This window comes from Methylobacterium sp. Leaf465 (genome assembly GCF_001424705.1).
Taxonomy (GTDB): domain Bacteria; phylum Pseudomonadota; class Alphaproteobacteria; order Rhizobiales; family Beijerinckiaceae; genus Methylobacterium.
Map to the genome: position 1 here is coordinate 1 of NZ_LMRA01000044.1, position 57,671 is coordinate 57,671.

Genomic DNA, 57,671 nt, shown 5'->3' on the forward strand with positions numbered 1-57,671 from the left:
CACCGTTCTGGGCACTGCCCTGACGGTGTCGGGCTGCTCSTCGCTTCTGCCTGCGGCCGGCCCGACGACGGGGGCGGTTGTGGAGGGGGCGGACGTGTCCACGAGCGAGGGGACGTTCGCCCGCTACGAGATCGTGGACCTGTCGGCGGCCACGATCGAGGCGCTGCGCGGGCGTGCGCTGGACAGCCTGCTGGCCTCCTTCGGGGACCGGCGCCCCTCCCTCGAGCCGGTGATCGGGGTGGGCGACTACGTGGCCGTCTCGGTCTGGGAGGCCGGCTCGGGCGGGTTGTTCTCCGGGCCCCTGGTGGCCGACCGCTTCTCGGCCGGCTCCAAGTCCGCCCTCATCCCCGAGCAGGTGGTGCCCCGCGACGGGGCCATCAGCGTGCCCTATGCCGGGCGCATCCAGGTGGCCGGGCGCCGGCCCCAGGACGTGCAGGCCCTSATCGAGACCGAGCTCGCCGGCAAGGCGATCCAGCCCCAGGTGCTGGTCTCGGTCACCAAGGCGGTGTCCCAGACGGTGACCGTCACCGGCGAGGTCGTGGCCGGGGCCCGGGTGCCGCTCTCGGGCAAGGGGGACCGCCTGCTCGACGTGGTCGCCACCGCCGGGGGCGTGCGCGCGCCGGTCAACGAGACCTTCGTGCGGCTCTCGCGRGGCCAGCAGACCGCCACGGTGCCGCTGACCACGGTGGTGTCGAACCCGGTCGAGAACATCTTCCTGCGCCCGGGCGACACCCTGACCCTGGTGCGCGATCCCCAGACCTTCCTGGCGGTGGGCGCGCTGGGCAACTCCACCGAGATCCCGTTCCAGGCCGAGGGCATCACCCTGGCCCAGGCGCTGGCCAAGGCGCGCGGCCTGTCCGACTTCCAGGCCGATCCCTCGGGCACCTTCATCTTCCGCTTCGAGCCGGCCGCGGTGGTGCGGCGCCTGAAGCCGGGCAGCCCCCTGCTGGGCACGCCCCTGGTGCCGGTGGTCTACCGGATCAACATGCGCGACCCCAACAGCCTGTTCCTGACCCAGGCCTTCCGCATGCGCAACCGCGACCTCGTCTACGTCTCCAACGCCCCCTTCACCGAGGTCCAGAAGGTCCTCTCCGTCTTCTCAACCGTCACCGCACCGGTCTCGGCGGCGGCATCGGTCTACAGCGTCTCGCGCTGACACGAAAAAGGGCGACGACGGCGACGACGAGNTTCCGCATGCGCAACCGCGACCTCGTCTACGTCTCCAACGCCCCCTTCACCGAGGTCCAGAAGGTCCTCTCCGTCTTCTCAACCGTCACCGCACCGGTCACCGCCGGCGCCTCGGTCTACGCGACGGCCCGGTAAGGTGTGCGCCCCGATGCGGACGTGCCGCGTCTGCGACTCACGCCCGCGCCGAAGGTCCCCCTTGCGTTCTGGCGCGGCATCGCGCACGGGTCGCCCAGGCCCGAGCGATGCCGGGAGGCACCGGGCCGTGGACCCGGTGCACGCGCCGAACCTTGGCGGCTGGCCGATCCGCCTCTATCTGTAAGCGAGGTCGACCGAGGCGTGAGACGGGGCGGGATGAGGTTCAGACGCGCGGCCCGGCGCTTCGGGCGCGCCGGCGGCTTGGCTGGCAGCCTGGTCTTCGCCGCCGCGATCCTCGGCGCCGCACCGGCCCGGGCCGACGTGGTGATCGGCGTCGCCGTCCCGCGCTCGGGCGCCTACGTGGCCGTCGGCGAGCAGGTCCTGCGCGGGGTCCAGGCCGCGGCCCGCGATGCCAATGCCAAGGGCGGGCTCGACGGTCAGACCATCGTGCTCGACGTGCAGGACGATGCCTGCGATTCCAACAAGGCCGTGGCGGTGGCCAACCACTACGCGACCCAGGGCGTGCGGCTCGTGGTCGGCCACGTCTGCTCGAACGCATCGCTGGCGGCCTCCGAGGTCTACGCCGCCAACGGCACGGTGATGATCACCGCCGCCTCCGTGGCCGCCAAGCTCACCGATCGGGGTCTGCCGACGATCTTCCGGGTCTGCGGGCGCGACGACGATCAGGCCAAGCTCTCGGCCACCGTACTGGCCGAGCGATTCCGCGAGAAGAAGATCGCCATCCTCAACGACCTGACGCCGGGTTCGCGCAACCTCGCCGCCGCCACGAAGGAAAACCTCAACCGGATCGGCATCAACGAGGCCATCGCCACCGCCTTCGCGGCGGGCGATGCCGATGATGCGGCCCTCGCCGACCGGCTGAAGGAGGCCGGGATCGCGGTGGCGTATTACGGCGGGGACGCCCGCGAGATGGGCCGCCTCGTGCGGATCTCCGCGGAGCGTGGCTTCAAGCCGCAATGGTTCGGGACCTCGGCCATCGCCACCCAGGAATTCGCCACCATCGCCGGGCCGGCCAGCAACGGCGTGCTGATGACCTTCTACCTCGATCCCCGCCGCAAGCCGGAGGCCGCCGCCGTGGTCGCGGCCTTCAAGGCCGAGGGGGTCGAGCCCGAAGGATCGACGATCTACGGCTACGCCGCCCTCCAGGCCCTCGTGGCGGCCGGCAATTTCGCGCACACGGCGGACTCGAAGCGGATCGCCGCCACCCTGCACGCGGAGCGCTTCGATCTCGTGCTCGGCCCGGTGGGGTTCGACGGCAAGGGGGACGTCACCGCTCAGGGCTATGTCCTCTACGTCTGGAACGACGGCGCCTTCACGTACGCCAAGTAACGCGCGCCCGATCGGGCGCAGCCCCCCTGGGCTTGCGCGCCGTCCGGTCCGCCGGCGCGGGGCCTCCGCCCGTTTCGGGATCGTTTCCGGCCCTTCGCCGTTCGTGAACGGCGGACCTTCGGGCCGCGGGTCGGCCGCGACGCGCCGCAACAGGACGATTCGAGATCTCTCAGCGAGGCGTCATGCCCCCATCCTCCGCGCGCCCGACCACCGGGCGCCGTGCTCTCCTCTCCGCGGGCCTCGGTGGCGCGGCGACCCTCCTGGCGCGCCCCGCCCGGGCCGAGGCGACGCCGGATCTGCGCTGGCGACTGGCTTGCGCCTTCCCCAAGAACCTCGACATCCTGTTCGGCGCGACTGACCAGCTCGCCCGCATCGTCGCGGAGGCCACCGACGGCCGTTTCCAGATCCAGCCCTCGGGGCCCGGCGAGCCGGTGCCCGCCGAGGGCCTCCTCGATGCCGTGGCCGCCGGCACCGTCGAGATGGGCTACGGACCGGCGACCCTGGGGCTCGCCAAGGATCCGACCTTCACCCTGGCCACCGCCCTGCCCTTCGGCCTGAACGCGCGCGGCCAGAGCGCCTGGTGGCTCCAGGGAGGTGCCGCCGACCTGTTCGGGGAGATCTTCGCCAGGCACGGGCTCGTCGCCCTGCCGGCCGGCAATACCGGCGCGCAGATGGGCGGCTGGTTCCGTCGCGAGATCAAGGCGCAGGCGGACCTCCAGGGCCTGAAGATGCGGATCGGCGGCCTCGGCGGGCAGGTTCTGGCCAAGCTCGGGGTGGTGCCGCAGGCCACCCCGGGACCGGACCTCTACGCCGCCCTCGAGGCCAAGGCGATCGACGCCGCCGAGTGGATCGGCCCCTACGACGACGAGAAACTCGGGCTGCAGAAGGTGGCCCCGACCTATCACTACCCCGGCTTCTGGGAGGGCGCCTCGACGCTGCATCTCTGGATCCAGGCCGAGGCCTGGAAGGGACTGCCCAAGAGCTACCGGGCAGTCCTCCAGGCGGCCGCCGCCCAGGTTCATGCCGACGTGCAGGCCAAGTACGATGCGCGCAACCCCCGCGCCCTGCGCCGCCTCGTGGCGGCCGGTGCGCAGCTGCGTCCGTTCCCGCAGGAGGTGATGGAGCTGGCCCTGAAGGCCGCCAACGACGTCTATGCCGAGATCGGCGCCAAGAACGCCGACTTCAAGCGCATCCACGAGGCGATGAAGACCTTCCGGAACGAGGAATACCTCTGGTTCCAGGTGGCGGAGTACACCTACGACAACTTCATGATCCGGGCCCGTGCGCGTGGCTAGGACGGTCGGGACAGAAAAAAGGCCGCTCCGAAGAGCGGCCCGAAGTCTAGGGAGGAAACGCCCAAGGAGGGCAGCGGGACCGCGACGCCATCGCGGTCCCGCAACGCACAATCTGATCCTCCCACGCGGAATTGCAAGGCGGATAGGGCAGTATCCGTGTCGCTTTTCGTGCTCCGGAACACATTGCCCGATTTCTGTATCCAAAATGACGCACCTGAGACGACGCAAATTCTCATGACCCCGGGAGGGGGAAGACTCAAGTGAAGCGACATTTAAGGGCTGTTCGAATTCAGTTTTCGCACAGCCCTATGCCGCATTCTCCGGGGTCGATTCGGTCGGTGCGGCTCTTTCTGCCTGGGGCGTCGCGATGGGCGGCGGCCCGATCTTTCGTGACGAGCACAAGGAGGCGATGAGCGACGATGGCGATTCAAGCGGGACGGATTCGGATCCTGAAGGAGGCCGAGCCTCGGGCGGCGGGGCGCTACGTGCTCTACCTGCTGCAGCAGGCGAATCGGGCCCACGGGAATCCGGCGCTCGAGCTTGCGATCGAGGAGGCCAACCGGCTCGGCCTGCCGGTGCTCGCCGGCTTCGGGCTGCTCGACGGCAAGAACGGCTTTCCGGAAGCCAATGCCCGGCACTACGCCTTCCTGCTCCAGGGACTCGCCGATGCGGCGTCCGGTCTCGAGGCCCGTGGCATCGGCTTCTGCCTGCGCAAGGCCTCCCCCGCCCGGGTCGCCATCGATCTGGCCAGGGACGCCGCCCTCCTGGTCCTCGACCGGGGCTACCTCGCGATCCAGAAGCGCTGGTACGACGAGATCGTCGCGGCCGTCGACACAAGAATCGTGCAGGTGGAGGGGGACGTCGTGGTGCCGGTGGAGGTCACCTCGCCCAAGCACGAATACGCCGCCCGCACCCTGCGCCCGAAGCTGCACAAGCACCTCGACGACTACGTCGCGCCCCTGACCGCCCGGAGGGTGAAGCATCCGGCCGGGCGCGGCCTGCCGACATCGGAGGTCGACATCGCCGACCCGGCCAAGGTGCTGGCCGGCATGAGCCTCGACCGCGCGGTCGGACCGGTGCGGCGCTTCACCGGGGGGGAGACCGAGGCGCGCCGGCGCCTCAAGGCCTATCTCGCGGGCCCGTTCGCCGATTACGGCAGCGACCGCAACCGGCCGGAGGCCGGGGCGGCCTCCCACATGAGCCCCTACCTGCATTTCGGGCAGATCTCGCCGGTGGAGATCGTGCTGGCGGTTCGGGCCGCCAAGGCGGGCGGGGCCGAGGACAAGGCGTCCTACGTCGAGGAGGTCGTCATCCGCCGGGAACTGGCGATGAACCACGTCCACTACACGGACGGCTACGACCGCTACGAGCGCGCCGTTCCCGAATGGGCCCGCAAGGTCCTGGCCGAACATGCCGACGACGCCCGGCCGAAGACCTATACCGAGACCGAGCTCGCGGAGGGACGGACGCACGACGTCTACTGGAACGCCGCCCAGGCCGAGATGCGTGAGACCGGCTACATGCACAATCACCTGCGCATGTACTGGGGCAAGAAGATCCTCGAATGGTCGCCCACCCCCGAGGAGGGCTTCGCCCGCACGCTGCGGCTCAACAACCGCTACTTCCTCGACGGACGCGACCCGAACTCCTTCACCAACGTCGCCTGGGTCTACGGCCTGCACGACCGGCCCTGGGCCCGTCGCAAGATCTTCGGGACGGTGCGCTACCAGAGCGAGAATTCCCTGCGGAAATTCGACGCCAAGGCCTATCTCCGGACCGTCGAAGACCTCTGCCGGGCGGAGGCGGGGGACAAGGCCTAGGGCCCCGCGGGGTACGCGCCTTGCCTGAGCTCCTCCCGACCCCCCGCCCCTGACCCGCTCGCCCGAGCCCCGGATCGCATGCCCCGAACCCGTCCTGCCCAGGTGCTGCGCGTGAAGGTGCTGCGCGCCAAGGTCCGGTCCGGGGTGGCCCCGCGCATGCGGCGCCTGCGCGGGGCCACCCGCGACGCGTTCGGGCTGTGGCGCCACCGCCTCCTGTTCCTCGTCGGCGGCATCGGCGTCGGGCTCGCTGCCGTCCTGATGGCGGGGCTCGCCGATGCCGCCCAGGGCGCGTTCCGGCAGGTGCTCGGCGTCTCGCCCCTGGTGGCCCTCGCCCTGACGCCCTTCGGCTTCGCCCTCTGCGCCTGGCTCGCCCGCGAGGTCTTCCCGAACGCCCAGGGATCCGGCATCCCCCAGGTGATCGCGGCGCGCCAGACCGGCCATCTCGCCCTGCGCCGGGCCCTCGTCTCCCTCCGGGTCGCGGCGGGCAAGATCGTGGTGATGAGCCTCGGCCTGCTGTTCGGCGCTTCCACCGGGCGCGAGGGGCCGACGGTGCAGGTCGGGGCCGCGATCATGGCGGCCGCCGGCCACCTTACGCCGGAACGCGTGCCGGGGCTGATCCTCGCCGGCGGTGCGGCCGGGGTGGCGGCGGCCTTCAACACCCCGCTCGCCGGCATCGTGTTCGGGATCGAGGAACTCGGCCGGGCCTACGAGGCCCGCACCGGCGGACTGATCGTCGCCGCCATCGTGGCGGCCGGGCTCACCGCCATGGCGCTCACCGGCAACTACACCTATTTCGGCACGTCGAGCGCCACCCTGCCGTTCGGGCCGGGCTGGATCGCCGTGCCGGTGATCGGGGCGCTGGGGGGGCTGGCCGGCGGCGGGTTCGCCCGTATCGTGATCCTGTTCGCCCGCGGCCTGCCCGGGCGTCTCGGGGCCGCCATCGCCGCCCGTCCCGTCGCCTTCGCGGCGGCCTGCGGTCTCGGGGTTGCCCTGTGCGGCCTCGCCTCGGGCGGAACGATCTACGGCACCGGCTACGAGGAGGCGCGCGCCCTCCTGCACGGCACCGCGGCGTCCCATCCGGACTTCGCGCCCCTCAAGTTCGCCGCGTCGCTGCTCTCGGCGATCAGCGGCATTCCCGGCGGCCTGTTCGCGCCCTCCCTCAGCGTCGGGGCCGGCCTCGGCGCCGCCCTGCAGGGCTGGTTCTCCGGCGTGCCGGTGGCCGCCCTCGTGCTCCTCGGCATGGTCGCCTACCTGACGGGGGCCCTGCAGGCACCGATCACCGCCTTCGTCATCGTCACCGAGATGACCCAGGACCACGCCCTGATGATCCCCCTCATGGTGGCGGCGCTCATCGCCGACGCCGTCTCGAAGGCGGTCTGCCGCGAGGGGCTCTATCATGCCCTGGCGCACATCCTCCTGGAGCGTGCCGGAACCGAGGCCCGCCCGGCCGGGCCGGCGCCCCCCGGACACGCCGCGCAAAACAGCCGAGCTTGAGCGGAACGCTTGCGTCCCCAGGTGGTTATCGGTCGGTTCCGCGAGCTGGAGTGTTGCGCATGACCCTGTTGAAATGGGCCCTCATCTGTTTCGTGATCTCCCTCATCGCGGGCGGCCTCGGCTTCACCGGAATCGCTTCGGGCGCCGGCTCCCTGGCCCGGATCCTGTTCGGCCTGTTCTTGGTTGTGGCCATCGTCATCGTGGTCGTCGCCTTCGCCATCGGGCAGGCGGTGTTCTAGGGCGGCGTCCGTGGCCGGCCGGATCGCCCTCGTCACCGGCGCCACCTCCGGGATCGGCACCGAGACAGCGCTCGGGCTGGCCCGGGCGGGGTTCCGGGTCGGGCTCGTGGGCCGGGATGCCGGCCGCACCGGCCGCACGGCCGAGCAGATCCGTGGAGCGGTGCCGGGAGCCCGGGTCGACGGCTTCGTCGCCGACCTGTCGAGCCAAGCCGAGATCCGCCGCCTCGTCGCGGAGGTCCGGGCGCTCTATCCGCGCCTCGACGTGCTGGTGAACAACGCCGGGGCGATCTTCGACCGCTACGCCACCACGACGGATGGCATCGAGCGGACCTGGGCGCTGGATCACCTCGCCTATCTCCAGCTCAGCCTCGCCCTCCTCGATCACCTGAAGGCTGGTGCGCCGGCCCGCATCGTCAACGTGGCCTCGACGGCGCATCGGCGTGGTCGCATCGCCTTCGACGATATCGGCCATGCGCGGCGCTACAGCGCGATCGCCGCCTATTCCCAGGCCAAACTCGGCAACGTGCTGTTCAGTGCGGCCCTGGCACGGCGGCTCGCAGGCACCGGCGTCACCAGCAACGCTCTCCATCCCGGCGTCATCGCCAGCGGCTTCGCGTCGGAGACCGGCGGTTGGTTCGGCCTCGGCTGGCGTCTGATCCGCCCGTTCATGACGAAGCCCGCGGACGGCGCGGCGACCTCCCTGTACCTCGCCACCGCGCCCGCGGTCGAAGGCCGCACGGGTCTCTATTTCGACCGGTGCGCGCCGGTGGAGCCCTCGGCCCGAGGCCGGGACACGGCGCTTCAGGAACGAGTCTGGGCCTTCAGCCTGGCACAGCTCGGCCTGGCGGATCCGACCGGCAGCTGACGACAAAGGGCGCCCTCACTCCCGACGACAAGGTGTCTGAAATCGTTTTCATGCACTGGGCGCATGCCCGCTCCCTCACGGAAGCAATTGCATGGTGCGGTGCGAGATGGCATCTGATCGCCATGCACCGCGGCGATGGCGTCGCCGCGGTGTGCCCTTCTTGGGCGTTTCCTCCCTAGACTTCGGGCCGCTCCCTCACCGGGGCGGCCTTTTTTTCTGTCCAGTGGAAGGGCGTTCTATCCGCCCCGGGACGCGCCGACAAGCACAATTGTGCGCAATCGCACCTCGAGACGCAGACATTATTCTGCGCCGCTCCCGGGAGACGACGCAGGATCGTCCGCGTCAGGCGGCCGGGGCGTCCGCCAGGAAGGCGCCGGACAGGGCCTGGGCGATCAGCGCCCGCGTCTCGGCGACTCCGTAGAGGGCGATGAACGAGCCGAATCGCGGGCCGCGCGCCTCACCGAACAGCACGTTGTAGATCGTGGTGAACCAGGCCTGCGACACGCCGGGGCGCCCGTCCGGGCTCTTGGCCTTGCCGGACAGGTCCGGGAAGTGCCGGCGTCCGACCTCGTAGACCACCGCCTGCAGGCCCTCCGGATCGACGGAGCCCTCGTGCGCCGCGAGGGTCTGCGCGAGATCCTCCAGGGCCGCCCGCTCCGCCTCGGTGGCCGCCCGGTAGGTCTTGGCCGGGCGCACCAGGTCCCGGAAGTAGGCCAGCGCGTGGCCGACGAGGCGGGCGAGGACGGGGTGGGTCTCCGGCCCCACATCCGGGTCGTAGCGGCGGATGAAGCCCCACAGCACGGCCGAGTCCTCGGTGTTGGCCACCGCCGCGAGGTTGAGGAGCATGGCGAAGGTGAGGGCCCCCCCCTTGCCGACCGCCTCGGCCGCCGGCGGATGCCCGGCATGCAGGTGCCAGACCGGGTTGCCGAGCTTCTGGGCCGGCTCCTGGCCCGGGAACTTCTCCAGGAAGCTCAGATAGTCGTCGACCTGGCGCGGGATCATCTCGACGAACAGGCGCTTGGCCTCGCGCGGCTTGTTGTACATGAACAGCGCCAGGCTGTCGGCCGTGCCGTAGACGAGCCACTCGTCGATCGAGAGGCCGTTGCCCTTCGACTTCGAGATCTTCTTGCCGTCCTTGTCGAGGAAGAGTTCGTAGTTGAACCCCTCCGGCGGTTCGCCGCCCAACGCCCTGGCGATCTCGCCGGAGAGCTTGACGGAATCGATCAGGTCCTTGCCGGCCATCTCGTAGTCGATGCCGAGGGCCACCCACCGCATCGCCCAGTCGGGCTTCCACTGCAGCTTGGCGTGCCCGCCGGTCACCGGAGTCTCGTACCCCTCGCCGGTCTTGGGGTCGCGCCAGACCAGGGTCCCGGCCGAGACCCGGACCTCGTCGATGGCCACCTGCATCACCTCCCCCGTCACCGGGTGGATGGGCAGGAACGGCGAGTAGCTCGCGGAGCGCTCGGCCCGCAGCGACGGCAGCATGATCGCCATCACGGCGTCGTAGCGCTCCAGCACCGTGAGGAGGGCCGTGTCGAACACGCCCGAACGGTAGCATTCGGTCGCCGAGCGGAACTCGTAGTCGAAGCCGAAGGCGTCGAGGAAGCGGCGCAACTCGGCGTTGTTGTGCGCGCCGAAGCTGTCATGGGTGCCGAACGGGTCCGGGACGCGGGTCAGGGGCTGGTTCAGGGCACCGATCAGCAGGGGCTTGTTCGGCACGTTGTCCGGCACCTTCCGCAGGCCGTCCATGTCGTCCGAGAAGGCGATCAGCCGGGTCGGCACGCTGTCGTTGGTGAGGACCCGGAAGGCGTGGCGCACCATCGAGGTCCGCGCGACCTCACCGAAGGTGCCGATATGCGGCAGGCCCGAGGGTCCGTAGCCGGTCTCGAAGAGGACTTCCGATTTCGGGCGGCGTTCCAGCCGCGCCACGAGCTTGCGCGCCTCCTCGAAGGGCCAGGCCGCGGCGGTGGCGGCCGCCGCGATGAGATCGGGGTCGGAGGGAAGCGGGGACGGCATGGGGACAGCGTCAGTTCTGCAAGGATGGGGAAACGGGAGATCGCGAAGGCCGGCACCGTAGGGAGGGCGACCCGGAGGGTCAACGCGGATCGATCGACCGGCATCCGGCCTTGGAAACGCGGTCGAAACCGTGTGCGGTCTGACGGCGCTCCACTGGATTCCAATCCCGAGCGTCTCATGCCGCGCCCGTGTCCCCTCGGGCTTGCCGTGATGTCGCACCTGACGCCCTCCCCCCTCCCGGCCGGAGCTGCGTCGACGCGAACCTCGATGCCGGCAGCGGCATTCCGACGGACTCGAGACGGGCACCCGACGGCGGGCGCTGACGGCCGCGATGGCGACAGGATCCCGCAGGTCCTGCGCCTTCGTTCCCGCCGGGCCGCGCAACGGCAGTGGCGGGCGCAGCGGCCGATGCACCGGCCGCGGGTCTGACGTGTTCCCGGCGCCGTCCGGCTTCACACCATCGCCGCGGGTGTCTGCGAGACACCGTCCCGTTCCGTTGCCCGGCCCCGTCCGGCGCACCCGAAAGGCTCCATGTCGGTCCGCTCCATGCCCGCGCGCTCCATGTCTCCCCGTTCCCTGTCCGCACGCTCCGTCCCGGCGAGATCGAAGATCACGCGGGCCGCACCCGCCGCGCTTCGCGTGATCGCGCGGGCGGCCCGCCCCGCCGAGACGCGCGCCACCCGGCTCCTGTTCCTCATCGTCGGCTTCGGCGTCGCGGCCTGGGCGCCCCTGGTGCCCCTCGTGAAGGCGCGAGCGAGCCTCGATGACGGTACGCTGGGCCTGCTCCTCCTCTGCCTCGGCATCGGCTCCCTGGCCACCATGCCGGTGGCGGGCGCCCTGGCGGGTCGCTTCGGCACCCGCCCCGTGCTGGCGGTCGCCGTGTTCGTCACCGGAACGGCCCTGATGGTGCTCTCCCGCGCCGCCGGCCTGCCCGTCCTCGCCGCCGCCCTCACCGGCCTCGGCATCGGCCTCGGCCTGCTCGACTGCCTCATGAACCTTCAGGCGGTGGCGGTGGAGCGCCGGGCGGAGCGCCCGATGATGTCGGGCTTCCACGGCCTCTACAGCCTCGGCTGCATCCTGGGGGCCGCCGGCTTCAGCGCGCTCCTGAGCCTCGGCCTGACGCCGGCGGCCGCGACCCTGGGGGTGGTCGCCGGCATCGCGGCCGCCTTCCTCGTAGCCCTGCCCGGCATCCTGCCGGCGGTGGCGGAGGGTCCCGGCGGCCCGGCCTTCGCCCTGCCGCGCGGCCCCGTGCTCGGCATCGGGCTCCTGTGCTTCGTGGTCTTCCTCACGGAGGGCTCGGCCCTCGACTGGAGCGGCGTCTTCCTGATCCAGGAACGCGGCCTCGATCCGGCCCGGGCCGGCCTCGGCTACGCGGCCTTCTCGCTGACCATGACGGTGGGCCGGCTCACCGGCGACGCCCTCGTGCGCCGGGTCGGACGCCGCCGCATCGTCGTCCTGGGCGCGCTCCTCGCCGCCGCCGGGCTCGGCCTCGCGACGGCGGTGCCGCTCTGGCCGGCGACACTCCTCGGCTACGCCCTGGTGGGGGCGGGCTGCGCCAACATCGTGCCGGTGCTGTTCACCGCCGCCGGCCGGCTGGAGACCGTGCCCGCCGTCCTCGCGATCCCGGCCGTGACCACGCTGGGCTATGCCGGGGTGCTGGCCGGCCCCGCCGCGATCGGGCTCCTCGCCCATGCCACCAGCCTGACCCTGGCCTTCCTCGCGGTGGCCGCCCTCCTGCTCGCGGTCGCGGCCGGTGCCGGGCGCCTGCACCTCTGAGGGGCGATCACCCGGGGACGGGTTCGGCCAGGGGGGCCGGCCAGGAGAAGCGGACGTTGCCGTCGCGCAGGCCGGCGAGCACGACCTCGATGCCGCCCGACCGGATCATCCAATCGAGGCGATGGTCGCGGTATTCGCGGCGGCGTCCGCCGGAGATGTAGAGGTCGGCGGCCTCGGCCATCCGGGCGGCGGCCGCGTCGAACTCGGCGAAGGTCGCCGCCACCGCGGGGCGCGCGCTCACCCGGGCGTGCCAGCGGGCGAGCGGGGTCCCCGGCGCCGGCCCGAGGCCGTAATGCACCGAGCGGTTGACCATCGGGGCCGCCGCCGCGTCGGCCCAGCCGAAGCCCGCACCGCCGAACCACGCGGCTGCGCCCAGGCGCTCCGACAGCCAGCCCTGGAGCACCGCCGTCTGCGCCGCCGCCTGGGCGCGCAGGTGCGCGGCGAGGTCTCCGGTGGCCCGGCGGAACCACAGCACCTCGCCGAACCCCCAGTTCACCGCCTCGTACTGGGTGTCGCAGACCTCCTCGGTGAGCCGTGCGAAGGCCCGCGCCGCGGGCTCGGCCGGCAGCAGGGGCGGCTCCGGCCAGCGCTCCTCGACGTATTCGAGGATCACCGTGGATTCGAACAGCGTCACGTCCCCGTCGAGGAGCACCGGCACCTCGGTGCGGGGATTGGCGGCCGCGAAGGGCCCCGCGTCCCGTCCCGTGCCGAAGCTCTCGGGAAGCTCCGCCGTGAACGGCACGCCCTTCTCGCGCAGCGCGATCTTGATCTTCTGGGCGTAGGACGAGAGCGGGTGCTCGTAGAGCAGCATGGTGGAAGGCTCCTCGGTGCGCGGGATGCGGCCCGCCTCAACGCCCGGTCGCCTCGGGCAGAGGGCCGGGCTGCGGGATCGGCGCGCCGGTTCCTAGAACGGGCTCACCGGGAAGAACCGCAGGTACAGCTCGGCGTATTTCCCCTCGTCCCAGAGGCGCTGGAGCGCGTCGTCGAGCGCCCGCGACAGGGCCGGGTCGTCGGAGCGGGTGACGAGGCCGATGCCCTCGCCGAAGTAGCGGTTCTCGAGGTAGTCGCCGCCCGTGAAGGCGCAGCAGCCCGCGGCCTCGACGCCGCCGATCCAGAGGGCGAGGTTGAGGCCGTCGGCGAAGACGTAGTCGACCTCGCCCCGGCGCAGGGCGCCCTCGGCGGTGGCGAGGTCGGTGAAGTCCTTGGCGGCGGCCTTGGGGAAGAACGCCTTCAGATAGGCCGCGTGGGCGGTGCCGCCGACCACGCCGACGCTCCGATCCGCCAGGGCGGTCGCCGAGGGGGCGGGGAGGCCCTTGTCGGTGCGGGCGGCGAAGCGGGCCGGCCAGCGGAAATAGGGTCGCGTGGCGAGGAAGCGGGCGCGCAGGGCCGGCGTCAGGGGGATCGCCGCGGCGACCACGTCCCCCTGCCGTTCGGCCAGGGCGTCGAGGAGGGTGTCGAAGCGCCGGGCCTGAACCGTGCAGGTCATGGCCAGGCGCTCGCAGACCGCGCGGGCGAGCTCCACCACGAAGCCGGTGGGCGTGCCGTCGGGGCCGGCGAAGTGCAGGGGCGGGAAGTCGTCGTCGGTGAGGAAGCGGACCGTGCGCGCGCTCGGCTGGGTTTCCATGCGCTCCTGGCGGGCGCGCGGGTTCCAGAAGTTGGGGATCGTCACGCCCTCGGCACGGGCCGCCGGAGCGGAGCCGAGGCCGTACACGGCCGCCGCCAGTGCACAAGCCGCCGCCCGGCCCCGACGCCGCCTTGCCTTTCGGCCGGCAAACGCGGAAGTTGCAATCGTGGCGCGTGGGTTGCGCGTGGAAACGGACTGGCTCACGGCCCTCCCCTAGCACATCCACGGGCCGCCGGGAGGTCGCGCACGGTGTCGCTTCGCGGTTTCAGCACCCCCGACGGCCGGACCGCGCCCCTGCTGTCTGACCCCTTGCCGCCCGAACCCCTGCCGCCCGAGATCGCGTTCCTCGCGCGCCAGGGCTTCGATGCGGGCCGCCTGGCGCGGGCCGCCGCTCTGGCGCGGACCTGCGGCACCGATGCCGCCGCGGCCCTGATTCACGCCGACCTGATCACCGAGGAGGCCTATTACCGCGGCCTCGCAGCCGCCCTCGGCGTCCCGTTCCTGGCCGGCGACCTGCGCCTCGGCGAGGGCACCCGCTATCCCGACAGCCTCGTGGCCGGGGTCGCGCCCCTGATGGCCCCGGGTCCCGCCACGGTCCGCGCCCCGCGCGGGGCCGCCATCGCTGCGCTGCTGCGGACGGGTACGCGCGCGGCAATCACCACGCCGCGGGCCCTGCAGGCGGCGGCGTTCGCCGCCAACCCGGTGGGCATCGCGGCCGCCGCCGCCGATACGCTCCAGCGCCACCGGCCCGACTGGGCGCTGGGGGCGGACACGCAGGGGCCGCACCTCGCCATCGCGGGCCTTGTCCTCGGGGCCGTCGGCATCGCCGCGGCGTTCCTCCCCGCCCCCGTGCTGGTCGGCGCCTGGACCCTGATGCAGCTCGGCTTCCTCGTCATGGTCACGGTCCGCATCGCCGCCGTCAGCGTCGAGGCGGACCGGCCGCCCGAGGCGGCGCTGCCGGACACTGCCCTGCCGGTCTACACGGTGCTGGTGGCGCTGCACCGCGAGGCTCCGGTCGTGCCACGGCTCGTGGCGGCCCTGTCGCGCTTCGACTACCCGGCGGCCAAGCTCGACATCAAGCTGGTGATCGAGGCCGACGACCGCGAGACCGACGCGGCCCTGGCGACGGCGGCGCTTCCGGCCCGGTTCGAGATCGTCCGGGTGCCGGCGGGCCTGCCCCGGACCAAGCCGCGCGCCCTCAACGCCGCCCTGCCCCTGGCCCGCGGGGCCTGCCTCGTGGTCTACGACGCCGAGGACGTGCCCGACCCGGGTCAGCTCCGCGCGGCGGCCACCCGCTTCGCCCGCGCCTCCCGCATCACGGCCTGCCTCCAGGGCCGCCTCGTCATCGACAACATGGACGACGGACGCCTGACGCGCTGCTTCGCCATCGAGTACGCCGCCCTCTTCGACGTCCTGATCCCGGCCCTCGCCTCCTGGCGCGTGCCGATTCCCCTCGGGGGCACCTCGACGCATTTTCGCACCGGCGTCCTGCGCGAACTCCACGGCTGGGACGCGTGGAACGTCACCGAGGATGCCGACCTCGGCATCCGCCTGGCGCGGGCGGGCTACCGCGTGGGCGACCTGCGCAGCGACACCCTGGAGGAGGCGCCGCGCGCGGTCCGGCCCTGGCTGCACCAGCGTACCCGCTGGATGAAGGGATTCCTGCAGACCAGCCTCACCCACGCCCGCGCCCCCCGCCGGACGCTTCGGCAGCTGGGCCCCCTCGGCACCCTCTGCGCCGTCGCCCTGGTGCCCGGGACGGTGATCTCCGCCCTCGCCTACCCGTTCCTGATGGGCCGGGCGGCCTACGACTTCGCGGCCTTCGCGTGGAACGGGTCCCCGGCCCAGGGCGGGTTCTGGGCGAACCTCCCCACCGGCGCCTCCGTCACCCTGTTCGTCGCCGGATTGCTCGCCATGCTGCTGCCTGCGGCCCTCGGCTGCGTCCGGCGCGGCTGGTTCGACCTCCTGACCACCGTGCCGGGGATGCCGGTCTACTTCCTGCTCATCAGCCTCGCCGCCTGGTCGGGGCTGTACGAGCTCGTCCGCGCACCGAACCGCTGGAACAAGACCGAGCACGGCCTCGCCCGCACCTCCCGCACCGGCGCGCTGCGCCCGCAGTGAGGGCGGTCCGGCTCAGCCGAGCTCCAGCGCCGCGAGGGTGTCGGCCACCCGCCGGCGCGCCTCCCCCTCCAGCGGCAGGATCGGCCGCGGCGGCGCCGCGCGGCAGAGGCCGAGAAGATCGGCGCAGGCATAGATCACCCGCAGGCTCGAATAGGTCCGGAACAGGTCCCAGAGCGGCGCGAGCCGGGCGTTCAGGCGCTGCGCCTCGGCGGTGTCGCCGGCCTCGACGGCCCTGACGATCGCCAGGGCGGGCCGCGGGAACAGCCCGGCGACGACGCTGTACCAGGCCTCGCCCCCCGCCAGCAGGGCCGCGAGCGCGTTCCAGTCGCCGCTGTAGCCAAGGGAGAACCCGGCCGGCACCACCGCGCGCAGCGCGCCGAGATGCTCCGCCGCCCCGCCCGGCTCCGGCGCCGGGCTCTTGATCGCGACGATGCCCGGAACCCGGGCGAGGCGGCCGACGAGGGCCGGGGTGAACCGGAAATGGGTGGTGCCCGGATTGTCGTAGAGGCAGAGCGGCAGGCCGGATTCCCGCGCCACCGTCTCGCAATGCACGAAGACCTCATCCTCGGTGAGCGGCGTGTAGGACATCGCCGCCAGGAGCCCGCCCTCGGCCCCGGCGCCCTTGGCGTCCTGGGCCATCCGCACCGCCTCGTCGGTGCGCAGGGCGCCGACCCCGACGAGGACCGGCACGCGGCCCGCCACCGCCGCGACGGCGGCCTCCACGGCCCGGCGGCGCTGGTGGCGCGCCAGGAACGGATAGGTGCCGGTACTGCCCAGCAGGCCGATCGAGCCGACCCCGGCCGCGACCAGGGGCTGCAGGAGAGCCTGCAAGGCGCCGAGGTCCACCTGGCCGTCGGCGTTCGAGGGTGTGATCGGGAAGGCCGACAGGACGGTCATGGTCGCTCCGGGGCGGACGCTTCGGGGAGGCACCGGCCCCCGCCGTCGTCAGGGCCGACGGCCCGGCGCCCCGCGGCGCCACGCGATCCTGACAGCCTCGTGCCTACAGCACCTGCGTACCTAAAGCATCTTGGCGAGCTCGGCCGCCGCCTCCTGGGGCGGGCGGGCGAGATTGAGCGCGTTGAGGAAGCGGTTCTGGCCGTTCATCACGTAGACCAGGGCGGTGTGCTCCATCGTGTAGTCGCCGTCCTTGGTCGGCACCTTGCGGACATAGGCCCGGTAGGCCTTCACCGCCGCGCTCACCTCCTCCGGCGAGCCGGTCAGGCCGACGATGCGCGGGTCGAAGCTCGCCAGGTAGGTCTTCAGGGCCGCGGGCGTGTCGCGCTCGGGATCGACGGCGATGAACAGGGCGCGCACGTCCTGGCCCTTCGGTCCGAGGGCCTGGAGCACGTCGCCGATCTGCTGCAGCGTGGTCGGGCACACGTCGGGGCAGTGGGTGAAGCCGAAGAACACGAGATGCGTCCGGCCCGCATAATCGCGCTCGGTGACGCGCTGCCCGTCCTGGTTGGTCAGGAGGAAGGGGCCGCCGACACTGCTCGTCCCGCCCTCCTGGGTCTTGGGCGCCAGCACCACGAAGGCCGCGACGCAGAGCCCCACGAGGCCGATCGCGAAGGCGAGGAGGGGCAGGAGCGTGCGACGCATGGGAACGGCCTTGCGATCCAGGGATGTGGCGGCTTCAGACCACAGGCGCCGCCTCCGGGCAATCCACCAAACCGTCGCCACCAAACCGTCGCCACCAAACGTCGCCCGGCTGGTCCTGCCTCAGATGGCGAGCTTGTCCGGCTCGATCGCGGCGATCGCCGCCTCGGCGTCCCCGCGGCGCAGGGCGTCGCCCACCATGAGAAGCGCCGGACCGTCGAGGCCGGCGGCCTCGACCCGGGTCGCGAGATCCTGGGCCGTGCCCTCCACCACCTGCTGGTTTGGGCGGGTGGCGTTGAAGACGAGAAGGGCCGGAGTCGCGGGGGCGAGGCCCTCGGCGATCGCCCGCTCCAGCAGCACCCCGAGGGTCTTCTTGGGCATGTAGACCACGGTGGTGACGCTCGGATCGGCCAGCGCGCCCCAGTTCAGGTCCTCGGGCAGGGCCCCGCGCCGGTCGTGACCGGTGACGTATTGCAGCCGTCGCGCCGCGTCGCGGTGGGTCAGCGAGACGCAGAGCGAGGCCGCCGCCCCTTGCGCCGCGGAGACACCCGGCACCACGCTGACGAGAATGCCGGCGGCCCGGCAGGCATCGATCTCCTCGCCGGCCCGGCCGAACACCAGGGGGTCTCCGGATTTCAGGCGCACCACCTGCTTGCCGGACTTGGCGAGCTGCACCATCAGCGCGTTGATGTCGTCCTGCCGGCAGGACGGGCCGTGCCCGGTCTTGCCCACCAGCATGGTGCGGGCCTCGCGGCGGGCATAGTCGAGGATCTCCGGCGCCACGAGATCGTCGTACAGGATGACGTCGGCGTTGCGCAAAGCGCGCAGGGCCTTGAGGGTGAGGAGCTCGGCGTCCCCCGGGCCGGCGCCGACGAGGGTCACGGCCCCGCCCTTCGGCGCGGCCTCGGTCTGCCCCAGGAGCTCGGCGAGGTCCCGGTCCGTCGGCACCCGGTCGGGCTCCGCGAAGGCCCGATCCGTGAAACGCTCCCAGAAGGCGCGGCGGTCCGAGAAGCCGTGGAAGCGGCTCGTGACCTCCTCGCGCCAGTCGCGGGCGGCGCCGATCCAGGCCTTGAACCCGCGCGGCAGCATGCCCTCGATCCGGGCCCGCACGGTCTGGCCGAAGACCGGGGCGGCGCCCTCTGTCGAGATGCCCACCACCATGGGCGAGCGGTTGACGATGGCGCCGAACTTCACGTCGCAGAGATGCGGCCGGTCGACCGCGTTGACGATGGCGCCGGTCGCCCGGGCGGCGGCCACGAAGGCGATACAGTCGTCCTCGTCCTCCATGGCGCCGATGCAGAAGGCGGACCCCGCAAGGTCGTCGGCGTGCCACTGGCGCTCGTGCAGGGTGACGGAGCCCGCGACGATCTCGCCCGGCACCGCGCGCAGCTCGTCGCTGGGCTCGGGCGCATAGACGTCTACGTGGGCCCCGGCGGCGGCGAGCAGCTTCACCTTCCAGGGCGCACCGCCATTGGAGCCGGCCAGCACCGCGCGTTTGCCCTGCAGCGGCACGAAGACCGGCAGGACGGCCAAGGGCTCCAGGCCGGCCGGGGCTCCGCCGCGCGTTGATTCGGTGCCGGCGGGCCGGGTTTCACGGGGGATGCGGGGCGTGCTCATGAGGCTCGGAGATGGGTGTCGATTCGGCCGAAAGTGAGCCTATGCGGCGTTGCGCGCAAGCGCCTCGGGCAGCATCTTGCGGATCTCGGGGATGCACGAGCCGCAATTCGTGCCGGCCTTGCAGGCGGCGCCCACCGCCTCGACGGTGCCGGCCCCCGCGGCGATGGCCCCCGTGATGACGTCGAGGCCGACCCCGTGGCAGGCACAGACGGTGGGACCGGCCGAGGCCGTCTCGGCGCGGCCCGTCAGGAGGGCGCGTCGGGCCGCGGGCGCGGGCTCCGGGTCCGCGAACAGCGCCTTGGCCTCGTCCCAGCCCGGGCGGGCCTCGGCGGGGCCCAGCGCCAGGCAGGCGACGAGGCGGCCGGCCTCGTAGACGGCGCAGCGGTAGCGTCCGCGGGCGTGGTCGGCGTATTCGGCGAGCTCGTGGCCCTGGAACAGGCCGCGCATCATCAGCGCCACGGCGCGGGAGCTCTCCTGCGTGGCGAATTGCAGCCCCGAGCCGCCGGCGATCGTGGCCCGCGCCCACCACCAGCCCCCCGGCAGGGTGTGCTCGCCGCGGGTCAGCAGGAAGCCCCGGTTGCGATAGGGCACCGGCGCGAGGCCGACCGGGGTCGCCTTCAGCTCGGGCTGGCCCGAGACCGGATCGGGCACGCCGCGCACCAGGGCGCCGACGCGTGCATCCGAGGCGGTGGCGGCGCTCCAGTGGAAGGCGGCGAACAGGTCGCCCCGCCGCACCGCGTCGGTGACCATCGTCTCCAGGGTCGCGCTGCCGTGCGGCGTGCTGAGGCGGGCGAGGTCCCCGTCCTTCAGACCGAGGGCGGCGGCATCGTCCGGGTGGATCTCCACGAAGGGCACCGCGCGGTGGGCCGAGAGGCGCGGGCTCTTTCCCGTCCGCGTCATCGTGTGCCAGTGGTCGCGGACCCGGCCGGTGTTGAGGACGAGGGGATAGGCCTCGCTCACGCCTTCGGCGAGCGTCGGGGTCTGCACGGCCACGAAGCGGGCGCGCTTGTCGAAGGTGTAGAACTGGCCGTCGGCGAAGAGCCGGGCGCGCGCCTTGCCGCGCTTCGGCAGCGGCCATTGCAGCGGGGCGGTCGTGGCGTAGGCCGCGTCGGCCAGGTCGCTGACGGCTCCGAGGTCGAAGTCGCGGGTGCCGTTGTTCTCGAAGGCCGAGAGGCCGGCGTGCTCCCGGAAGATCGCGGCGGTGCCCGAATAGGCGAAAGCCTCGCCGTGGCCGAGGCGCTTGGCGACGTCGCAGATGATCTGCCAGTCGGCCCGGGCCTCGCCGGGCGGTGTCAGGAAGCTGCGCTGGCGCGAGATCCGGCGCTCGGAATTCGTCACCGTGCCGTCCTTCTCGCCCCAGGCCAGGGCCGGGAGCAGCACGGTCCGGCGTCCCGTCGCCCGGGCGCTGTCGCTGTCGGCCACCGCCTCCGAGACGACGTAGAGGTCGAGGGCCTTCAGGCTCGCGCGGATGCGGTCGGCGCGGGGCATCGACACGATCGGGTTGGTGCCCATCACCCAGAGGGCCTTGATCTTGCCGCGCTCGATCGCCTCGAACAGGGCGACCGCCTTCATGCCCTCGCCCGTGATGATGTTGGGCGCCGACCAGAAGCGGCGGACCCGGTCCACCTCCTCGGGGGTGAAGTGCATGTGGGCGGCCAGCATGTTGGCCAGGCCCCCGACCTCGCGCCCGCCCATGGCGTTGGGCTGGCCGGTGAGGGAGAACGGCCCCGCGCCGGGCAGGCCGATGCGGCCGGTGGCGAGGTGGCAGTTGATGATCGCGTTGCCCTTGTCGGTGCCCTGCGCCGACTGGTTCACCCCCTGCGAGAAGGCGGTGACGACGCGCTTCGTCCGCGCGAAGAGCTCGAAGAACCGGGCCACGTCGGCTTCCGACAGGCCCGTGGCGGCGGCGGTGGCGGGAATCGTCGGCGCGATGGCGCGCGCCCGCTCCAGGGCGCCGTCGAAGCCGCTCGTGTGGTCGAGGACGAAACGGTAGTCCAGGGAGCCGGTGCTGGCGAGGTGCACCAGCAGGCCGGAGAACAGGGCCGTGTCGGTGCCGGCCTTCAGGCCGAGGAAGAGGTCGGCCTCCGCGCCGGTCTGGGTGCGGCGGGGGTCGATCACCACCAGCTTGGTGCCGCGTTTCGCCCGCGCGTCGATCATGCGGCGGAACAGGATCGGGTGGCACCAGGCGGTGTTCGAGCCCACCAGGACGATGAGGTCGGCCTCCTCCAGGTCCTCGTAGCAGCCCGGCACGGTGTCCGAGCCGAAGGCGCGCCGGTGGGCGGCCACCGCGCTCGACATGCACAGGCGCGAGTTGGTGTCGACGTGCGGGGTGCCGAGGAAGCCCTTCGCGAGCTTGTTGGCGACGTAGTAGTCCTCGGTCAGCAACTGGCCCGAGAGGTAGAACGCGATCGCGTCCGGCCCGTGCTCTTCGGCGATCCGGCGCAGGGACCCCGCCACGGTGCCGAGCGCCGATTCCCAGCTCGCCCGGACGCCGTCCACCTGCGGGTGAAGCAGGCGGTTGTCGAGGGAGAGCGTCTCGCCCAGCGCCGAGCCCTTGGAGCAGAGCCGGCCGAAGTTGGCCGGGTGCGCGGTGTCGCCGGCGATGCCCGCGCCGCCCTGCCCGTCCGGCGTGGCGACCACCCCGCAGCCGACGCCGCAATAGGGGCAGGTGGTCTTGACGGAGGCAGGCGGTGCCTGGACGTGCGCGGTCATGGCGGAATCCTCGGCGGAGAGCGGGGTCGTGGCGTGGAGCAAGGGTCGGGGGGCGCGGGGCGGGGCCTCGTCCACCCCCTCCGCGGCCGTCCTCCCGCGAGGGGGAGGGGCTGCGCCTCAGTACACGTCGGCCTGGTAGCGGCCGGTCTTCTTGAGGTGGGCGAGGTAGGCCACGGCCTCGTCGGGGTTCTTGCCCCCGAACTGGCCGGCGACGTCGATGATCGCCCGCTCCACGTCCTTGGCCATGCGCTTGGCGTCGCCGCAGACGTAGAAATGCGCGCCGCCCTCGAGCCAGGTCCACAGCTCCGCGCCGGTCTCGCGCATGCGGTCCTGGACGTAGGTCTTCTCGGTCCCGTCGCGGGACCAGGCCAGCGACAGGCGGGTGAGCACCTTGCGGTCCTTCAGGGCGTTGAGCTCGTCCCTGTAGAAGAAGTCCGAGGCTTGGCGCTGGTGGCCGTAGAACAGCCAGTTGCGCCCCGGCGCTGCCGTCGCGTCGCGCTCGCGCAGGAAGGCGCGGAACGGCGCGATGCCGGTGCCGGGCCCGACCATGATGACGTCCTTCGAGAGATCCTCCGGCAGGGCGAAGCCGTGCGCCTTCTGCAGGTAGACCTTGACCCGCATGCCCTCGGGGATGCGCTCGCCGAGATGGGTCGAGGCCACGCCGAGGCGCAGGCGCGAGCGGTGGCTGTAGCGCACCGCGTCGACGGTGAGCGAGACCCGGCCCGGATCGGCCTTCGGCGAGGACGAAATCGAGTAGAGCCGCGGCTGCAGCTCGTCCAGCGCCTCCAGGAACACCTCCGCGTCGGGGCGCGCGCCGGGGAACTTGTGGAGGGCGCCCAGCACGTCGAGATGGGCGGCGTCGCCGTCCGGGTCCTCGCCGGCGGCCAGCGCCTGCGCCTTCCGGCGGGCCTCGCCCGCGGTGAGCAGCGAGAGGAGCTGGTAGAGCCCGTCCGGCGCGCCGCCCAGGGCGTAGTCGGTCAGCAGCCGGTCGCGCAGGGTCTTGGCCCCGATCCGGCGCTCGGGCCGGGCGCCGAGCTCGGCGATCACCGCGTCGACCAGGGCCGGGGCGTTGGCGGGGAACAGACCGAGGGAATCGCCGACCACGTAGTCGATCGGCGTACCGGTGAGGTCGATCTCGACGTGCCAGGTCTCCTTCTCGCCCCCCGGTGCGTTGAGGCGGGTGCGCGAGACGAAGGTCGCCTCCACGGGGTTCTCCCGGCAGTAGCCGAGGGGGCCGAGCGCGGGAGCGGCCTTGGGGGCGGCGTCCTCGGACGTCTTCGGCGCGCCGCCGCCGCCGGCCCCGAACTCCTCCTCGAGCTTCTTCAGCATCCGGAGCGTGTCCTTGCCGCCGGGCTGGCACAGGTTCAGGCGCTCCTCGTTCTTGAGGAAGATCGCGTTGGCGTAGTCGGCGCAGTTGTAGCCGCACTGGCCGCAATCCTGCTGCGCCATGGCGGCCATCAGCTTCTGCGGCTCGGGCCGTTCCTTCGCCATCGCCATCCGCTCGGGCAGCGGCAGCGAGGGATCGTGCCAGGGCGCGTCGTCGTTGTCCGCGAGTTGTTGCGCGCCGCCGGGCGCTTCGCCGGGTGCGAGGGCCGTGGCGCCCTCCACCGCGGGGCCGAGCAGGGCGGCGAAGTAGCCCGAGAGCCAGGCGCGCTGGTCCGGGTCGAACGGGGCGGTCTCGGGGATGAGGACCAGGGGGGGCGTGACGTGCTCGCTCATGCGGCGGCCTTCAGGACGGGTTGCTCTTCGGCGATGTGGCGCAGCGACTCGGGGCCGGTGCGGGCGGTGAAGGCCTGGAAGCTCTCCTCCGGGCCGATGCGCCGGGCGAGGTAGCTGCGCAGCAGCGCCTCGATGCGGGCCGGGCAATCCTCGGCCCGCACGGCCTTCCAGATCTCGGTGCCGATCTTCGGGCTGTCGCCGAAGCCGCCGCCGACCACGATGTCGTAGCCCTCGACCGTGTCGCCCTCCTCCGAGACCACGACCTTGGCGCCGATGAGCCCGATGTCGCCGATGTAGTGCTGGGCGCAGGAGTGGTGGCAGCCGGTGAGGTGGACGTTCACCGGAACGTCGAGCTCCGTCAGGTTCGCCTCGATGTGGTCGGCGATGACGAGGGCGTGGCCCTTGGTGTCGGAGGCGGCGAACTTGCAGCCGCGGTTACCCGTGCAGGCGACGAGGCCGGCGCGGATGCTCGACGCTTCGGTGGTGAGGCCGAGGGCCGCCACGCGGGCGCGGACCTCCGCCACCCTGGCGTCGGGCACGCCGGAAAACAGGAAATTCTGCCAGACGGTCATGCGGATGGCGCCGTCGCCGCACTGGGACGCGATCGCCGCCAGGGCGCGCATCTGGTCGGTGGTCATCTTGCCGACGGGCAGGATCACGCCGACCCAGTTCAGGCCGTCCTGGACCTGCCTGTGGACGCCCACGTGGGCGAAGCGGTCCATGGGCCCGCGCGAGGCGATGTGGGCCGGGTCGACCCGGTCGAGCGTGGTCCCCAGCACCGCCTCGACGGCGGCGAGGTACTTGTCGAAGCCCCAGGCGTCGAGGACGTACTTCATCCGGCTCTTGTTGCGGTTGGTGCGGTCGCCGTTCTGGATGAAGACGCGCAGGATGGCGTCGGCGACCTTGTTGCAATCCTCCGGCCTCAGCACGACGCCGGTGTCGCGGGCGAGGTCCCGGTGGCCCGAGATGCCGCCCAGCACGAGGCGCATCCACACGCCCGGGGCGACGCTCGCGCCCTCCAGCACCCGCACCGCCTGGAAGCCGATGTCGTTGGTCTCCTCCAGCACCGGCATCACGCCGCCGCCGTCGAAGGCGACGTTGAACTTGCGCGGCAGGCCGAACAGCGAGCGGTCGTTGAGGATGTGGTTGTGCCAGGACTTGGCGAGCGGCCGCGTGTCGAGGAGTTCCTGCGCATCGATGCCGGCCACCGGCGAGCCGGTGACGTTGCGGATATTGTCGGCGCCGGCGCCCCGGGCGGTCAACCCGAGGTCGATCAGCCCGTCGAGGAAGGGCTGGCCGTGCTCGGGGGCGATCTCGCGGACCTGCAGGTTGGCCCGGGTGGTGACGTGGGCATAGCCGCCCCCATGCGCGTCGGCCAGATCCGCGATGCCGGCGAACTGCCAGTGGTGCAGGATGCCGTTGGGGATGCGCAGCCGGCACATGTAGGAATTCTGGGCCGGGGCTACCCAGAACAGCCCGTGGTAGCGCCAGCGGAAGTTGTCCTCGGGCTTCGGAGCCTTGCCCGTCTGCGCCTCGGCGATGAGGCGGTTGTGGCCGTCGAAGGGGTTCTCGGCACGCTTCCACTTCTCCTGCTCGCAGAGCTTGCCGCCGGCCTTCACCGTGGCGTCCTGCGCCCTGATGTGGATCGCGTCGGGGCCGGTGGGCTCGGCCGGGGCGGCGGCGGCGCCCGGCGCGAGCGCCAGGCCGCCGGTCATCCGGGCGGCACTGATGCCGGAGGCGAAGCCTTCGAGATAGCGCTTCTGCTCGGCGTTGAATGCATCGGCCATGGGTAGCCTCCTCACGCTGCGAGGGGTTGGGATGCGGGCGCGGGGCGCCCGAACAGGAGGTCGTCGCGGTGCTCGGCGATCGAGGCGCCGGTGCGGATCAGCTCCTTGCACCAGCCCTGCTCGGCGATGTCGCCGACGAAGACCGCGCCCAGCAGCCGGTCCTCGGCGACGACGAGCTTGCGGTAGAGGCCGAGGCCGGGATCCGACATCAGCACGGTCTCGGCCCCCTCCGGCGCCTCGATCTGGCCGGCGGAGAACACGGGCAGGCCCGAGACCTTGAGGCTGGTGGAGAGGGCGGTGCCGAGATAGGCCGCGTCCTCGCCCATGAGGTGGCGGCTCAGGGCCTCGGCCTGCTCGTAGGCGGGCTCCACGAGGCCATAGACCTGGCCCCGGTGCTCGGCGCACTCCCCCAGCGCGGAGATGCGGGCATCCGACGACTGCATCCGATCGTCCACCAGGATGCCGCGCGCGGTCGCGATCCCGGCATTCTGGGCCAGCGCCACGTTGGGCCGCACGCCCACCGACATCACCACGAGGTCGGCCGGCAGCACGGTGCCGTCGGACAGGATCAGGCGCTCGACCCGGCCCTCCCCCTCGACCGACGCGGTGTCGGCCTTGAGGAGCACCCTGACGCCGCGCGCCTCCATGGCCCGCTTCACCAGGCCGGCGGCGGCGTGGTCGAGCTGGCGCTCCATCAGCCGGTCCATGACGTGCAGGAGCGTGGTGTCGACGCCGAGCCGCGCAAGGCCGACGGCGGCTTCCAGGCCGAGGAGCCCGCCGCCGATCACGATGGCCCGGGCGTGCTCCACCGCCGCCCGGCGGATGGCGGCCACGTCCGCGAGGTCGCGGAAGGTCAGCACGCCGGGCAGGTCCATGCCGGGCTTGGCCAACCGGATCGGTAGGGAGCCCACCGCGAGCACGAGCCGGTCGAAGGGCAGGACGTGGGTCTCGCCGACGATCACGAGGCCGTTCTCGCGGTCGACCGCGGTCACCGGCGCGCCGGTGATCAGGCGGATGCCGTGATCGGCGTACCAGTCGAGGCCCCGAAAGGCGCAACCGGCCTCGTCGACCTCGCCGCCCAGCAGCGAGGAGAGCAGCACGCGGTTGTAGGCCGCCTGCGGCTCCGCCCCGACGACGGTGACGTCGTACAGGCCCGGCGCCCGCTCGGTCAGGCGCTCCAGGAAGCGCAACGACGCCATGCCGTTGCCGATCACCACCAGCCGTTCCCGCATCGCTCGCGATCCGTCCGTCAGGCCGCGATGGCGGGCTTGGCGTGGCGCGCGTAGAGGAACTCCAGCACCTCGGCGCGGGCGTGGGTGTAGGTCGCGTCCTCCACGAGATCGAGGCGGCGGCGCGGCCGCTCGAGGTCGACGGTCAGGATCTCGCCCACCGTGGCCGAGGGGCCGTTGGTCATCATCACGATGCGGTCGGAGAGGAGCACCGCCTCGTCGACGTCGTGGGTGATCATGATCACGGCGTTCTTCAGCCGGGCATGGATGTCCATCAGCGAGTCCTGGAGATGGGCGCGGGTGAGCGCGTCCAGGGCCCCGAAGGGCTCGTCGAGGAGCAGCACCTTCGGCTCCATGGCGAGGGCGCGGGCAATGCCGACGCGCTGCTTCATGCCGCCCGAGATCTCGCTCGGGCGCCGGTCGGCGGCGTGGGTCATGTTCACGAGCGCCAGGTTGTGGTCGATCCAGGCGTTGCGCTCGGCCTTCGACTTCTTGCCCTTGAAGACCTTGTCGACGGCGAGCGCCACGTTCTCGCGCACGGTGAGCCAGGGCAGGAGCGAGTGGTTCTGGAACACCACGGCCCGGTCCGGGCCGGGGCTGTTCACCTCTTTGCCTTCGAGGAGCACGCCGCCGGTGGAGGCCTTGAGCAGGCCGGCCACGATGTTGAGCACCGTCGACTTGCCGCAGCCCGAATGCCCGATCAGCGAGACGAACTCGCCCTTGTCGATCTTCACGCTGACGTCGCGCAGGACCTCGTTGGTGCGGCCCGCGCGGGTGAAGCTGATGCCGACGTTCTCGATGCTGAGATAGCTCATGGGAATCCCTCCTCAGGCCGTCGCGGTGCCGCGGGTGACCAGGGTGCCGACGAAGGCGACGAAGCGGTCGAGGATGAAGCCGATGATCCCGACATAGACGAGGGCGACGATGATCTCGGAGATGTGGGAGGAGTTCCACGCGTCCCAGATGAAGAAGCCGATGCCGACGCCGCCGATGAGCATCTCGGCCGCCACGATGGCGAGCCAGGACAGGCCGACGCCGATGCGCAGGCCGGTGAAGATGTAAGGGGCCGCCGAGGGCAGCATGATCTTGGCGAAGAACTCCAGCGGGTTCAGGCGCAGCACCGCCGCCACGTTGCGGTAGTCCTGCGGGATGTTCCGGATGCCCACCGCCGTGTTGATGATGATCGGCCAGATCGACGTGATGAAGATCACGAAGATCGCGGAGGGCTGTCCGTCCCGGAACGCGGCGAGCGACAGCGGGAGCCAGGCCAGCGGCGGGATCGTGCGCAGGACCTGGAAGATCGGGTCGAGGCCGCGCATGGCCCATTCCGACTGCCCGATCAGGGTGCCGGTGAGGATGCCCACGACGGTGGCCAGGGCGAAGCCGAGGGCGACGCGCTGGATGCTGGCGGAGATGTGCCAGAACAGACCCTTGTCGGTACCGCCGTTGTCGTAGAACGGGTGGGCGATGATGTCCCAGGCCTCGGTGACGACGCGCGACGGCGGCGGCAGGCCGGCGCCGGGGCGCGAGCAGAGCATCTCCCAGATCACCAGGAACGCGATCAGCACCACGACCGGCGGGATCAGGTTCTTGGCGATGGTGTTCAGGGTGGCCATCGTGACGAGGGGCGCCCGCTTCGGCTTGGCCGGCGCGGCGGCGGCGCTGGCCGCGAGGGTGGTGGTGTTGGCCATCACGCGATCCTCTTGATGCCGAGGCTGGACAGGTAGGCGGCGGGATCGGCCGGATCGAAGACCTTGCCGTCGAAGAAGGTCTCCTTTCCGCGGGAGGTGGAGGCCGGGATCGCGGTGACGCCGAGGGCCTTGGCCGCCTCGCGCCAGAGGTCTTCGCGGTTCACCTTGGCGATCAGCGCCTTGGTGTCGGTCTGCGCGTCGAACTTGCCCCAGCGGATGTCCTCGGTGAGGAACCAGAGGTCGTGAGACTGGTAGGGATACGAGGCGTTGTCGTTCCAAAACTTCATCACGAAGGGGCTGTTCTCGACCACGCGGCCGTCGCCGTAATCGATCGTGCCCTTGATGCGGCCGGCGACGTCCGAGACCGGGACGTTCATCCACTGGCGCTTGGCCGCGATGGCGGCGACCTCGTCCTTGTTCTCGGGCCGGTCGCACCAGGCCTGCGCTTCCAGCACCGCCATCAGCAAAGCCTTGGTGGCGTTCGGGTACTTCTCCGTGAAGGAGGCCCGCATGGCGAAGGCCTTCTCGGGGTGGTCCTTCCAGAGTTCGCCGGTGGTGAGCGCGGTGTAGCCGAGGCCCTGCTGCACCAGCTGGGCGTTCCACGGCTCGCCGACGCAGAAGCAGTCCATCGTGCCGACCTTCATGTTCGCCACCATCTGGGGCGGCGGCACGACGATGGTCTCGATGTCCTTGTCCGGGTCGATGCCGCCGGCGGCCATCCAGTAGCGGATCCAGAGGTCGTGGGTGCCGCCCGGGAAGGTCATGGCCGCCTTGACCGACTTGCCGGCGGCCTTCTTCTTCTCGATCGCCGCCTTGAACACCTTGGCGTCCAGGGCAACCTTCTGGTCGAGGTATTCCTTGGCGACCGAGATGCACTGGCCGTTGGTGTTGAGCCGGGCCAGGATCTGCATCGGCACGGGCACGTTGTTCTGCGTCACCCGTCCGGCCGAGATCAGGTAGGGCATCGGCGTCAGGATGTGGGCGCCGTCGATGCCGTTGCCTTCGGAGCCGAGGACGAGGTTGTCGCGGGTGGTGCCCCAGCTCGCCTGCTTGAGCACCTCGACGTCGGGCATGCCGTGCTTGGCGAAGAAGCCCTTCTCCTTGGCCACGAAGAGCGGGCTCGCGTCGGTGAGGGCGATGAACCCGAGCTTGGCGCCCTTCACCTCGGGGCCGGCCCCCTGCGCGAAGGCGCCCCCCGGCAGGGCCGTGCGGGCGAGGGCCGCCAGGGACAGCGTCGCGGCGGCCCCCTTCAGGAGGTCACGGCGGTTGTTGCGGACACCGTCAGTCATCGAACCCGAAACCCTCGCAATCATGGACATCCGCCAAAGAAAAAAACCGCCGACCAAGCACATCCATCGAACGCACGATCGGCGTTCCGTGGGGGACTCGGGTCAGCGGCTCTGCCGACGGATAAGGCTCGTCATCGTTGGCGAGCCCCCGATGCTTTGCACGGGGCGTGCCAAGTCTGGTACGGCCGCCGGACCATTGCGATGCCGGGCATCCCGGATGCGCTCCAACCGGTTCCGATCAAAGGTTTTTGTCAGAAACGTCTCAGCGGCCGCCTTCGGTTTCGGAGCCCGTGCGGATGCGAGAAACCAGGCCGGACCGCGAGATCGGCCGCCCGGTCTGCCTGCCTGCGCGCCACGCGCTGCGCTGCACAATCCGCGGGCACCCTGCCGATGCCCGCGGCAGCGGCCTCTCAGCCGGCGGCTGCGTACAGGTCGGGCCGGTAGATCGCCCGGGCACGGGCGGACAGGGCGGGCGTGGGCGTGATCTGACCGGCCTGTCCCATCTGGTCGAGGAGCCAGTCGGCCTGGTCGGGAACCGGCCGCTCGGCCGCGGCGCCGAACACGACGAAGCGCGACGCGGGCCGCTCGGTCCCGTCCGGATCGACCACCACGGTGCCGGCCAGGGCCCGGCGGACGAGGCCCGGATCGATGCCGAGATGGCTCGGATGGGCGAGCAGGCTTGCCAGCTCGCCCCGGTTCTCGGCCGCCGCGCACCAGCGCCCGGCCCGACGCACCGCGCGGACCAGGGCCGCACTCGTCTCCGCCGCATAGGCTGGCAGCGCCAGCACCTTTTCCGGGCAGTCCGGGGCCAGTTCGCAGCCGAGGGCGACGATGCGGCCGTATCCCTCGGCCACAGACACGCTGTTCCAGGGGCTGCCGGCGCAGAACCCGTCGATCTGCCCGGAGCGCAGGGCCTGGGCGATCCAGGGCGGCGGGATCACCACCAGCCGGGTCGCGGCGTCGAGGTCGAGCCCGCCGCGGGCCGCGAACATCCGGAGCTGGTAGGTGTGGCACGAGAAGGGGTGCACGGTGCCCAGCGTCAGGGGTCGACCCTGTGTGACCCGCACGCGTGCGACACGGGAAAACGCGCGTGCCATCGAGTCGAGATCGTCGGCCTCCGGCGCCATCTCGGCCCAGAGCGGGCGCGAGACCGTGACCGCATTGCCGTTGAGGCTGAGCCCGAGGGGCACCACCAGGTCGGTCTCCGGCCCGCTGATGCCGAGGGCGCTGGCGAGGGCGAGGGGCGCCAGCATGTGCGCGCCGTCGAGGTGCCCGAGCGCCAGCTTGTCCCGGAGCGTCGCCCAGGAGGGCTCACTGACGAGGTCCACCGCCAGGCCTTCGGCGGCGGTGAAGCCCCCCTCCACGGCGGCGATCAGGGGCGCCGCGTCGATGAGCGGCACGTATCCGAGAGCGAGTCTCATCGGGGCAGGCCTCTCATCCCAGGAGATCCGCCGCGGTCACGATGGCGCGGGCGATGTCGGCGATTTTCCGCTTCTCGTTCATGGCCTTGCGCCGCATCGTCCGGTAGGCCTCCTCCTCCGAGAGGCCTTTGGCCGTCATCAGGATACCCTTGGCCCGCTCGATGAGCTTGCGGTCGGCGAGCTCACCCCGCGCCTCCGACAATTCGCGTTGCAGCCGCGCGAAGGCGTTGAAGCGCAGGATCGCCACGTCGAGGATCGAGCGGATGCGCTGCGGCTGCAATCCGTCGACGACGTAGGCGGAAATGCCCGCATCCATCGCCGCCTGCATCATCGGCACGTCCGAGCGGTCGACGAACATCGCCACCGGCCGCTCCACGTGTCGGGACAGGCCCGACATCTGCTCCAGGATGTCCCGGCTCGGGCTCTCCAGGTGGATCACGACCACGTCCGGGTTCAGGGCCGCCACCCGGGCCGGCAGGTCGGCGGTGTCGGGCAGGACCACGACGCGGGTGAAGCCCGCCGCCATGAGGCCCTCCTCGAGGATCGCGGCGCGGGCACGGCTCGGGTCGATTACGGCGACGGTCAGGGTCGGCTCGGTCATCGGTGTGCGGGGACGCGAATCGGGGTTGGGGCGGTCCCGGCAGGTCGCATGCCGGTCGAGGGGATGACAAGGCACATGACGCGGTGGGCGCGGGCGTGGCGTTCGGAAGGCGGGGAACCTGAGCGTCATCACCGGAAGAGCAAGCCGCATGCCCGGCGAAACATTACCGTTTGGAGAGGAAACAGCCCAGGTTCCGCCGCAAACGGCCCGGCTAATGGCGCTGGCGATCGGACCGGTTGCTGAAACGCACAGCGAGGTGCCCCGGATGTCAGGCTGCACGCCCCCCGATCAGACGGCGTTCGAATCGGGTTCCGCGCGTGGCGTGACGCCGCCCCTCCTGCCGACGCTGGCCATGGCGGTGATCCTCGGGGCAGCCTCCTATCTCTGCCACGAGCCGGCCCCTGTGGCACCGGCCTCAGTTCCGGCGACAGCGGTGGCTGCCGCACCGGAGGCGACGGCGGTGGCGCCCTTCATCCCGGCCCCTCTTGCCTTCCAGTCCCAGTTCCCACTGGTCATCGTCGCCCAGGCCGAGCCCGCCGCCCAAGCCCACAGGACCGTGCCTCGGCCTGCCCGCCTCGCCGCTCCGCGCGGGTTCGAGCATCCCCGCCTTGCAGCCGCCAAGGTCGCGCCGACCACCGACAAGGCGCCGCAGGTTTCCGAGAGGGCACCGCAGGCCCCAGCGAGACCGCCGCAGGTTCGCGAGAAGGCCCTGCCCTTCGCGGCCGAGGCCGAGGTCTCGCATGCCGCCACCGAGGGGGACGAGGGCGTGCTGCCCGGGATCGGCCTGCCTGACGCGACCTTGCCCGACCTCACCCTGCCGTTCGCGCCGACGATCCGCGCGGTGACCCAGGCGGGCGCCGCTGCCGGCGCCTTCATGGGCGCTAAGACCGCCGCCGCCGGTACCTTCGTGAGCGACCAGGGCGCGGCCCTCGGCGCGGAGACCGCAACCCTCGGTGCCGCCGTCTCCGGTTGGATCGGGCGCCTCCGCTGAACGCTTTCGAAGCGTTGGCGGGCCAGCAAAAGCGCCCCTGACCCTGGACCCTGCCGCCTTCGAAGACTACGTGGACGCTCAGCGATGCTGCGCGGCCCCGTGACGGTCGACGTCGCGAGGACGAGGACCTGGATGGCCGGACGGATCGAGGATTACGCGCTCGTCGGCGATGGCCGTACCGCTGCGCTGATCGCCCGCGACGGCAGCGTTGACTGGCTCTGTTGGCCCCGCTTCGATTCCGCCGCCTGCTTCGCCGCCCTGCTCGGCACGGAGGATCACGGCTACTGGAAGCTCGGCCCTATGGATGCGGCCGCCACGACGCGCCAGTATCGCGAGGGCAGCCTCGTCCTGGAGACCCGGCACGAGACCGCCGCCGGCGTCGTGCGGGTGACCGACTACATGCCGGCCAACGATGGCGCGCATCTCGTCAGGATCGTCGAGGGGCTCGAGGGGACCGTGCCCATGCGGATGCGCCTTCGCGTCCGCTTCGATTACGGATTGGCGGTGCCCTGGGTCTCGCACAACGAACTCGGTGATCTCCGCGCGATCTCCGGACCGCACAAGGTAGTGCTGCGCACCCTAGTGCCGACGTTCGGCCAGGATCAGACCACCGTCTCGGAATTCACGGTGGAAGCCGGTCAGAGCGTGGCCTTCACCCTGAGCTACGGGGCATCCCATGAGGACGACCCCGCGCCGATCCAGCCGCGCAAGGTGCTGTTCGAGACCGATCGCTACTGGCGCGACTGGTCCAGCCGCGCTGCTTCCGGCACACCCTGGGACGCGATCCTGAAGCGCTCGCTGCTCACCCTGAAGGCGCTGATCTACCAGCCGACCGGCGGCATCGTGGCCGCGCCCACCACGTCCCTGCCGGAGGATCTCGGCGGCGTACGCAACTGGGACTACCGGTTCTGCTGGCTGCGCGATTCCACCTTCACGCTGATCGCCCTGATGGATGGCGGCTACCTCGACGAGGCCCGCGCCTGGCGCGACTGGCTGGTGCGCGCCGTGGCTGGGAACCCGGAGCAGGCGCACATCCTCTACGGCATCGCCGGGGAGCGCATGCTGCCCGAGATCGAGCTCGATTGGCTGCCCGGCTACGAGAACTCGAAGCCCGTGCGCATCGGCAACGCGGCGGTGGAGCAGTTCCAGCTCGACGTCTACGGCGAAATCTTCGACGCGCTCTATCAGGCGCACCAACGCGGCCTCCAGGGCGATGCCGACGGCTGGCGCGTCGGCGAAGCGCTGCTGCGCCATCTCGAGAAGGTCTGGTGTACGCCCGACGAGGGCATCTGGGAGGTGCGCGGCGGACGCCGGCACTTCGTTCACTCGAAGGTCATGGCCTGGGTCGCCTTCGATCGGGCCATCCGTTCCTTCGAGGAGGCCGAGACCCGCGAGCAGGATGAGATTCGGACCACCGGTTTGAGCCACCGGCCCAAGGAGGCTCGTGACGTGCCGGTGGCGCGCTGGCGCGAGATCCGCGAGCAGATTCACGCGGAGGTCTGCGCCAAGGGCTTCGACCCTGAGCTGAACAGCTTCGTGCAGTCCTACGGTTCGAAGCGACTCGACGCGAGCCTGCTGCTCATCGCCCATATGGGCTTCCTGCCCCAGGACGACCCGCGGGTGGTCGGCACCGTGGAGGCCATCGGGCACACCCTGATGCGCGACGGCTTCGTGCTGCGCTACGACACCGAGAACCAGACCACCGACGGTCTGCCCGGCGACGAGGGCGCGTTCCTGCCCTGCTCGTTCTGGTACGCCGACAACCTCATCGGTCTCGGGCGCTGCGACGAGGCGCGTGCGCTGATCGAGAGGCTGATCGGCGTCTGCAACGATGTCGGATTGGTGGCGGAGGAGTATGATGTGAAGGCCCGGCGCCTCGTGGGCAACTTCCCGCAGGCTTTCAGCCACGTCACGCTGGTGAACACCATTCTCAACTACAGCCGGGCCAAGGGGCCGGCCAGGGAGCGGAGCAGCGGCTCTGCGGAAGCCGAATCTCCGGGTGCGACCACGCCTGCACCCCAACGGTGCGACGCCTGAGCGTTTCGGACGCTCCAGGCGAACAAGCCCACAGATGAAGGACGACGAGAGATGAGCGGAGCAGATACCAAGCCGAACGCGGCCCTGAGCGAGATCGACAAGCTCAGCATCGACACGCTCCGGACGCTCGCCATCGACGCGGTGCAGAAGGCCAATTCAGGCCATGCCGGCGCCCCTATGGCGCTGGCACCGGTGGCCTACACCCTATGGAACCGCTACCTGCGCTATGACCCGGCGCACCCGCACTGGCCCAATCGCGACCGCTTCGTGCTCTCGGCCGGTCACGCCTCGATGCTGCTCTACGGCCTGATCCATCTCGCCGGCGTGACCGAGAAGGACGGCGGCAACGCGCCCGCCCTGACCATCGACGACCTCAAGAATTTTCGCCAACTCGACAGCCGGACTCCCGGCCATCCCGAGTACCACTTCACCACCGGCGTCGAGACCACGACCGGTCCCCTCGGTCAGGGCGTGGCGAACTCCGTCGGCATGGCGATGGGCGGCCGCTTTCTCGGCGAGCGCCTGAATCGGCCCGACCTGCCGCTGTTCGACTACAACGTCTACGCCATCTGCTCGGACGGCGACCTGATGGAAGGCGTCGCCTCGGAGGCGGCCTCCATCGCCGGGCACCTGCGTTTGTCGAACCTGTGCTGGATCTACGACAACAACACCATCACGATCGAGGGCCACACCGAACTCGCCTTCTCCGAGGAGGTCGCGGCCCGCTTCCTTGCCTATGGCTGGCAGGTCCTGCGCGTGGCCGATGCCAACGATGTCCACGCGGTCTCGTCGGCTCTGGAGACCTTCCTCCAGTCCAGCGACCGCCCGACGTTGATCGTCGTCAACTCGATCATCGGCTACGGCGCGCCCAAGAAGCAGAACACCGCCAAGGCCCACTCGGACGCGCTCGGCGAGGACGAAGTCAAGGGGGCCAAGCGTACCTATGGCTGGCCCGAGGACGCGCAGTTCCTGGTGCCCGACGGGGTCTACGACAACTTCCGCAATGGCATCGGCAAGCGCGGTGCCGAACTCTACGCCACCTGGGAGGGCTTCTTCCACGAGGCCAAGGCCGCGGACCCGGTGCATGCCGAGGAACTCGATGCCTATCTCGAGGGCCGGTTGCCGGCCGGCTGGGACAAGGACATTCCGGTCTTCGAAGCGGACGCCAAGGGCCTTGCCACCCGTGAGTCCTCCGGGAAGGTGCTGAACGCCATCGCGCAGCACGTGCCGTTCATGCTGGGCGGCTCGGCCGATCTCGCGCCGTCCAACAAGACCAATCTCACCTTCGAGGGAGCCGGCTCTCTGACACCCTTCGAACCGGGTGGCCGCAACATCCACTTCGGTGTGCGCGAGCACGCGATGGGCTCGATCGTGAACGGCCTGGGCCTCGTCGGTCTGCGCGCCTACGGCGCCACCTTTCTGGTCTTCGCCGACTACATGCGCCCGCCGATCCGTTTGGCGGCCTTGATGGAGGTGCCGGTCTTCCACGTCTTCACGCACGATTCGATCGGCGTCGGCGAGGATGGTCCCACCCACCAGCCGGTGGAGCAACTGCTGACGCTGCGGGCGATCCCGGGGCTCGTCACCCTCCGCCCGGCGGACGCCAACGAGGTCGCGGAATCCTATCGGGTGATCATGAGCCTGAAGGATCAGCCGGCGGTGCTGGCGCTGAGCCGCCAGCCGCTGCCGACCCTGGACCGGTCGACGTACGCCGCGGCGTCCGGCACCGCCAAGGGGGCCTATGTCCTCGCCGATTGCGAGGGAACGCCAGAGGTCATCCTCATCGGCACGGGCTCGGAGGTACAGCTCTGTGTCTCGGCCTACGAGGCGCTGACGGCAGAGGGCGTCAAGGCCCGCGTCGTCTCGATGCCGTCCTGGGACCTGTTCGAGCGTCAGGACGAGGGCTACCGCAACAGCGTGCTGATCCCCGAGGTACTGGCCCGCGTCGCCGTCGAGCAGGGCTCGGTGATCGGCTGGGACCGCTTTGCGGGCTCGGCGGGCACGATCATCGGCATGCACACCTTCGGCTCCTCGGCGCCGATCAAGGACCTGCAGACGAAGTTCGGCTTCACCCCCGAGAAGGTGCTCCAGGCCGCCCGCGATCAGATCGCTCGACACAGGAAGTAGGCGGCGCGAACGTTTTCCCCTTCCCTTCTGGGGGAGGGCCGAGGGCCGAGTCGGCGCCGCCAGCTTCCCCCGCCGGTCAGCGTGACCGGCCCCACCCTACCATCCTCTCCGCCCCTCGTTGGGGGGAGATGCACAGAACCGGTGATGGATGTCGGCGACGGGGCTCCCCGCCCGGCGCCCGGACGACGAGGAGTTTCCCATGAACCCGCTCAAGGCTCTCTTTCCCGAACAGGGGCAGGCCGTGTGGCTCGATTTCGTCGCCCGCGGCTTCGTTGCGCAAGGCAAGCTGAAGGCTTTGGTGGACGAGGACGGCCTGCGTGGCGTCACTTCGAACCCCTCGATCTTCGAGAAGGCCATCGGCGGATCGTCGGAATACGACGACGCCCTGAAATCCGTGATGGATCAAGGCGATGCGCGCGTCATCGACCTCTACGAAGGTTGCGCGGTGGCCGACATCCAGGCCGCCGCCGATGTGCTGCGCCCGGTCTACGACGAGAGCGACGGCGCCGACGGCTACGTCAGTCTTGAGGTGTCGCCTTACTTGGCTCTCGACACCGAGGAGACCTTGGCCGAGGCCCGCCGCCTCCACGCGATGGTGGCCCGCGACAACCTGATGGTGAAGGTGCCGGCGACCCGGGAGGGCATTCCGGCGATCCAGGCCCTGACCGCGGACGGCATCAGCATCAACGTCACCCTTCTGTTCTCGGTCGACACCTACGAGGCGGTGGCCCGCGCCTTCATCGCCGGCCTGCAGGCCTTCGCGGCCAAAGGCGGTGACGTGTCGAAGGTCGCGAGCGTTGCGAGCTTCTTCATCAGCCGGATCGATGTCGCGGTCGACAAGGCCTTGGACGAGGCCGGCGGCTTCGACGACCTCAAGGGCAAGGTCGCCATCGCCAATGCCAAGCTCGCCTACCAGCGCTACAAGGTTATCCACGCCGAGCCGCAATGGCAGGCCCTCGCGCAGAAGGGTGCCAAGGCGCAGCGCCTGCTCTGGGCCTCGACGGGCGTGAAGAACAAGGCTTATTCCGACGTTCTCTACGTCGAGGCGCTGATCGGCCCCGATACCGTCAACACCATGCCGCCGGCCACCATGGACGCGTTCCGCGATCACGGTACCGTCAAGGCCGCCATCGAGAGCGACGTCTCGGGCGCGCAGGCCGTGATGGCGCGCCTCGCCGAGGCCGGCATCCACATCGAGACGGTCGCCGACACCCTGGTCGACGAGGGCGTGCAACTCTTCATCGACGCCGCCGATAAGCTCCTCAGTGCGGTGGCGGCCAAGCGCATCGACTTCCTGGGGCCGAAGCTCGACGCGCAGACTTTCGTGTTGGGCGAGACGCTCGGCGCCGCCGCCAAGAAGGCGGTCGAGGAGTGGCGCGCGTCCGGCAAGATCCGCCGGCTCTGGGCGCACGACAAGTCCGTTTGGAGCGGGACGGACGAAGACCGCTGGCTCGGCTGGTTGCGCATCGTCGAGGACGAGCTCGACCATGTCGCCGACTACGAGGCCTTTGCCGAGGACGTGCGGGCGGGCGGCTTCAGCGACGTCGTCGTTCTTGGAATGGGCGGCTCGAGCCTCGGCCCGGAAGTGCTCGCCGAGACTTACGGCAGCCGCGAGGGCTTCCCCCATCTGCGGATTCTCGACTCCACCGATCCGGATCAGGTCCGCGAGACGGAGGCCGCGATCAGCCTGCCGACCACGCTGTTCATCGTGGCGAGCAAGTCGGGCTCGACCCTCGAGCCCAACGTCTTCCGGGATTACTTCCTCGGCCGGATGAAGGAGACGGTGGGGGCCGACAAGGCCGGTGCCCATTTCGTCGCCGTCACCGACCCGGGTTCGGCCATGGAAAAGGCCGCGAAGACGGACAATTTCCGAAAGATCTTCTACGGCGTGCCGCAGATCGGCGGGCGCTACTCGGTCCTGTCGGCGTTCGGCCTCGTCCCGGCGGCGGCTTCAGGTATCGACGTGAGGACCTTCCTCGACACCGCCCGAACCATGGTCCGCTCCTGTGGCCCAGCCGTGCCGCCTGCCCAGAACCCGGGCGTGCTCCTCGGCACCGCCATGGGGGCGGCTGCGCTGAGCGCTGGCCGTGACAAGGTCACGATCGTCGCGTCCCCCGGCATCGACACCTTCGGCGCCTGGGCCGAGCAACTCATCGCCGAATCCACCGGCAAGGCGGGCAAGGGCCTGATCCCCATCGACGGCGAGCCCGTCGACGTACCCGCCGTCTACGGCCGCGACCGCTTCTTCGTCTACCTGCGCCTCGACGGCCGCGCCGATCCTCACCAGGACGAGGCGGTGCGCAACCTCGAGCGAGAAGGCCACCCGGTGGCGCACATCACCCTGGCCAACGAGGAGCAGCTGCCACAGGAATTCTTCCGCTTCGAGATCGCCACGGCGGTCGCGGGCGCGATGCTCGGTATCAATCCCTTCGACCAGCCCGACGTCGAGGCGAGCAAGATCGAGACGAAGAAGCTGTTCGATGCGGCCGAGAAGAGCGGTGCCCTGCCGGGCGAGACGCCGATCTTCGCCGACGAGACGATGGCCCTCTACGCGGATCCGTGCAATGCCGGCGCCCTGCCCCGGGCCACCGAAGGGCTCGAGGCGGCCATCGCGGCCCATCTCGCCCGGGCGAAGGACGGCGACTACGTCGCGCTCCTGGCCTATGTGGCCCGCAATCCCGGCCACCACGCGATCCTGCAGGAGGCCCGGGTGGCGCTGCGCGACACGCGCCGCCTCGCCACTTGCCTCGAATTCGGGCCGCGCTTCCTGCACTCCACCGGTCAGGCCTACAAGGGCGGGCCCGATACTGGCGTGTTCCTGCAGATCACGGCCGATCCCTCGGCGGATCTCGCGATTCCCGGTCGCAGCCTCGGTTTCGGCACGGTGGTGGCGGCCCAGGCCCGGGGCGATTTCGCGGTCCTGGCCGAGCGCAGACGCCGGGCCCTGCGCGTCCATATCAAGGGCGGTCAAGTCGAGGCCGGCCTGAAGCGCATCGCCGCGGCGATTCGAGCGGCGCTCTAGCATCGGCTCCAGGGCACCCCCGCCGGGGACCTCGAGAACCGCCCGCTTCCAACAGGGAGCGGGCGGTTCTTTGCCAAGGGAGCTGATCCGAAACGGACGCGGCGGCTCGGGCAGAGACGCGGCCGCGACCTACGACGCGAAGCCGTTGTCCCGTCCCCAGATGATGGCCTCGCCGCGGCGATGAATGCCGAGCTTCCGATAGAGTGCGGCAGCGTGGTTGCGCACGGTGTTGGGGGTCAGCCCCAGGCGCTTGGCGATGGCGCCGTCGCCGAGGCCCTGACAGATCAGGCGGAGCACCTCGCCCTCGCGGCGGGTGAGGTCGGGTCTGACCGGCGCTGGCTCCGACGAACTCGGATGACGCAGGCTGCCGAGCTTGTCGATCAGACCGCGGCTGAACCACGAGGTGTCGGCCATCACGGTCTCGATCGCATCGAACAATTCACGCTCGGAGCGCTTGCGATCGCTGATGTCCTGCAGCACCGCGAGGAGACAGGATTCGTCGCCGATGGTGACGCTCTCGGCCGAGACGAGGCAGTCGAGATCGATTCCATCGCGGCTGCGCAGGCAGGCCTCGAAGCCGAGAACGCTGCCTTGCGCGGCAAGGTCATGGCCGAAGCGCTCGCGCTGAGCGCCGTTGGCCCAAAGGCCGATCGCATCGAGTTCGTGCCCCACCACGGCGTCCTCCGCATGACCGAAGGTCCGCGTGAAGGCTTGGTTGATTCCGATCACGGCGAGGCCATCGGCCCGACACAGCAGAGTCGGAACGGGCGTGAGGCGGAACGCCGTCGCGAAGCGCTCCTCGCTGTGGCGCAGGGCTGTCTCGGCCTTCTTGCGCAATTCAAGATCGGCGAAGGTGAAGAGCATGCAGGGCTCGTCGCCCATGTCGATGGGCTGGCCTGCCACGATGACGAACCGGGTACCGCCGTCGGGCAAACGCAGGCAGGCCTCCATCTGCGGGATCGTCTCGCCCGCGTTGAGGCGTGCGATGGCCAAGTCCCGGCTGCGGGCCTCGTTGAGCACGTCGACCTCATAGACGCTGCGCCCGATGATGTCCGCGCTGCGATAGCCCGTCATTTCCAGGAAGCCGAGATTGACCTTCACGTGGCGGAGGTCTGACAGCCGGCAGATCACGGCCGGTGCCGGGTTCGCGTTGAATGTCTTCTCGAATCGTTCTTCGGCTGCGAATTGCGAGGTGACGTCGGCCAGGATCAGCACGAGGCAATCGGGCTTGCCCGCCGCATCCCTGATGATGAGGCTGCGGATGCGCTGCATCACATCGAATTCGGGCCGGTCCGTTCGTCGGACATTGACGATGACCTCATCGAAGGTCTCGCCGGCGAGAACGCGCTCGATCGGCGTGCGCGTGATGACGTGGTTGTTGCGGTAGCGCAGGACAAAGGTCTCGCGAAATGCCGAGACCGTTCCGCCCAGTTCGGCGAGGTCAGCCGCCCCGTGCATCGCGAGGGCGGCCGCATTGGCCCAGGCAATGCGCTGATCGGGCTCGATGAGGATCACGCCCTCGGAGAGCCCGGCGATGATTTGGTGCAGCTGAGAACGGTCGACACCCGTCGTCAAAGGTTTTGGCATCCTGTGTACAGAAGCGGCGCCGACACCGGAGAGGACGCCCGGGTGCGTCGGCGCCCCTCACGCGAACGAATCCGTTCGCCCGAGGAACAAACGCAGGAGCGTCCGACTCGTTGCCGAAATGTTCCGGGCCGGGAAGCGTGGCCGCTGCTTTGCATGCAATATTCCTGCTGAATGGGTTAGGCGGGAGATCGCGATGTGCCAAGGTGACGATCCGAGTTGTAGCCACTTTCCCGAGCACCGACGGCGCCTGCTGGGCGACCTCGAACCGGAGCGGCGGGCCTTCCTGAAGAGCGGCTTCGTCGCCTCGGGTGGCGCCGCCGCTCTGATGGCCGGTGGCCTCACGTTGCCCGGTGTCGCCCTTGCCCAGGCGAGCGCGCAGCGTGGCCCCAAGCGGACGGCGCATTACCACCTGCCGGCCACGGCCGAGACCGTGCATTGGGGCTATTTCAGCCGCAGCCTGAAACAGCAGATCGAGATCGATTCCGGCGATTACGTCACCATCGAAACCCTGACGCACCATGCCAACGACGATGCCGAGCGCATGGTCAACGGCGATCCCGGTGCAGAGAGCGTCTTTCTCTGGACAAAGGAGAAGAAGGGCGTCGCCCGGCGCGGGGCCGGCCCGGAGGACACCAAATTCGGACCCGGCGGCGGCCTCGGCGTGCATATCTGTACCGGCCCGGTGGCGATCCGTGGAGCCGAGCCCGGCGATGTCCTCGAGGTCCGCATCCTGGACGTGATGCCCCGCCCCTCGGCCAACCCGACCTTCAAGGGCCGCACCTTCGGGAGCAACGCCGCTGCGAACTGGGGTTACCACTACAAAGACATGATCACCGGTGATCGGCCCCGCGAGGTGGTGACGATCTACGAGGTCGATGCCACGGGCGCGCGCGACTGGGCACAGGCGGTCTACAGCTTTCGCTGGCCGGGCGTGACGGACCCGTCCGGTGTCGACCACCCGACCATCGACTATCCGGGCCTGCCGGTGGACCACACCCGCACGCAGCGTAATTTCGATGCGCTCAAGGGCTTCCGCGTGCCGATCCGACCGCATTTCGGGACAATGGGCTTGGCACCCAAGGAAGCCGAGATGGTGAACTCGATCCCGCCGAGCTACACCGGCGGCAACATCGACAACTGGCGCATCGGCAAGGGCGCGACCCTCTACTATCCTGTCGCCGTGCCGGGCGCCCTGTTCTCGGTGGGTGACCCCCATGCGAGCCAGGGCGATTCCGAACTCTGCGGCACCGCCATCGAGTGCTCGCTCACCGGCACCTTCCAGTTCATCCTGCACAAGAAGGCGGACCTTCCGGGCACGGCCCTCGAGACCCTCGATTTCCCGATGATCGAGACGGCCGAGGATTGGGTGCTCTCGGGCTTCAGCTACCCGAACTATCTGGCCGATCTCGGGCCCGACGCGCAGACCGCGATCTTCGCCCAATCCTCCATCGACCTCGCCATGCGCGATGCCTTCCGCAAGATGCGCCGGTTCCTGATGCATGGACACGGACTGACCGAGGACGAAGCGATCTCCCTCATGTCCGTCGCGGTGGATTTCGGCATCACTCAGGTGGTGGACGGCAATTGGGGCGTCCACGCCATCGTGAAGAAATCGATCTTCCCGGTGCGAGTAACCTGATCCGCAGCCTTCGCGCCGGTCAGAGTCGACCGGCGCGCACGGACAGGGGCCAGCGGATGTCCCGCTGCACGGTGGGGGCGCCCCAGGCCGCGGCCAGGGCATCCTGGAATGCCGTGATGAGCGCCCGGCCCAACGCCGTTTCCAATGCCCGGACCGCCGACCAGGTCTCCGTGTAGCCGATCAGCTCGGAGCGTCCCCAGGACAGCCTGATGGCAAGTTCTGGCATCGCAACGGCCGGGAAGGGGAACGGGAGCGTGCGATAGCCGTCTTCGACGTGGCGGCGCTCGGGCGGCCAATAGGGGCCGAGGGTTCCGCCATAGAAGCGCTGCGTCACGGCATCGATCGCCGCATCATCGATGTGCAGCACCCAGTATGTGATGAGCGCCAGGATGCGCGACCCGTCGCACCTCGGTGTAGAAGGTCGGGAGTTCGAGCCAGTGGGCTGCCTGCGCGACCGGCACGAGGTCGCGCGCACCGCCGGCTGACCGCTCCGCTCGGCGGGCGCCACGCTGTAGGCGACGCGGGCATGCGGCCTCGCAGGGGCAACCTGCGCGGCGCTTGCATCCGCGGCGATGACGTGTTCAAATCGATCGGCAAGCAGGACTGAGAGCTGCCCGGTGCCACAGGCGCAATCGAGGGTCACGGACTGCCCCGGCGCGGCATCCGCGAGCGCATCGGCTAGGGCCCCCTGATTAGGTCCGTCGGTGCGCTGCATACTCGGCCGCATGGGCCGAAAAATGATCCTGGAAACACGTCATCGCTGTCAGGCCCTTCTGACTCAAGGGGCCGCCCCGAACCGACCGGGGCGGGTCCCGGTCGCGAGCGCCACGTTCCGAGCGAGAGGCTTGAGCCCGCGATCCGGGCGGTCCGGCGGCTCCCGGTCTTTGCTCGGGGATGTCTCGACCGCACAGACAGATTAACCGAGGCGGAGCCACGGCTCTCGCTGCGGCCTCCCAGCTCGTGCCCTCCGAACGAAGTTATACGGAGCCTGGGCTCAGAACCGGGGCCGGCCCCTCGGAGACGTCGCCCCGAGTTGCCGACTTCGATCGCATGCGTCAGCAGCTCAGGCGCCGACCTTCCCGACGGCCGAAGACCCGATAATGTGCGGCGCCGGATTCCATCTGGCCGCGATTGACGGCCCGGCGGACATCGGGGTTGCAGCGCAGGTATTCGGCCTCGTCGAAGCCATAGTCCCGTCGGCCGGAGCCGCGGCCGCGGTCCCGGAAATCGCCATCGCGATCGCGATATCCGTCGTCCCTACCCCGATATCCGTCGTCGCGGCCGCGATAGCCGTCTTCGTATCCGCGGTAGGGCTGGGCCAGGACAGGGCTCACCGAGCCGAGGACCGTCAGCCCCAGAACCGCCGCTGCACAGAGTGACTTCATGTCCGTAATTCTCCTTGCCGGACGCGGAAAACGGTTCCGCTTGTGTTTTGGTTCAATCCGCTGCGACGATCCGGCCTTCGAGGCCGAACAGGCGACCGAGACCGCGCACCCTGTTGAGGATCCGATCACCGGGAAGGGAACCCAGGTCCGCAGGAAGGGTCAGCGTCACCCGGCCACTCTCGATGGTGACGGGAATCCGCCCGAGGGCTCCCGCCATGCCGGCCGAGAGCGGAAAGGCGAGGCGCAGCAGGGCGCCGAGCAGACGGGCGCGCTCGAACAGGCGGGGGCCCGCCAGGTTGCGCAGCATCGGGCTCGCCTTCTCGGGGGCGATTCCCTCGTGGCGGAAGTAGATGGCCAGTGCCAGATAGGCCCGGCCTGGATGGTCGATCCCGACGAAAGCCGCGTGGGTGATCACGTTGACGCTCTGCTCGCCGCGGTAATCCGGGTGCGCCCGCCAGCCGATATCGGACAGGAGGCAGGCTGCGTGGCGCAGGCGACGCTCGTCGGCAGTCTCCGGTTGATCGAGGCTGGCGATGAAGCGGTCGCTCCAGGTGATGAGGTCCTCCGCATGGCCCGGCGAGCGGGCACGCAAGGTGTTCAATTCGGCCGCCGCCGCCAGCAGCGGGTCGGCAAGGCGTGCGTCGCGGTCGAGCTGCTCGTAGAGCAGGCCCTCGCGCACGCCGCTGGCGGAGACGGCGAGCTCGCGCGGACGTCCGATCCGGATGATCTCTTCCAGCACCACGGCCCCGTAAGCGAGGAGGGGACGGCGCGCTTCGGAGACGCTCTCCACATCCTGCAGCAGGGCCGCGTCGGTGCGCTCCACCACTTCGAGGAAGTTCAGCTCGTCCGACGGCTCGACGCTGTAGCCGTGCATGACGTGCAGCGGGTATCCCCGGGCCGATTGGTGCAGCCGCGCGAGCGCGCGCCACGTCCCCCCGACGGCGTAGAAGCTGCGCCCGCGCAGGGTCTCCAGCTGGGGCGCCGCCTTCTTCAGGTTCTCCCGGACGATCTTGAGGGCCTTCTTGACCGAGCCGCCCGAGAGATCCTGGAGGGCAAGGCCGCCGAGCGGCATCGTCACGCCCATCCCCACCGTGGCCCCGCGCACATCCACCAGTTCCAGGGAGCCCCCGCCGAGGTCGCCCACGACCCCGTCGGGCGCGTGGAAGCCCGAGATGACGCCGAGCGCCGAGAGCTCGGCCTCGCGCCGGCCGGAGAGCAGTTCGATGCGCTGGCCGCAGGCGGCTTCCGCCGCGGCGAGAAATTCCTGGCCGTTCTCGGCGTCGCGCGCGGCGGCGGTGGCCAGCACGAAGGTGCGCGACACGCGCATGGTTTCGCACAGCACGCGGAAGCGCGCGAGCGCGACCAGTGCCCGGCGCACCGCCTCCTCGTTGAGGCGGCCCGTGGAGAGCACGTTGCGGCCGAGGCCGCACAGCACCTTCTCGTTATAGAGCGGAGTGGGCGCCCGGGTCAGGCCGTCATAGGCGACGAGCCGTACCGAGTTCGAGCCGATGTCGATGATCGCCACCGGCTCGATGTGGTCCCCGGCCCCGGACAAGGGGATGCCCTGGACGGGCGCGGGGCGGGCTGGGTCGAGGCCCATGCGGGCTCCTCTGGACGGTCCGTCAGCCACGCTGCGCGCGTCGGCTCAGGGCGCGTGGGCTCGACTTCTTCGACGACTTGCCGCGCCCGGAGAGGCTCGGATTCGTCATGAAATACTTGTGCGCATTGAACGGCTCCTCCCCTTCGGCAGGTTGGATCCGTTCGCTGGCACCAGACGCCAGTACACGCCAGCTTTGGCGGTTGTCGAGGAGATTGGCCAGCATGATCTGGTCCAGCACCTGCTGATGCACCGTTGGATTGGTGATCGGCAGGAGCGCCTCGACGCGGCGATCGAGATTCCGGCTCATCAGGTCGGCTGACGAGATGTAGACGACGGCCTTGGGGTGGGGCAGCCCGACACCGTTGCCGAAGCAGTAGATGCGTCCATGCTCCAGGAAGCGCCCGACGATCGATTTGACGCGGATCGTCTCCGACAGCCCCGGGATTCCTGGGCGCAGACAGCAGATGCCGCGCACCACGCAGTCGATCTGGACCCCCGCCTGGGAGGCGTCGTAGAGCGCATCGATGATCTGCTGGTCGACCAGCGAGTTGCATTTGATCCAGATCGCGGCTGGGCGTCCGGCCTTCGCATGGGCCACCTCCGCCTCGATGTTCTCCAAGAGGCGCGGTTTCAGGGTCAACGGCGAGACCGACATCCGCTCCAGCTCGGCGGGCTCGGCGTAGCCGGTGATGAAGTTGAAGATCCGGCTGACGTCCCGCGCCACGGCGGGATCGGCGGTGAAGAAGGACAGGTCGGTGTAAATGCGCGCGGTGATCGGATGGTAGTTGCCGGTGCCGACGTGGCAGTAGGTGACGAGGCGGTCGCCCTCGCGCCGGACCACCATCGACAGCTTGGCATGGGTTTTGAGCTCGATGAAGCCGAACACGACCTGCGCGCCGGCCTTCTCCAGGTTGCGCGCCCACCGGATGTTGGCCTCCTCGTCAAAGCGGGCCTTCAGCTCGACCAGCGCCGTCACCGACTTGCCGAGCTCGGCGGCCTCCGCCAGGGCCGCGACGATCGGCGAGTTCGAGGAGGTGCGGTAGAGCGTCTGCTTGATCGCCACCACGTTGGGGTCGCGGGCGGCCTGGGCGAGGAACTGCACCACCGCATCGAAGGATTCGTAGGGGTGGTGGACGATGAAGTCCTTCTGTCGGATCGCCGCGAAGACGTCGCCGCCGCTCTCGCGAATGCGCTCGGGGAAGCGGGGGTTGTAGGACTTGAACTTCAGGTCCGGCCGATCGATGCCGACGATCTGCGATAGCTCGTTGAGGGCGAGCATCCCCTCCACGAAGATCACCGCGTCGCTGCTGATCTCGAGCTCGTCGGCCACGAAGGCACGCAGGTCCTCGGGCATCCCGGCCTCGACCTCCAGCCGGATGACGACGCCGCGGCGGCGCTGCTTGAGGGCCGTCTCGAAATGCAGGACGAGATCCTCGGCCTCCTCCTCGATCTCGAGGTCCGAGTCGCGGATGACGCGGAACGCGCCCTGTCCGCGCAAGGCATAGCCGGGGAAGAGCCGCCCGGTGAACAGCACGATGACCTGCTCGATGGCGATGAAGCGGGCGGTCGCATCGTTCTCGGCATCCGGCAGGCGCACGAAGCGGTCGAGCACCGCTGGCAGACGGATCAGCGCGCGCAGGGTCCGGCCGTCGCGGGGGCGCACCAGCATCAGTGCGATGGTGGAGCCGAGATTCGGGATGAACGGGAACGGGTGCGCCGGATCGATGGCGAGCGGCGTCAGGACCGGAAAGACGTGGTTGAGGAAGTAGTCCTCCAGCCACGCCTTGTGATCCTGGGTCAGGCCCGCGGGCTCCATGAGCTCGATGCCGACGCCGAGGAGTTCACCGCGCAGCTCGCGCCAGCGCGCCTGCTGGTCGAGGGCGAGGCGAGAGACCTCGGTCCCCACCCGCGCCAGCTGCTCGGCCGGGGTCAGGCCGTCCTGCGAGGGCAGGACGAGACCGGCACGAACCTGGTCGTGCAGGCCAGCGACGCGCACCATGAAGAATTCGTCGAGGTTGTTGGCCGAGATTGAGAGGAACCGGACCTGCTCCAGAAGGGGGTGGTTGGCGTTCGAGGCCTCCTCCAGCACCCGGCGATTGAACTGGAGCCAGGACAGTTCGCGGTTGACGAAGCGCTCGGGCGAGTGGCGCAGGGCGAGCCCTGCCTCTCGCACGGAATCACGCGCCTCCACACCTGGGAGGCCCTCGGCGGGAGGGAGCGGCAGGTCTCCGGGAGGCGGCAGGTCGAGATCGGCATCGGGCAGGGCATTGGATACGGGCGCCTTGGCATCCGCGAGCGCGTCCCGGATCGTCTTCCCCGGCTGAGGTTTGGAGGCTACCGCTGCGGGCTGCCCGGTCCGCCGGGCGGCGGGCCGGGCAGCCCGCGTGCGGCCCTCGGTGACACGCGGGGTTCCGGCATCCGATGCGGTCGTGTCCGAGTCCATGTCCGCCAAGAGTTCGTCTCCTACAGGTCTTCGAGGGTCGGCGTCGTAGCATGGGCCGGGCCGGCGTTTGTGACGGTTGCATGACGATCTTCGGCCGTTGGTCGTGTAGCCAGGCCGCCGTCAGATCGGAGCATGATCCCCGGGATCCGTCTCGTCCTCGTCCTCCGGTTCTTCGGCCCCGAAGCCAAGGTGCTCCAGCACTGCCAGCGCCAGTGGCTTGGTGATGCGTCGACCCCGGCTGAGGGCATCCCGGTCCAGGGCGGTGACCACTTCTCGGGCGCGCCCGAGGGAGCGGTCGATCCGCAGGGCCAGAGCCTCCACGATGGCGAGATCCACCACCAGCTGCCGGTCGACGAACAGCTTGACGAGGACCGCGCGCAACAGGGCGTCGTCCGGGGGCAGGATGGTGGCGCCGGGGGCGAGGCGCAGGCGGGAACGCAGGTCCGCCGTCGTCAGGCCCAGCCCCTCCACCGAGGTGGCGGAAGTGACCAGCACCGGGCAGCCCCGTTCGCGCGCGAGGTTGAGGAGGTGGAACAGGGCCGCCTCGTCGCGGGGCGCGCTCCCGTCCGCTCCCACTCGGTCGATGTCCTCGATCACCAGGGCGCCGTTGGAGAGGAAGCGCGGCACCGTCGCAGCGGTGATCTCCGAAGCCTGGGCCGTCCAGGCGTGGGAGCGGGTCGCCCAGATCGAGGCGAGATGGCTCTTGCCGCTCCCCGGTGGTCCGGTGAGCAGGCACACCGTGTCGGGCCAGTTGGGCCAAGCCTCGACCAGCGTATAGGCGGCCTCGTTGGCCGGGCCCACGAGGAAGTCCTCGCGGCCGTAGCGCGGGTCGGCCGGCAGGTCGAAGGCCAGCTGCTTCGGGGGGACGGTGTCGCGGGTTGCCATTCAGGGTTCAGGCTTCGACAGGAGCGCGGGTGCGTCCGCGTAGTAAAGCGGACTCTGGAGGTAACGCTCCAGGACGAAGCGGACCAGCACGCCGATGGACGCCGCCACCGGAACGGCCAGCAACAGCCCGAGGAATCCGAACAGCGAGCCGAAGGCGAGGAGTGCGAACATCAGCCAGACCGGATGAAGACCCACCGATTCGCCCACGAGCTTGGGCGAGATGATGTTGCCTTCGAGGAACTGTCCCACCGCGAACACCCCGATGGTCAGGCCGATATGCAGCCAGTCGGAACCTGGCCAGAACTGCGCCAGGGCGACCCCGACCGAGAGCAGGAAGCCGGTCAGCGTCCCCACGTAGGGGATGAAGGTGAGGAAGCCGGCGATCAGGCCGATGAGGACGCCGAAGTTCAATCCGACGAAGAAGAGGCCGACGGCGTAGAAGGTGCCGAGGATGAGGCAGACCAGGGTCTGCCCGCGGACGAACCCCGTCACCGCCCCGTCGATCTCGCGCCCGAGGCGCCGGACCACCGGGCGATGCCGGGGAGGCACCCAGCCGTCGAGGGTCGCGATCATCCGGTCCCAATCGACGAGGAGGTAGAATGCCACCACGGGCGTGACGACGAGGAGCGACGCGATGGAAATCAGCGCTTGGCTGCCCGACCACAAGGATTTCAGGAAGGTCAGGAACCAGGTGCCGCCCTGTCCCACCAAGGTGCCGACCTGCGACTGCAGATCGGTGAGCACGTCGGCGCCTCCCACCCGTTGCAGCAGTGGGCCGGCCCGTTCGGCGAGGATGCCCTGCAGCCGTGAGACCATGCCGGGCAGAGTCGCCACGAGGGCGGAGACCTGATTGGCGGCGAGCGGCACCACGAGAAGCAGGGCCACCACGAGCCCGACGACGAAGACCGCGAGGATGAGGAGCGAGGCCGAGAGCCGCCCGAGCCCAAGGCGCTCGAGTCGGTCCGCGATCGGGTCGAGGAGGTAGGCCAACGCGAGGCCCGCCACGAAGGGCAGCATGACGTCGGCGAGCAGATAGAGCAGGAGGGCGACGCCCACGAGGGCCATCAGCCCGATCATCGCCCTGCCGCGCATCGGCCGTTCCCCGTCCCAATCGTCGTGTGCGCGACGTCGCCGTTCGCGGATCAACAGTGGGAACGGGAGGGGACGCGGTCAAGGCTGCAGGGCGCATGCCGACGTTTCACGTGCGCCGCTGTCGGAGCCTCGGCTGCGGACCTTGGTGCGAATCCCCGCGACCTGCGATGCGCTCGCTGCGAGGACGGACTCGCGAAGGCGCGCGGGAGCGGTTAGAGGTCGCGGAACACGGACCTTCGGAGAGCGGCGCGGATGACCGGCGAGCCCAGACACGGAATGACCTACGCGGACGCGGGCGTCGACATCGATGCTGGCAACGCCATGGTCGAGACGATCAAGCCGCTGGTGCGCGCCACGCGCCGGCCGGGGGCGGATGCCGAGATCGGCGGGTTCGGCGGCCTGTTCGATCTGAAGGCCGCAGGTTTCAAGGATCCGATCCTGGTGGCGGCCAATGACGGCGTCGGCACCAAGGTGAAGATTGCCATCGAGACGAACCGGCACGACACCATCGGCATCGATCTCGTGGCCATGTGCGTCAACGACATCATCGTACAGGGCGCCGAGCCGCTGTTTTTCCTCGACTATTTCGCTACCGCCAAGCTGGTGCCGGGAGTGGGCGCCGACATCGTGCGCGGCATCGCGGCCGGGTGCCGGCTCGCCGGCTGTGCGCTGATCGGTGGCGAGACTGCCGAGATGCCGGGCCTCTACGACGGCTCCGATTACGATCTGGCCGGCTTCAGCGTCGGGGCGGCCGAGCGCGGGACCCTGCTGCCGCGCGGCAACATCGTGCCCGGCGATGTCGTCCTGGGCCTGCCGTCCTCGGGCGTCCATTCCAACGGCTTTTCGCTGGTGCGCCGCATCGTCGAGAAGAGCGGCCTGTCCTACGACGATCCCGCGCCCTTCGAGCCTGCCCGGACCCTCGGCGAGGCCCTGCTGGAGCCAACCCAGATCTACGTCAAGCCGCTGCTGGCGGCCCTGCGCACCACCGATGGGATCAAGGCCCTCGCCCACATCACCGGCGGCGGTTTCCCTGACAACCTGCCCCGGGTGCTGCCCGACGGCGTCGGCATCAGCATCGACCTCGACGCGATCATCCCGCCCCCGGTCTTCGGCTGGCTGTCGGAGGTCGGCGGAGTCGCCGAATCCGAGATGCTGCGCACCTTCAACTGCGGCATCGGCATGGTCGTGGTGGTGGCGCCCGAGAGCGTGAGCGCCGTGTCGAAGGCCCTCGACCTGGGTGGTGCCTCCCCGGTCCGCCTCGGCCGCATCACCCCGCGTGGGGCCGAGCCCGTGACCTTCGAAGGCCGGCTCGCCTTCTGATGGCGGCCGCGCAGACATCATCGGTCGGAGGCAAGACCCGTGTCGCGATCCTCATTTCGGGGCGCGGCTCGAACATGGCTTCGCTGATCGCGGCGGCCGAGGCGCCGGATTATCCCGCCGAGATCCTGCTGGTGGCATCCAACCGGCCCGAAGCGCCCGGCCTGACCTACGCCGCTGAGCGTGGCATCCCGACCCGTGCCCTCGATCACCGGGCCTATTCGAGCCGGGAGGCCTTCGACGCCGCGCTGAACGTCGAATTGGAGGCGGCCGGTATCGACCTCGTGTGTCTCGCCGGATTCATGCGGATCTTCACCGCCGGGTTCGTCGAGACCTGGGCCGGCCGGATGATCAACATCCATCCCTCCCTGCTGCCGTTGTTCAAGGGCGTGCACACCCATGAACAGGCGCTCGCCGCCGGGGTGCGGCTGCATGGCTGCACCGTGCATTACGTCGTGCCCGAGCTCGATGCCGGCCCCATCATCGCACAGGGGGCCGTGCCGGTCCGGCCCGGCGACGATTCCGACGCCCTTGCCGCTCGCATCCTGGTGCAGGAGCACCGGCTCTATCCCCAAGCCTTGGCTCTCGTCGCGGGCGGAAAGGCCCGGCTCGATGGCGCGCGGGTGGTATTCTCGGAGGAGGTGCCGGAGGCGGAGGGGGCGCTGCTCAGCCTGTAGGCGGGCAGACGCCGCAGCCGCCTCACGCGTTCGGCAGATGCGTCGCCAGAGCTTCCAGCACCGCCATGCGAACGGCCACGCCCATCTCGACCTGCTCTCTGATGAGCGACTGCGCCCCGTCGGCGATTTCCGAAGAGATCTCGACGCCGCGGTTCATCGGGCCCGGATGCATCACGAGGGCGTCGGGTGCGGCCAGCCGCAGCTTGTCGGCATCGAGGCCGAAATAGCGGAAATACTCCTTCACGGAGGGCACGAAGGAGCCGTTCATGCGCTCGCGCTGCAGGCGCAGCATCATGACGATGTCGCAGCCCTCCAGGCCCTTGCGCATGTCGGTGAAGACCTCGACACCGAAGCGCTCGATGCCGGTGGGCAGCAGGGTCGAGGGTCCGATCACCCGGACCCGCGCACCGAGGGCCTGCAGCAGGATGAGGTTCGAGCGGGCCACGCGACTGTGCAGGACGTCGCCGCAGATCGCGACCCGCAAACCTTCGATCCGGCCCTTGTTGCGCCGGATCGTCAGCGCGTCGAGGAGCGCCTGCGTCGGGTGCTCGTGGGCACCGTCGCCGGCATTGACCACCGCACAGTCGACCTTGCGGGCCAGGAGGTGCACGGCGCCGGCCGCGTGATGGCGCACCACGATGATATCGGGCCGCATGGCGTTGAGGGTGGCGGCGGTGTCGATGAGGGTCTCACCCTTCTTCACCGAGGACGAGGCCACCGACATGTTCATCACGTCGGCTCCAAGGCGCTTGCCGGCGAGCTCGAAGGAACTCTGCGTCCGCGTCGAGGGCTCGAAGAACAGATTGATCTGGGTGCGGCCGCGCAGGGTGGTGCGCTTCTTCTCGACCTGACGCGAGAGGGCTACGGCGTCCTCCGCCCGGTCGAGGAGGATCTCGATGTCGGGTCGGGTGAGCCCCTCGATCCCGAGCAGGTGCCGGTGGGGGAAGCTGGGAGGGGCGGTTGTCATGGTGGGTCCAGGGCTATAGGCCGCCCCGCAGGGGCCGGCAAGCACGCTTGGAGCGCCCGCCGGGCTGGCGTCGTCAGACCCCGGGGGCCACCAGCGGCCGTAGGGATTCGGCCAGATCCGTCAGGCTCAGGCCGCCCTTCTGCAGGACCCGATCCGCACGCCCCGCGAGCCGCCTGCGGTCGTCGGCCGTGATGTCCTTGGCGGTGAGGACGACGACCGGGATATCGCGCCACTCGGCCTGCTCGCGCAGGGCTCTCAGAAAGCCGAAGCCGTCCATCTCCGGCATCATCAGGTCGAGGAGGATGAGGCAGGGCTTCTTGGCCGCGGTCGCCTCCAGGCCGGCCACGCCGTTCTCGGCCGAGGCGACGCGCCAGCCCTCGCGGGTCAGCATCGCGGAGAGGCGCTCGCGGGCATCCGGATCGTCATCGATGATCAGCACCGGGCCCTTGTGCTCGGAGGGCTTGAACCGCTCCATGGCCGACTTGAGCTGGCCCCACTCAATCGGCTTCTGCAGGTAGTCGGTGGCGCCCAGCGAGAAGGCGAGGTTCTGCTCGTCGAGCACCGTCACCATGATGATCGGGGTCGCGCCGAGTTCCGGGTCGGCCCGCAGGGTACGCAGCACCGACCAGCCATCCATGCGCGGCATCGTCACGTCGAGGAGGATCACCCGGGGCTTGAGCTCGCGGGCTCGCTCCACGCCCTCGCGCCCGTCACGGGCGGTGGCCACGGTGAAGCCGTCGCGTTCCAGGAAGCGCGCCAGGAGATCGCGCGTCGCGGCGTCGTCGTCGATGATCAGGACATGGCCGCCGGCGATCGGTCGTGCCTCGCCGGTCCGGTGCAGAGCGTCGTGGTCCTGATGAGCCGCCGCGATCGGGTTTGGAGGCACGTAGGTCGCCGGCACCGTCAGGGTGAAGGTCGTGCCGGCTCCCTCCTCGCTCTCCACCTCGATGCGGCCACCCAGCATCTCGGCGAAGGCGCGGGTTATGGCGAGGCCGAGGCCGGTGCCGCCGAACCGGCGGGTGGTCGAGGCGTCGGCTTGGGTGAAGCGCTGGAACAGCTTGGCCTGCTGCTCGGGGGTCATGCCGATACCGGTGTCCGTCACGCGGAAGGCGAGCCAGTCGGCCCCCTCGCGCGCCGTGCGGGTGACCCCCAGGGTGATGCGCCCGGCCTCGGTGAACTTCGCCGCATTGCTCAGGAGGTTGATGAGGCACTGGCGCAGCTTGGTTTGGTCGGTCTGCGCCTCGCCGAGGTCGTCCGCGATCTCGAGGGCCAGGCTGTTGCCCTTCTTGTCGACCAGCGATTCTACGGTGGCGGCGACGTCGCGCACGGTCTCGGCTACCGGGAAGGCCTCGGCATAGATCTCCATGCGCTCGGCCTCGATCTTCGAAAGGTCGAGGACATCGTTGATGAGGCCCAGCAGGTGGCGAGCGTTCGCCTCGATCTTGCGCATGTCGGCGAGGAGTCCCTCCTCGCCGAGATCCTCGATCTCCTCCTGCAGCATCTCGGAATAGCCGATCACCGCCGAGAGCGGGGTCCGCAACTCGTGGCTCATGTTGGCCAGGAACTGGCTCTTGGCGCGGTTGGCCTCCTCGGCCGCCTCCTTGGCGGCCTCCAGGGCGAGTTCCGCTTCCTTGCGGGCGGTGACGTCGGAATGGGTGCCGACCCATTCGCGGATGCTGCCGTTCTCTTCCAGGATCGGGACGGCACGGGCCGACATGATCCGCCACACCCCGTCCTGGCGGCGGACACGGTGCTCGATCTCGTAGGGCGCGAGGGTTTCCAGGGCCTGCAGCCAAGCCGCGTTGGTGCGTTCGCGGTCGTCGGGATGAATCGAGCCCAGCCATCCGGCTCCGGCGGCCTCCTGGGGCGTCTGACCGGTGAAGCGGGTCCATTCGGAGGGGGTCACCTCGAATCCGCCTTCCGGATTGGTCGTCCAGACGATGGCGGTGGTGGCCTCGGTGAGGGAGCGGAAGCGCTCCTCGCTGTGGCGCATGCGCTCCTCGGAGAGCTTGCGCAGGGTTTCGTCCGAGACCACGAGTCCGACGCCGTCGGCCTGGGCGCCGCCGGTGCGTGCGGAGCCGGTCCGTCCGCGCAGGGGATAGAAGCTCATCTGGAAGTGGCGCACCCCGCGTGGTGCGCTCGGGGTGGGCACTGCCACGTCGACGTTGGTGGTCACCAAGCCTTCGTCGCGGGCGGCTTTGAGCTTCGGGATGAGCTGCTCCTGCAGCGTCGGTACGTTCGCCCAGATCGGCGCACCGAGATCGGCGCCGAATCCGCGCTCATTCATGGTGGCGAGCGCCCGGTTCATGTTCTGAATCGTCAGGTCACGGTCGAGGAAGCCGAGGCCGACGGGTGCGTTGGCGAAGACGCCGTCGAGGAGGGCGGCGGTGCGCTGCTCGTCGCGACGGCGCACCAAGGCGAGGCGCCCGAGCAGCCCGACCGCACCCAGGGCCGAGGCGATCGACACCAGCAGCAGCACGAGTGAGAGCACCCGGTCCCGCTCCTCGCTGACGGCGAGGACAGCGGTAGCGTGGTTCTGGACACCCTTGGCGGCCCCCCGCACGCCGTCCATGGTGCGCTTGCCCTCCCCCAGGCGAGCCAGCGAGACCGCCGCGTCGTAGCCCCGGTTCCGGCGCAGGTCGATGACGTGGGCGGCGTAGTTCCGCTTCGCTTCCACGAAACGGCGCAGGTCGCGCATGTGTTCGGGCGCCTGGGCATCGGTCTGCTTCGTCAGGGTCTCGATGGTATCGAGCTGCCCGTCGATGGTGTTCTGGGCCGCCTGATAGGGCTCGAGGTAGGGTTCCTCACCGAACAGCACGTAGCCGCGCATGCCGGTCTCGAGCTCGACCATGTTCGACAGCAGGCGCTCGCTCTCGCTGAGGATCGCGTGCTGGCGCGCCGCTTCGGTGCGGCTGGCCTCGCCGGCCAGATAGTTTCCGATGCCGGCCGCCACCGCGATGCCGATGAGCACCAGGGCGAGGGGGGAACTCGGCAGGCCCGCGAGGATGCGGGGCTTGCGCCAACCACGATCGGGACGCTTCGGGTAGGCGCTGGTCATGCGATGCGGTTCACGGGGTTGACGCCCGGGCGGGCGGGAGGAAGGGCCGGCGTGGTCGCGGCGGCGATGGTGTTGTGCTCCAGCCCCACCACGACAGGATCGGAGGAACAGGATCACGGGTCCGACGCTCGCAAACGCGCCGGCGCCGTTTCCGTTCATCCCGGGGCTCGCCGCGCCCGGTGCGATGTCCGCTCAATCGGCACCTTCGTCCGGGATGGCGAGACGCGTGCCGCAGGCCTTGCAGTGAACCGCATCGCTGTCGTGGCGCTGCAGGCCGCAGGCCGGGCAGGGAAACCGTACCTTGGGGGGGCGGAACAGCACCTGGGCGAGACGCAGGAACAGCGTCACGCCGAAGATCATGACGACGACCGAGATCAGGCGTCCGGTCGGGCCCGGCAGGGTGATGTCGCCATAGCCGGTGGTCGTCAGCGAGGTCACGGTAAAATAGAGCGCGTCGATGGCGTTGCCGATCGCCGGGTTGCTGCCGTGCTGCGTGGCGTAGACGATCCCGGTCATCACGAAGACGAAGACCGCGAGATTGGTGGCGGCCAGGATCGCGTCCTCGTTGGCGCGAAAGACGGTGCTGTCGGCGCGGAGGCGATCGAGGAGCTGGTAGGTGCGCAGGAGGCGCAGGGTCCGCAGGATGCGTAGGAAGCCGACCCCCTCCCCCACCACCGGCGCGAGGAACGATACCACCGCGGCGATGTCCGCCCAGGTGGAAAGGTGCAGGAATTCCTGCGCCCGGTTCCGGCTGATGGCGAGGCGCGCCAGGAAGTCGAGGAGGACGACGAGGCCGAGGACGACGTCGATTCCCTCGATCCAGGGCGCGCGCGGCAGGAACGAGGTCACCACGACGTAGGCGACGGTGGTCACGTCCAACACGAGGAGGCCGTAGCGGAAGCGATGCGCCCCGTCGGTATTTCCTTCGTAGAGTCCGGCGAGGCGCGCGGTGAGTGAGGTCATGGCGGCAGAACGGCCGATCGGGGTTGGTCGATCAGCGCCGCAGCCGATTGCCGAGAACGAAGCCGAACAGGCCCATCAGGATGATGCCGGCCGCGCCCTCGATGCCCACAAGCAGGTTGGTGACGCGGCCGACCGGCTTCACGCCGATCTCGGGGGGATTGGCGGTCATCATGTTCAGGGCGCTGTAGCTCACGAGATCGAGGGGATTGTAGGTCGCCCGCCCGTCGCCCCCCTCCGGGATCAGGCCACCGGTCAAACCGTAGAGAACCGCGAAGACGAAGATCAGGATGACGAAG

42 protein-coding genes and 1 pseudogene (1 of these 43 running past the window's edge) are annotated in these 57,671 nt (G+C 70.3%); 17 read left to right on the top strand and 26 right to left on the bottom strand.

Annotated elements, in window-relative coordinates; genetic code table 11:
• Positions 1-7: 7 nt before the first annotated feature.
• From ASG51_RS17415 to ASG51_RS17445, 8 genes and pseudogenes are all read left to right on the top strand, one after another.
• On the top strand, positions 8-1,156 hold the full coding sequence (locus ASG51_RS17415) for a polysaccharide biosynthesis/export family protein (protein WP_082514110.1): 1,149 nt from the start codon (positions 8-10) through the stop codon (positions 1,154-1,156).
• A 32-nt stretch (positions 1,157-1,188) separates the two neighbouring features.
• Positions 1,189-1,323 (top strand): annotated as a pseudogene (locus ASG51_RS25195) (sugar transporter); the annotation flags it as partial.
• Positions 1,324-1,539: 216 nt separating this feature from the next.
• Positions 1,540-2,673 carry a branched-chain amino acid ABC transporter substrate-binding protein gene (locus ASG51_RS17420; RefSeq protein ID WP_082514087.1) on the top strand — a complete coding sequence of 378 codons (1,134 nt, stop codon included), beginning with the start codon at positions 1,540-1,542 and terminating at the stop codon, positions 2,671-2,673.
• A gap of 182 nt (positions 2,674-2,855) precedes the next feature.
• Entirely contained in the window at positions 2,856-3,968 is a 1,113-nt protein-coding gene (locus ASG51_RS17425) for a TRAP transporter substrate-binding protein (protein ID WP_056382144.1), read from the top strand.
• A gap of 419 nt (positions 3,969-4,387) precedes the next feature.
• A complete protein-coding gene (locus ASG51_RS17430) occupies positions 4,388-5,788 on the top strand; it encodes a deoxyribodipyrimidine photo-lyase (RefSeq protein ID WP_056271981.1) in 1,401 nt (466 codons plus the stop codon).
• Positions 5,789-5,944: 156 nt separating this feature from the next.
• Positions 5,945-7,282, top strand: coding sequence for a chloride channel protein (locus ASG51_RS17435; protein ID WP_056213635.1), 1,338 nt, complete (start codon positions 5,945-5,947; stop codon positions 7,280-7,282).
• 59 nt (positions 7,283-7,341) lie between these two features.
• Entirely contained in the window at positions 7,342-7,521 is a 180-nt protein-coding gene (locus tag ASG51_RS17440) for a DUF1328 domain-containing protein (RefSeq protein ID WP_056213599.1), read from the top strand.
• 10 nt (positions 7,522-7,531) lie between these two features.
• On the top strand, positions 7,532-8,386 hold the full coding sequence (locus ASG51_RS17445; protein ID WP_056382146.1) for an SDR family oxidoreductase: 855 nt from the start codon (positions 7,532-7,534) through the stop codon (positions 8,384-8,386).
• A gap of 342 nt (positions 8,387-8,728) precedes the next feature.
• On the opposite strand, the gene ASG51_RS17450 is transcribed toward ASG51_RS17445, so the two are convergent.
• Positions 8,729-10,402 carry a lysine--tRNA ligase gene (locus ASG51_RS17450; RefSeq protein ID WP_056382149.1) on the bottom strand — a complete coding sequence of 558 codons (1,674 nt, stop codon included), beginning with the start codon at positions 10,400-10,402 and terminating at the stop codon, positions 8,729-8,731.
• 561 nt (positions 10,403-10,963) lie between these two features.
• Here ASG51_RS17450 and ASG51_RS17455 point away from each other — a divergent pair.
• Complete coding sequence (locus tag ASG51_RS17455; protein ID WP_156389776.1) at positions 10,964-12,178, top strand: MFS transporter; 1,215 nt, start codon at positions 10,964-10,966, stop codon at positions 12,176-12,178.
• A 7-nt stretch (positions 12,179-12,185) separates the two neighbouring features.
• On the opposite strand, the gene ASG51_RS17460 is transcribed toward ASG51_RS17455, so the two are convergent.
• Together ASG51_RS17460 and ASG51_RS17465 are read right to left on the bottom strand one after the other, a co-directional pair.
• Positions 12,186-12,989 carry a glutathione S-transferase family protein gene (locus ASG51_RS17460; protein ID WP_056382155.1) on the bottom strand — a complete coding sequence of 268 codons (804 nt, stop codon included), beginning with the start codon at positions 12,987-12,989 and terminating at the stop codon, positions 12,186-12,188.
• Positions 12,990-13,082: 93 nt separating this feature from the next.
• Positions 13,083-13,901 (bottom strand): transporter substrate-binding domain-containing protein, encoded by an 819-nt coding sequence (locus tag ASG51_RS17465; RefSeq protein WP_056272134.1) that lies wholly within the window; start codon positions 13,899-13,901, stop codon positions 13,083-13,085.
• Between the two features lie 150 nt (positions 13,902-14,051).
• On the opposite strand from ASG51_RS17465, the gene ASG51_RS17470 reads away from it, so the two are divergent.
• Positions 14,052-15,923 (top strand): glycosyltransferase family 2 protein, encoded by a 1,872-nt coding sequence (locus ASG51_RS17470; RefSeq protein WP_244480182.1) that lies wholly within the window; start codon positions 14,052-14,054, stop codon positions 15,921-15,923.
• 12 nt (positions 15,924-15,935) lie between these two features.
• Here ASG51_RS17470 and ASG51_RS17475 read toward each other — a convergent pair whose 3' ends face one another.
• From ASG51_RS17475 to ASG51_RS17530, 12 genes are all read right to left on the bottom strand, one after another.
• Positions 15,936-16,820, bottom strand: a complete 885-nt coding sequence (locus ASG51_RS17475; RefSeq protein ID WP_056382157.1) for a dihydrodipicolinate synthase family protein — start codon at positions 16,818-16,820, stop codon at positions 15,936-15,938.
• 120 nt (positions 16,821-16,940) lie between these two features.
• On the bottom strand, positions 16,941-17,522 hold the full coding sequence (locus ASG51_RS17480; protein WP_056382160.1) for an SCO family protein: 582 nt from the start codon (positions 17,520-17,522) through the stop codon (positions 16,941-16,943).
• A 120-nt stretch (positions 17,523-17,642) separates the two neighbouring features.
• Positions 17,643-19,136: a siroheme synthase CysG gene (gene cysG, locus ASG51_RS17485; RefSeq protein ID WP_056382161.1), complete on the bottom strand. Its 1,494-nt coding sequence runs from the start codon at positions 19,134-19,136 to the stop codon at positions 17,643-17,645.
• A 39-nt stretch (positions 19,137-19,175) separates the two neighbouring features.
• Positions 19,176-21,848: a nitrate reductase gene (locus ASG51_RS17490; protein ID WP_056382360.1), complete on the bottom strand. Its 2,673-nt coding sequence runs from the start codon at positions 21,846-21,848 to the stop codon at positions 19,176-19,178.
• 117 nt (positions 21,849-21,965) lie between these two features.
• On the bottom strand, positions 21,966-23,567 hold the full coding sequence (locus ASG51_RS17495; RefSeq protein ID WP_056382163.1) for a sulfite reductase subunit alpha: 1,602 nt from the start codon (positions 23,565-23,567) through the stop codon (positions 21,966-21,968).
• Positions 23,564-25,354 (bottom strand): NirA family protein, encoded by a 1,791-nt coding sequence (locus tag ASG51_RS17500; RefSeq protein ID WP_056382165.1) that lies wholly within the window; start codon positions 25,352-25,354, stop codon positions 23,564-23,566. The genes ASG51_RS17495 and ASG51_RS17500 overlap by 4 nt, the downstream gene beginning before the upstream one ends.
• Before the next feature lie 11 nt (positions 25,355-25,365).
• A complete protein-coding gene (locus ASG51_RS17505) occupies positions 25,366-26,586 on the bottom strand; it encodes an FAD-dependent oxidoreductase (protein ID WP_056350654.1) in 1,221 nt (406 codons plus the stop codon).
• Between the two features lie 17 nt (positions 26,587-26,603).
• Positions 26,604-27,398, bottom strand: a complete 795-nt coding sequence (locus tag ASG51_RS17510; RefSeq protein ID WP_056272007.1) for an ABC transporter ATP-binding protein — start codon at positions 27,396-27,398, stop codon at positions 26,604-26,606.
• A gap of 12 nt (positions 27,399-27,410) precedes the next feature.
• On the bottom strand, positions 27,411-28,274 hold the full coding sequence (gene ntrB / locus ASG51_RS17515; RefSeq protein ID WP_056213565.1) for a nitrate ABC transporter permease: 864 nt from the start codon (positions 28,272-28,274) through the stop codon (positions 27,411-27,413).
• Positions 28,274-29,563, bottom strand: a complete 1,290-nt coding sequence (locus ASG51_RS17520; protein ID WP_056382167.1) for a CmpA/NrtA family ABC transporter substrate-binding protein — start codon at positions 29,561-29,563, stop codon at positions 28,274-28,276. The genes ntrB and ASG51_RS17520 overlap by 1 nt, the downstream gene beginning before the upstream one ends.
• Positions 29,564-29,973: 410 nt before the next feature.
• Positions 29,974-30,984, bottom strand: a complete 1,011-nt coding sequence (locus tag ASG51_RS17525) for a CmpA/NrtA family ABC transporter substrate-binding protein (protein WP_056350651.1) — start codon at positions 30,982-30,984, stop codon at positions 29,974-29,976.
• Positions 30,985-30,997: 13 nt separating this feature from the next.
• Positions 30,998-31,585, bottom strand: coding sequence for an ANTAR domain-containing protein (locus ASG51_RS17530; RefSeq protein ID WP_056213559.1), 588 nt, complete (start codon positions 31,583-31,585; stop codon positions 30,998-31,000).
• Positions 31,586-31,907: 322 nt separating this feature from the next.
• Here ASG51_RS17530 and ASG51_RS17535 point away from each other — a divergent pair, with 322 nt between their 5' ends.
• The 4 genes from ASG51_RS17535 to ASG51_RS17550 all read left to right on the top strand — a co-directional run bounded on the left by ASG51_RS17535 (position 31,908) and on the right by ASG51_RS17550 (position 39,762).
• On the top strand, positions 31,908-32,576 hold the full coding sequence (locus tag ASG51_RS17535; protein ID WP_156389777.1) for a hypothetical protein: 669 nt from the start codon (positions 31,908-31,910) through the stop codon (positions 32,574-32,576).
• A 132-nt stretch (positions 32,577-32,708) separates the two neighbouring features.
• A complete protein-coding gene (locus ASG51_RS17540) occupies positions 32,709-34,613 on the top strand; it encodes a glycoside hydrolase family 15 protein (RefSeq protein WP_056213624.1) in 1,905 nt (634 codons plus the stop codon).
• 51 nt (positions 34,614-34,664) lie between these two features.
• Positions 34,665-36,740, top strand: coding sequence for a transketolase (gene tkt, locus ASG51_RS17545; RefSeq protein ID WP_056382172.1), 2,076 nt, complete (start codon positions 34,665-34,667; stop codon positions 36,738-36,740).
• A gap of 199 nt (positions 36,741-36,939) precedes the next feature.
• On the top strand, positions 36,940-39,762 hold the full coding sequence (locus ASG51_RS17550) for a bifunctional transaldolase/phosoglucose isomerase (RefSeq protein WP_056382362.1): 2,823 nt from the start codon (positions 36,940-36,942) through the stop codon (positions 39,760-39,762).
• A 129-nt stretch (positions 39,763-39,891) separates the two neighbouring features.
• Here ASG51_RS17550 and ASG51_RS17555 read toward each other — a convergent pair whose 3' ends face one another.
• Entirely contained in the window at positions 39,892-41,337 is a 1,446-nt protein-coding gene (locus ASG51_RS17555) for a helix-turn-helix transcriptional regulator (protein ID WP_056382174.1), read from the bottom strand.
• Positions 41,338-41,542: 205 nt separating this feature from the next.
• On the opposite strand from ASG51_RS17555, the gene ASG51_RS17560 reads away from it, so the two are divergent.
• Positions 41,543-42,988, top strand: coding sequence for an acetamidase/formamidase family protein (locus tag ASG51_RS17560; protein WP_056382176.1), 1,446 nt, complete (start codon positions 41,543-41,545; stop codon positions 42,986-42,988).
• Between the two features lie 19 nt (positions 42,989-43,007).
• Here ASG51_RS17560 and ASG51_RS17565 read toward each other — a convergent pair whose 3' ends face one another.
• From ASG51_RS17565 to ASG51_RS17590, 6 genes are all read right to left on the bottom strand, one after another.
• Positions 43,008-43,715 carry a methyltransferase domain-containing protein gene (locus tag ASG51_RS17565; RefSeq protein ID WP_244480183.1) on the bottom strand — a complete coding sequence of 236 codons (708 nt, stop codon included), beginning with the start codon at positions 43,713-43,715 and terminating at the stop codon, positions 43,008-43,010.
• Positions 43,716-44,043: 328 nt separating this feature from the next.
• Positions 44,044-44,373, bottom strand: a complete 330-nt coding sequence (locus tag ASG51_RS17570; protein ID WP_056213546.1) for a hypothetical protein — start codon at positions 44,371-44,373, stop codon at positions 44,044-44,046.
• A 52-nt stretch (positions 44,374-44,425) separates the two neighbouring features.
• The gene (gene ppx, locus ASG51_RS17575; RefSeq protein ID WP_082487221.1) at positions 44,426-45,973 is read right to left on the bottom strand and encodes an exopolyphosphatase; all 1,548 of its coding nucleotides are present in this window, start codon (positions 45,971-45,973) and stop codon (positions 44,426-44,428) included.
• A 22-nt stretch (positions 45,974-45,995) separates the two neighbouring features.
• The gene (locus tag ASG51_RS17580) at positions 45,996-48,416 is read right to left on the bottom strand and encodes an RNA degradosome polyphosphate kinase (protein ID WP_082514089.1); all 2,421 of its coding nucleotides are present in this window, start codon (positions 48,414-48,416) and stop codon (positions 45,996-45,998) included.
• 120 nt (positions 48,417-48,536) lie between these two features.
• Positions 48,537-49,301, bottom strand: coding sequence for a hypothetical protein (locus tag ASG51_RS17585; RefSeq protein ID WP_056382179.1), 765 nt, complete (start codon positions 49,299-49,301; stop codon positions 48,537-48,539).
• Positions 49,302-50,393, bottom strand: coding sequence for an AI-2E family transporter (locus ASG51_RS17590; protein WP_056382180.1), 1,092 nt, complete (start codon positions 50,391-50,393; stop codon positions 49,302-49,304). It abuts the gene before it with no gap.
• 252 nt (positions 50,394-50,645) lie between these two features.
• Here ASG51_RS17590 and purM point away from each other — a divergent pair, with 252 nt between their 5' ends.
• Positions 50,646-51,713, top strand: coding sequence for a phosphoribosylformylglycinamidine cyclo-ligase (purM, locus tag ASG51_RS17595; protein WP_056272042.1), 1,068 nt, complete (start codon positions 50,646-50,648; stop codon positions 51,711-51,713).
• On the top strand, positions 51,713-52,387 hold the full coding sequence (gene purN, locus ASG51_RS17600) for a phosphoribosylglycinamide formyltransferase (protein ID WP_056382183.1): 675 nt from the start codon (positions 51,713-51,715) through the stop codon (positions 52,385-52,387). Before purM ends, purN begins: the two co-directional genes overlap by 1 nt.
• Positions 52,388-52,409: 22 nt before the next feature.
• Here the strand turns inward: purN and ASG51_RS17605 are convergent, their stop codons facing one another.
• The 4 genes from ASG51_RS17605 to ASG51_RS17620 form a co-directional block, all read right to left on the bottom strand.
• Positions 52,410-53,354, bottom strand: a complete 945-nt coding sequence (locus ASG51_RS17605; protein ID WP_056382186.1) for an aspartate carbamoyltransferase catalytic subunit — start codon at positions 53,352-53,354, stop codon at positions 52,410-52,412.
• Positions 53,355-53,427: 73 nt separating this feature from the next.
• Positions 53,428-56,412 carry a response regulator gene (locus tag ASG51_RS17610; protein ID WP_056382187.1) on the bottom strand — a complete coding sequence of 995 codons (2,985 nt, stop codon included), beginning with the start codon at positions 56,410-56,412 and terminating at the stop codon, positions 53,428-53,430.
• 192 nt (positions 56,413-56,604) lie between these two features.
• Positions 56,605-57,375 carry a potassium channel family protein gene (locus tag ASG51_RS17615; protein ID WP_056213524.1) on the bottom strand — a complete coding sequence of 257 codons (771 nt, stop codon included), beginning with the start codon at positions 57,373-57,375 and terminating at the stop codon, positions 56,605-56,607.
• Between the two features lie 31 nt (positions 57,376-57,406).
• Positions 57,407-57,671, bottom strand: the final stretch of a protein-coding gene (locus ASG51_RS17620; protein WP_056213522.1) for a pentapeptide repeat-containing protein. 1,112 nt of this gene lie beyond the right edge of the window; only the last 265 of its 1,377 coding nucleotides appear in the window; the start codon falls outside the window, past its right edge; its stop codon occupies positions 57,407-57,409.

Excerpts from the sequence above, each read along its gene's own strand:
- ASG51_RS17570 (WP_056213546.1), bottom strand. The coding sequence starts at position 44,373 with ATGAAGTCACTCTGTGCAGCGGCGGTTCTGGGGCTGACGGTCCTCGGC.
- cysG (WP_056382161.1), bottom strand. The coding sequence starts at position 19,136 with ATGAGCACGCCCCGCATCCCCCGTGAAACCCGGCCCGCCGGCACCGAA.
- ASG51_RS17435 (WP_056213635.1), top strand. The coding sequence starts at position 5,945 with ATGCGGCGCCTGCGCGGGGCCACCCGCGACGCGTTCGGGCTGTGGCGC.
- ASG51_RS17565 (WP_244480183.1), bottom strand. The coding sequence starts at position 43,715 with ATGCGGCCGAGTATGCAGCGCACCGACGGACCTAATCAGGGGGCCCTA.
- ASG51_RS17605 (WP_056382186.1), bottom strand. The coding sequence starts at position 53,354 with ATGACAACCGCCCCTCCCAGCTTCCCCCACCGGCACCTGCTCGGGATC.
- ASG51_RS17495 (WP_056382163.1), bottom strand. The coding sequence starts at position 23,567 with ATGAGCGAGCACGTCACGCCCCCCCTGGTCCTCATCCCCGAGACCGCC.
- ASG51_RS17580 (WP_082514089.1), bottom strand. The coding sequence starts at position 48,416 with ATGGACTCGGACACGACCGCATCGGATGCCGGAACCCCGCGTGTCACC.
- purM (WP_056272042.1), top strand. The coding sequence starts at position 50,646 with ATGACCGGCGAGCCCAGACACGGAATGACCTACGCGGACGCGGGCGTC.
- ntrB (WP_056213565.1), bottom strand. The coding sequence starts at position 28,274 with ATGGCCAACACCACCACCCTCGCGGCCAGCGCCGCCGCCGCGCCGGCC.
- ASG51_RS17610 (WP_056382187.1), bottom strand. The coding sequence starts at position 56,412 with ATGACCAGCGCCTACCCGAAGCGTCCCGATCGTGGTTGGCGCAAGCCC.
- ASG51_RS17615 (WP_056213524.1), bottom strand. The coding sequence starts at position 57,375 with ATGACCTCACTCACCGCGCGCCTCGCCGGACTCTACGAAGGAAATACC.
- ASG51_RS17505 (WP_056350654.1), bottom strand. The coding sequence starts at position 26,586 with ATGCGGGAACGGCTGGTGGTGATCGGCAACGGCATGGCGTCGTTGCGC.
- tkt (WP_056382172.1), top strand. The coding sequence starts at position 34,665 with ATGAGCGGAGCAGATACCAAGCCGAACGCGGCCCTGAGCGAGATCGAC.
- ASG51_RS17550 (WP_056382362.1), top strand. The coding sequence starts at position 36,940 with ATGAACCCGCTCAAGGCTCTCTTTCCCGAACAGGGGCAGGCCGTGTGG.
- ASG51_RS17520 (WP_056382167.1), bottom strand. The coding sequence starts at position 29,563 with ATGACTGACGGTGTCCGCAACAACCGCCGTGACCTCCTGAAGGGGGCC.
- ASG51_RS17590 (WP_056382180.1), bottom strand. The coding sequence starts at position 50,393 with ATGCGCGGCAGGGCGATGATCGGGCTGATGGCCCTCGTGGGCGTCGCC.
- ASG51_RS17475 (WP_056382157.1), bottom strand. The coding sequence starts at position 16,820 with ATGACCGTCCTGTCGGCCTTCCCGATCACACCCTCGAACGCCGACGGC.
- ASG51_RS17425 (WP_056382144.1), top strand. The coding sequence starts at position 2,856 with ATGCCCCCATCCTCCGCGCGCCCGACCACCGGGCGCCGTGCTCTCCTC.
- ASG51_RS17440 (WP_056213599.1), top strand. The coding sequence starts at position 7,342 with ATGACCCTGTTGAAATGGGCCCTCATCTGTTTCGTGATCTCCCTCATC.
- ASG51_RS17480 (WP_056382160.1), bottom strand. The coding sequence starts at position 17,522 with ATGCGTCGCACGCTCCTGCCCCTCCTCGCCTTCGCGATCGGCCTCGTG.
- ASG51_RS17530 (WP_056213559.1), bottom strand. The coding sequence starts at position 31,585 with ATGACCGAGCCGACCCTGACCGTCGCCGTAATCGACCCGAGCCGTGCC.
- ASG51_RS17420 (WP_082514087.1), top strand. The coding sequence starts at position 1,540 with ATGAGGTTCAGACGCGCGGCCCGGCGCTTCGGGCGCGCCGGCGGCTTG.
- ASG51_RS17585 (WP_056382179.1), bottom strand. The coding sequence starts at position 49,301 with ATGGCAACCCGCGACACCGTCCCCCCGAAGCAGCTGGCCTTCGACCTG.
- ASG51_RS17460 (WP_056382155.1), bottom strand. The coding sequence starts at position 12,989 with ATGCTGCTCTACGAGCACCCGCTCTCGTCCTACGCCCAGAAGATCAAG.
- ASG51_RS17560 (WP_056382176.1), top strand. The coding sequence starts at position 41,543 with ATGTGCCAAGGTGACGATCCGAGTTGTAGCCACTTTCCCGAGCACCGA.
- ASG51_RS17510 (WP_056272007.1), bottom strand. The coding sequence starts at position 27,398 with ATGAGCTATCTCAGCATCGAGAACGTCGGCATCAGCTTCACCCGCGCG.
- purN (WP_056382183.1), top strand. The coding sequence starts at position 51,713 with ATGGCGGCCGCGCAGACATCATCGGTCGGAGGCAAGACCCGTGTCGCG.
- ppx (WP_082487221.1), bottom strand. The coding sequence starts at position 45,973 with ATGGGCCTCGACCCAGCCCGCCCCGCGCCCGTCCAGGGCATCCCCTTG.
- ASG51_RS17490 (WP_056382360.1), bottom strand. The coding sequence starts at position 21,848 with ATGACCGCGCACGTCCAGGCACCGCCTGCCTCCGTCAAGACCACCTGC.
- ASG51_RS17430 (WP_056271981.1), top strand. The coding sequence starts at position 4,388 with ATGGCGATTCAAGCGGGACGGATTCGGATCCTGAAGGAGGCCGAGCCT.
- ASG51_RS17450 (WP_056382149.1), bottom strand. The coding sequence starts at position 10,402 with ATGCCGTCCCCGCTTCCCTCCGACCCCGATCTCATCGCGGCGGCCGCC.
- ASG51_RS17525 (WP_056350651.1), bottom strand. The coding sequence starts at position 30,984 with ATGAGACTCGCTCTCGGATACGTGCCGCTCATCGACGCGGCGCCCCTG.
- ASG51_RS17455 (WP_156389776.1), top strand. The coding sequence starts at position 10,964 with ATGTCTCCCCGTTCCCTGTCCGCACGCTCCGTCCCGGCGAGATCGAAG.
- ASG51_RS17540 (WP_056213624.1), top strand. The coding sequence starts at position 32,709 with ATGGCCGGACGGATCGAGGATTACGCGCTCGTCGGCGATGGCCGTACC.
- ASG51_RS17500 (WP_056382165.1), bottom strand. The coding sequence starts at position 25,354 with ATGGCCGATGCATTCAACGCCGAGCAGAAGCGCTATCTCGAAGGCTTC.